This is a genomic window from Myxococcus sp. AB056, from assembly GCF_006547365.1.
Lineage (GTDB): Bacteria > Myxococcota > Myxococcia > Myxococcales > Myxococcaceae > Myxococcus > Myxococcus virescens.
In genome coordinates this window covers 115,344-163,636 of record NZ_VHLB01000007.1, presented here as the reverse complement: position 1 = coordinate 163,636, position 48,293 = coordinate 115,344, and the positions used below count along the sequence as shown (strand labels likewise).

At 68.5% G+C, this 48,293-nt stretch carries 3 protein-coding genes (1 of these 3 only partly in view); all 3 read right to left on the bottom strand.

Features of this window, described 5'->3' with window-relative positions; translation table 11 throughout:
• On the bottom strand, nt 1-27,095 hold a 27,095-nt coding region (locus FMP39_RS05245; RefSeq protein WP_141588882.1), incomplete at its 3' end, for a non-ribosomal peptide synthase/polyketide synthase.
• Between the two features lie 3 nt (nt 27,096-27,098).
• Nucleotides 27,099-40,244 (bottom strand): non-ribosomal peptide synthetase/type I polyketide synthase, encoded by a 13,146-nt coding sequence (locus tag FMP39_RS05240; RefSeq protein ID WP_141588881.1) that lies wholly within the window; start codon nt 40,242-40,244, stop codon nt 27,099-27,101.
• On the bottom strand, nt 40,237-48,293 hold the end of the coding sequence (locus tag FMP39_RS05235) for a non-ribosomal peptide synthase/polyketide synthase (RefSeq protein WP_228557685.1). It continues 9,097 nt past the right edge of the window; only the last 8,057 of its 17,154 coding nucleotides appear in the window; its start codon lies beyond the right edge, outside the window; it ends in the stop codon at nt 40,237-40,239. Before FMP39_RS05235 ends, FMP39_RS05240 begins: the two co-directional genes overlap by 8 nt.

Sequence of the window (48,293 nt, the reverse complement as noted above, 5' to 3'; positions counted from 1 at the left end):
ACGCACAACCCCACCCGCACCTCTGGCCCCACCCCCATGCTTCTCAAGTGGTGTGCCAGCTGGTTGGCGCGTCGGTTCAGCTCCGCGTACGTCAGCCGCCGGTCCTCATACTCGACCGCCACCGCGTCCGGCGTCCGCTGCGCCTGTGCGTCGAACAACTGCGCCAACGACGCTTCTCGTGGGTAATGCGCAGTCGCCCCACTCCACGCCGTCAACCGCTGCTGCTCTTCACTGCCCATCAGCGGCAGTTCGGCCAGCCGCGTCTCAGGCCGAGCGACGGCTGCGTCCAACAACACCCGCAGATGTTCCAGCAGCCGCTCCATCGTCTCGGCTTCAAACAGGTCGCTGTTGAACTCGAGGCCTCCAGAAAGGCCCTCATCCGTCTCACTCAACCCGAGCGTCAAATCGAACTTCGATGTCTTCGCTGACGACTCGGCTGCCTCCAGCTTCAGCCCCGGCAGGCTCACCGCTCCTCCCGGCGCGTTCTGCAGCACCAACATCACCTGGAACAGCGGGCTGCGGCTCAAGTCCCGCTCCGGCTGCAGTTCCTCCACCAACCGCTCGAAGGGCACTTCCTGGTGCGCGTACGCACCCAACGTCACTTCACGCACCTGCGCCAGCAGCTCACGGAAACTTGATGCCGCAGACACCTTCGTCCGCAGCACCAGCGTGTTGACGAAGAAGCCAATCAGCCCCTCCGTCTCAGCCCTCGTCCGGTTCGCTATCGCCGTCCCGACGCACACGTCTTCCTGCCTCGCGTACCTCGACAGCACCACCTGGAAGGCCGCCAGCAGCACCATGAAGGGCGTCGCGTTCTCCCGCTGCGCCAGCCCCTTCACGCCCTCCCACAGCCCCTTCGGCCACTCCAGTCCTCTCGTGTCTCCTCGGTACGTCTGGACCGCCGGCCTCACCTTGTCCGTCGGCAACTCCAGCGCCGCTGGCGCACCCGCTAGCTGCTTCCTCCAGTACCCGAGCTGCTCTTCCAGCACCTCACCCTTCAGCCACTCTCGCTGCCACACCGCGTAGTCCGCGTACTGCACCGCCAGCTCCGCCAGCGGTGACTCGCGCCCCTGCGAGTACGCCTCGTACAGGGCCACCAACTCCCGCACCAGCACGCCCATCGACCAGCCATCCGACACGATGTGGTGCATCACCAGCACCAGCACGTGTGCGTCTTCCCCCTCCTTCACCAGCGTCGCCCTCAGCAGCGGGCCCGTCTCCAGGTCGAATGGGCGAAGCGCCTCTTGCTCCGCGAGGCGTTTTGTCTCCAGCCCTCCTTCACCGTCGTCCGGAGTTCCGCATGCCAAGACGTCCAACCGGGTCGATGCAGTGTCGGAGACGATCTGGACGGGCATCCCGTCCTGAGCACGGAACGTGGTTCGCAACGATTCGTGTCGGCGAACCAACTCATCGAAGCTACGGCGCAACGCTGCAACGTCCAGGACGCCTGTGAGCCTCACTGCGACCGGCACGTTGTAGAAGGCGCTGCCAGGCTCCAATTGATCGAGGAACCACAGTCGCTGCTGAGCGAACGACAGCGGCAATGCACCCTGGCGCAGAGCCCGCTTCAGTGGTGGCGCCTGGGGCATCAAGCCCCCCAACTGTGCGTGGCCCAGCCGGAGGGCCAGCTTCTCCACCGTCGGAGATTCGAAGACGTCCCTCAGGGGGAGTTCCACCTGGAAGGACTCGCGGACGCGTGACACCAACTGCGTGGCCAGCAGCGAGTGGCCACCCAGCTCGAAGAAGTCTTCATCGACGCTGACGCGCTCGACGTTCAGCACCTCGGTGAAAATGAACGCCAGCTTCTCCTCAGTCGCCGTGCGGGGTGCTTCAAAGTGCGCCGTCTTCGGGCCTTGTGCCTCTGGAGCGGGCAGCGACCTGCGGTCCACCTTGCCGTTCGGTGTCAGCGGCAGCGACTCCAGAACCACATACGCCGACGGCACCATGTACTCCGGTAGCCGCTGCTTCACGTGGCTTCGCAGTGCACCCGCATCCAGTGCGGCCCCTCCCTGCGCCGTCACGTAGGCCACCAACCGCTTGCCTTCGTTCCCGTCTTCCCGCGCCACCACCACGGCTTCGTTGACGCCACTGTGCTGGGCCAGCACCGCTTCCACTTCTCCCAGCTCAATGCGGTAACCACGCACCTTCACCTGCGTGTCCGCTCGGCCCAGGAACTCCAGCGTCCCGTTCCCCAGCCACCGCACCACGTCCCCCGTGCGGTACAGCCGCTCTCCCTCACCGAATGGGCTTGGTACGAAGCGCTCCGCCGTCAGCTCCGGGCGGCCCACGTACCCCACTGCCAGCCCGTCTCCGCCCACGTACAGCTCACCCGGAACGCCCACAGGCACTGGACGCATTGCCCCGTCCAGCACGTAGGCCACCGTGTTCTTCACCGGCCGGCCGATGGACACCGAGGCACCTACTTCCTCCGGCCTCTCCATCCGGTACGTGCTGGAGAACGTCGTATTCTCCGTCGGGCCATACCCATTGACGAGCACACCGCCTGCGGCCAGCCGCTCCTTCACGCGGGACACCGGGAGCGCGTCGCCCCCTGCAAGCAGCTGACGGACACTGGCCAACGCCTTCGGCTGCCTCGCCTGCATCTGCTCGAAGAGCGCAGCCGTCAGCCACAGCGACGTCACACCTGAAGACTCCAGCTTCCGGCCCAACTCCTCCAGCGTCGGAGTCCCTGCCGGGTACACCACCAACCGCGAGCCGTGCAGGAGCGCGCCCCACACTTCCAGCGTCGATGCGTCGAAAGAGATGGGCGCCAGTTGCAGCCACACTTCCTCCGGCCCGAAGTGCGCGAAGTCCGTCCCCAGCACCAAGCGAGACACTGCTCGGTGCGGCACGCCTACGCCCTTCGGCTTCCCCGTGCTTCCTGACGTGAACATCACGTACGCAAGGTTTCCACCGCCCACGTTGGCACTCGGCGTGGTTTGCGGCTGATGGGCAATCTGCGTGTCCCACTCCGTGTCCACGCACACCACCAGCTCGCCGCCCGTGGCCACCTCGTCCGCCAGCTTCTCCTGCGCCACCAACACGGCAACGCCGGCCTCCCGCTTCATCCACGCCAGGCGCTCCAGCGGGTAGCTGGCATCCAGCGGCACGTACACGCCCCCTGCCTTCAGGATGCCCAGCACGCTCACCACCAGCTCCAGCGAGCGCTCCACGCACAACCCCACCCGCACCTCGGGCCCAACGCCCATCCCCCTCAGGTGGTGCGCCAACTGGTTCGCACGCCGGTTCAACTCCGCGTACATCAGTCGCTGGCCTTCGTACTCCACTGCCACCGCGTCCGGCGTCCGCTGCGCCTGCTGCTCGAAGAGAGCACTCAGGCTGGCATCGCGTGGGTACGTGGAAGCCGTCCCGCTCCATTCCTTCACCAACCGCTGCCGCTCTTCACTGCCCATCAGCGGCAGTTCGGCCAGCCGCGTATCCGGTTCGGCGACGCCGGCGTCCAACAGCACCCTCAAGTGTCCAAGCATCCGGTCCATCGTCCCGGCCTCGAACAAGTCGCTGTTGTAGTTGACCATCGCCATGACGCCGTCCGGCACCTCCTCCATCACCAGAGACAGGTCGAACTTCGACGTCCGCCCCTCCGACTCCACACCGGAGAGCCTCAAGCCATCTCCGAGCTTCACCTCCGTCTCGGGCGTGTTCTGCAGCGTCAGCGTCACCTGGAACAATGGACTGCGGCTCAGGTCACGCTCGGGCTGAAGCTCCTCCACCAGTTTCTCGAACGGCACGTCCTGGTGCGCATACGCACCCAACGTCACCTCTCGCACCTGAGCGAGTAGCTCACGGAAGGTTGATGCCGGGAACACCTTCGTCCGCAGCACCAGCATGTTCGTGAAGAAGCCGATCAGCCCTTCCGTCTCGCCCTGCGTGCGCCCTGCGATGGGCGACCCCACGCACACGCCGTCCTGTCTCGCGTAGCGGGCCAGCACCACCTGGAAGGCCGCCAGCAGCACCATGAACGGCGTTGCTCCTTCACGCTGTGCCAGGGCCTTCACCCGCTCCCACAAGGCCAGGGGCCAGGACTGGTCGAGGTGTCCTCCTCGGAAGCTCTGCGCCGCGGGCCGCGGTTTATCCGTCGGCAGCTCCAGCGATTGGGGTGCCCCCTTCAACTGCCGCTTCCAGTATGCGAGTTGCGACTCCAGCACCTCGCCCTTCAGCCACTCCCGCTGCCACAGCGCGTAGTCCGGGTACTGCACTGGCAGTTCCGGTAGCAGTGAGGGACGCCCCTGCAAGAACGCCTCGTAGAGTGCGGTTACATCCCGCACGAGGACGCCCATGGACCACCCATCAGACACGATGTGGTGTGTCACCAGGATCAGCACGTGATCTTGATCGGACAGCTTCAGGAGCGTCACGCGCAGCAAAGGGCCACGTTCGAGGTCGAACCGCTGGTGTGCCTCATGTTCGACTAGACGAGTGACTTCCGCCGTGCGCGCGGCCTCCGCCGATGACTCCAGCCCCACGCTTCGGAAGGCCAGCACCGGCTCGGCTGCGATGACTTGAACGGGTTTTCCATCCCGAGTGCTGAACGTCGTCCGCAGCGACTCGTGGCGCCGCACGAGCTCCACGAAGCTCCGCTCGAGCACCTCGGCCTGGAGCGGCCCCTCTACCCGAAGGACGGCCGGCACATTGTAGGAGGCGCTCCCTCGCTCCATCTGGTCCAGGAGCCATAGCCGCTGCTGCGCGAACGACGGAGGCAACACCCAGCTCCCATCCGCTCGTGGCTTCAGGGGCGGAGCGGCGATCGACGCTCCCGTGCGAATGGCTTGGTCTACCCGCTCGGCCAGGAGCGACAGCGTGGGAGCCTCGAACAATTCACGGAGCGGGAGCTCGATTCGGAAGGTGCTCCGAATCCGCGACACCATCTGTGTTGCCAACAGTGAGTGGCCACCCAGTTTGAAGAAATTGTCCTTCGAACCCACCCGCTCCACGCCCAGCACCTGCGAGAAAATCCCAGCGAGCAGTTCCTCTGTGGGAGTGCGCGGCGCCACATAATCGGAACCTGGCGTGCCCAGCATCGTCACCGGAGCAGGCAGCGCCTTGCGGTCCACCTTTCCGTTCGGCGTCAGCGGCAGCGCCTCCAGCACCACGTACACCGACGGCACCATGTACTCCGGTAGCCGGTGCTTCACGTGGCTTCTCAGTACACCCGTGTCCAGCGAGGCACCTTCCTGCGCCGTCACGTAGGCCACCAACCGCTTGCCTTCGTTCCCCTCTTCCCGCGCCACCACCACGGCTTCGTTGACGCCACTGTGCTGGGCCAGCGCCGCTTCCACTTCACCCAACTCGATGCGGTAGCCCCGCACCTTCACCTGCGTGTCCGCTCGGCCCAGGAACTCCAACGTCCCATTCCCCAGCCACCGCACCACGTCCTCCGTGCGGTACAGCCGCGCTCCCTCACCGAATGGGCTTGGTACGAAGCGCTCCGCCGTCAGCTCCGGGCGGCCCACGTACCCCACTGCCAGCCCGTCTCCGCCCACGTACAGCTCACCCGGCACGCCCACAGGCACTGGGCGCATTGCCCCGTCCAGCACGTAAGCCACCGTATTCTTCACCGGCCGGCCGATGGACACCGACACCCCGACTTCCTCGGGCTTTTCCATCCGGTACGTGCTGGTGAACGTCGTGTTCTCCGTCGGGCCGTACCCGTTGATGAGCAGGCCACCTGCCGCCAGTCGTTCCTTCACGCGGGACACTGGCAGCGCGTCACCACCAGCCAGCAGCTGACGGACACTGGCCAGCGCCTTCGGCTGCCTCGCCTGCATCTGCTCGAAGAGCGCAGCCGTCAGCCACAGCGACGTCACACCTGAAGACTCCAGCTTCCGACCCAACTCCTCCAGCGACGGCGTCCCAGCCGGGTACACCACCAACCGCGCGCCGTGCAGCAGCGCGCCCCATACCTCCAGCGTCGATGCGTCGAAGGAAATCGGTGCCAGTTGCAGCCACACTTCTTCTGGCCCGAAGTGCGCGAAGTCCGTCCCCAGCACCAAGCGAGACACTGCTCGGTGCGGCACGCCTACGCCCTTCGGCTTCCCCGTGCTTCCTGACGTGAACATCACGTACGCCAGATGCCCACCGGCCACACTGGAACGCAGGTTGCTTTCTGGCTGATGCGCAATCTGAGCGTCCCACTCCGTGTCCACGCACACCCTGGACTCGGTGTCACCGAGCCCCATGGACTCGAGCAGCTTCTGCTGCCCCAGCAGCAGCGTGACGCTCGCCTCCTGCTTCATCCACGCCAGGCGCTCCAGCGGGTAGCTGGACTCCAGCGGGACGTACACGCCTCCCGCCTTCAAGATGCCCAGCACGCTCACCACCAGCTCCAGCGAGCGCTCCACGCACAACCCCACCCGCACCTCAGGCCCCACACCCATGCTCCTCAGGTGGTGTGCCAACTGGTTCGAGCGCCGGTTCAGCTCCGCGTATGTCAGCCGATGGTCCTCATACTCCACCGCCACCGCGTCCGGTGTCCGCTGTGCTTGCTCCTCGAAGAGGACACTCAGGCTGGCATCGCGTGGGTACGTGGAAGCCGTCCCGCTCCACTCCTTCACCAGTCGCTGCTGCTCTTCACTGCCCATCAGTGGCAGCTCAGCCAGCGGCAGCGCTGGGGCGCTCACAGCAGTCTCCAGGAGCACCCGCAAGTGCCCCAAAAGCCGCTCCATCGTCTCGGCTTCAAACAGGTCGCTGTTGAACTCGATCGCGCCCGACAGCCCTCCCGCGCTCGACTCTCCCAAGCCGAGCGTCACGTCGAACTTCGACGCCTTCGCAGACGACTCCGCCGCCTCCAGCTTCAGCCCCGGCAGGCTCACCGCCCCTCCCGGCGCGTTCTGCAGCACCAACATCACCTGAAATAGCGGGCTGCGGCTCAAGTCCCGCTCCGGCTGCAGTTCCTCCACCAACCGCTCGAAGGGCACTTCCTGGTGCGCGTACGCACCCAACGTCACTTCACGCACCTGCGCCAGCAGCTCACGGAAACTTGATGCCGCAGACACCTTCGTCCGCAGCACCAGCGTGTTGACGAAGAAGCCAATCAGCCCCTCCGTCTCAGCCCTCGTCCGGTTCGCTATCGCCGTCCCGACGCACACGTCTTCCTGCCTCGCGTACCTCGACAGCACCACCTGGAAGGCCGCCAGCAGCACCATGAAGGGCGTCGCGTTCTCCCGCTGCGCCAGCCCCTTCACGCCCTCCCACAGCCCCTTCGGCCACTCCAGTCCTCTCGTGTCTCCTCGGTACGTCTGGACCGCCGGCCTCACCTTGTCCGTCGGCAACTCCAGCGCCGCTGGCGCACCCGCTAGCTGCTTCCTCCAGTACCCGAGCTGCTCTTCCAGCACCTCACCCTTCAGCCACTCTCGCTGCCACACCGCGTAGTCCGCGTACTGCACCGCCAGCTCCGCCAGCGGCGACTCGCGCCCCTGCGAATACGCCTCGTACAGGGCCACCAACTCCCTCACCAGCACGCCCATCGACCAGCCGTCCGACACGATGTGGTGCATCACCAGCACCAACACGTGCGCTTCTTCCCCCTCCTTCAGCAGCGTCGCCCTCAGCAGCGGGCCCGTCTCCAGGTTGAACGAGCGCTGAATCTCCTCTTCGATCCAGTGTCGCACCCTGGATTCGCGCTCCGTTTCCAGCTCGCTGAAGTCGAGCTGCTGGAAAGGCTGAAGCGGATCCGTTGCGATGACCTGCACGGGTTCACCACCACTGACGCGGAACGTCGTGCGCAATGACTCGTGCCGCCGCACGAGTTCACTGAAGCTGGCCTCCAACGCGGTCGTTTGCAGACGCCCACTCAACTTCACCACTGAGGGAACGTTGTAGAACGGACTGCCTGGCTCCAACTGGTCGAGGAACCACAGCCGCTGCTGAGCGAATGACAGCGGTAGCGCATCGCGCCGAGAAGCGCGTGTCAGGGGTGGTGCTCGAACCTCGGCCGCTGCCGTCCCGCGAGATGCTTCAATTCGTTCGGCCAGCTTCCCCACTGTGGAGGATTCGAAGATGTCTCGCAGCGGGAGCTCTACCTGGAGTTCTTCCCTCACTCGCGACACCAACTGCGTTGCAAGCAGCGAGTGTCCGCCCAACTCGAAGAAGTCCCCCTCCAGTCCGACGCGCTCGACGTTCAGCACCTCAGCGAAGATGGACGCCAGTTTCTCCTCAGTCGCCGTGCGAGGCGCCTCGAAGTGCGCCGTCTGCGGCCCCTTGGCGTCCGGAGCGGGCAGCGCCTTGCGGTCCACCTTACCGTTGGGCGTCAGCGGCAGCGCCTCCAGCACCACATACGCCGACGGCACCATGTACTCCGGTAGCCGCTGCTTCACGTGGCTTCGCAGTGCGCCCGTGTCCAGCGAGGCAACTTCCTGCGCCGTCACGTAGGCCACCAACCGCTTGCCTTCGCCTCCATCCTCCCGCGCAACCACCACGGCTTCGTTGATGCCACTGTGCTGGGCCAGCGCCGCTTCCACTTCGCCCAGCTCAATCCGGTAACCGCGCACCTTCACCTGCGTGTCCGCTCGGCCCAGGAACTCCAACGTCCCGTTCCCCAGCCACCGCACCATGTCCCCCGTGCGGTACAGCCGCTCTCCCTCACCGAATGGGCTTGGTACGAAGCGCTCCGCCGTCAGCTCCGGGCGCCCCACGTACCCCACTGCCAGCCCGTCTCCGCCCACGTACAGCTCGCCCGGCACCCCTATCGGCACCGGGCGCATACCCACGTCCAGCACGTAGGCCACCGTGTTCTTCACCGGCTGGCCAATGGACACCGACACCCCGACTTCCTCGGGCCTCTCCATTCGGTACGTGCTGGTGAACGTCGTGTTCTCCGTCGGGCCATACCCGTTGATGAGCAGACCACCTGCTGCAAGCCGCTCCTTCACACGGGACACCGGCAAGGCATCGCCACCTGCCAACAGCTGGCGGACTCTGGCCAGGGCCTTCGGCTGCCGCGCCTGCATCTGCTCGAAGAGCGCCGCCGTCAGCCATAGCGACGTTACGCCCGAAGCCTCCAGCTTCCGGCCCAACTCCTCCAGCGACGGCGTCCCCACCGGGAACACCACCAGCTTCGCGCCGTGCAGCAGCGCGCCCCACACTTCCAGCGTCGATGCGTCGAAGGAGATAGGCGCCAGTTGCAGCCACACCTCTTCGGGCCCGAAGTGCGCGAAGTCCGTCCCCAGCACCAGGCGTGACACTGCTCGGTGAGGCACGCCTACGCCCTTCGGCTTCCCCGTGCTTCCTGACGTGAACATCACGTACGCCAGATTGCCTCCACCCACATGCGTGCTCGGTGCGACCTCCGGTTGCAGGGCAATCTGCGTGTCCCACTCCGTGTCCACGCACACCACCAGCTCGCCGCCCGTGGCCACCTCGTCCGCCAGCTTCTCCTGCGCCACCAGCACCGCGACGCCGGCCTCCGCCTTCATCCACGCCAGTCGCTCTAGCGGGTAACTGGCATCCAGCGGCACGTACACGCCCCCTGCCTTCAGGATGCCCAGCACGCTCACCACCAACTCCAGTGAGCGCTCCACGCACAAGCCCACTCGCACCTCGGGCCCAACGCCCATGCCCTTCAGGTGGTGCGCCAGCTGGTTCGCACGGCGATTCAACTCCGCGTACGTCAACCGCCGGTCCTCGTACTCCACCGCCACCGCGTCCGGCGTCCGCTGAACCTGCGCCTCGAAGAGGGCACTCAGGCTGGCATCGCGTGGGTACTCCGACGCCGTCCCGCTCCATTCCTTCACCAGCCGCTGCCGCTCCTCACTGCCCATCAACGGCAGCTCGGCCAGCCGCTTCGCCGGCCCTGCGAGGGCCGCCTCCAGCAGGGTCCGCAGATGGTGGAGCAACCGGCGCACCGTCTCTGCTTCGAACAGATCGGTGTTGTAGTTCGCCGCCACCACCACGCCGCCCTGCACTTCCTCCACCACCAGAGACAGGTCGAACTTCGACGTCCGCCCCTCCGACTCCACGCCAGACAGCGTGAGGCCGTCCCCGAGCTTCACCTCCGTCACGGGCGTGTTCTGCAGCGTCAGCGTCACCTGGAACAGCGGACTGCGGCTCAGGTCACGCTCGGGCTGAAGCTCCTCCACCAGCTTCTCGAACGGCACGTCCTGGTGCGCATACGCACCCAATGTCACCTCCCGCACCTGAGCGAGCAGCTCACGGAAGGTTGATGCCGGGGACACCTTCGTCCGCAGCACCAGCATGTTCGCAAAGAAGCCGATCAGCCCCTCCGTCTCGCCTTGCGTGCGCCCTGCGATGGGCGCCCCCACGCACACGTCCTCCTGCCCCGCGTACTTGGACAGCACCCATTGGTACGCAGCCAGCAACACCATGAACGGCGTCGCACCGTCACGACGGCCGAGCGCCTCCATGTCGCGCCAGAGCGCCTTCGGCCACACCTCGTGCAGCAAGGCGCCGCCATACGTCTGAACGGCGGGCCTCGCCTTGTCGGTCGGAAGCTCCAGTGCCGCGGGCGCCCCTTCCAGACGTTGCTTCCAGTACCCGAGCTGCGCCTCCAGTACATCGCCCTTCAGCCACTCTCGCTGCCACACCGCGTAGTCCGGGTACTGCACCGCCAGTTCCGGCAAGGGTGATGGACGGCCCTGGGAGAACGCCTCGTACAGCGTCGCGACCTCTCGCACGAGGACACCCATGGACCAGCCGTCGGACACGATGTGGTGCATCAGCAGCACCAACACGTGCTCCCGCGCTCCGAGCCGAAGCAGCATGGTCCGCAGCAAGGGTCCCTTGGCCAGATCGAACGGCCGAAGCGCCTCCACGTCCGCTCGGCGCTGTGCCTCCTGCTCCGCATCAGGGAGCCCGCTCAGGTCCTCGACCGTGAACACCACCTGTCCCACAGGCGCGATGACCTGCACGGGTGTCCCACCGTCGGCGCGGAAAGTCGTCCGCAAGGACTCATGGCGACGAACCAGCGCGTCGAAGCTGCGTTCCAGTGCGGCAACGTCGAGCGGACCCGACACTTTCACCACCGCCGGCACGTTGTAGAAGACACTGCCCGGCGCGAGCTGCTCCAGGAACCACAAGCGCTGCTGCGCGAACGACAGCGGCAGGACGCTCGTCAGTCCCGCCCGAGGCTTCAACGGAGGCGCAGCGAAGCCCGCTCCGGCGCGCACCCAACGGTCCACCCGCTCGGCGAGCGCTGCCACTGTGGGTGCCTCGAAGAGGTCTCTCAGGGGCAGCTCGACACCGAAGGCGCCACGGATGCGGGAGATGGCCTGCGTCGCCAGCAACGAGTGCCCTCCCAGCTCGAAGAAGCCACTGTGGATCCCCACACGGTCGAGCCCCAGCACCTCGGAGAACAACCCCGCCACCAGTTCTTCCGTGGCCGTGCGTGGCGCGACAAAAGCCTCGGCATCCGCGAACTGGAAGTCCGGCGCCGGCAGCGCCTTGCGGTCCACCTTGCCGTTGGGCGTCAGCGGCAGCGCCTCCAGCACCACCAGGGCCTGCGGAACCATGTAGTCAGGCAGCGTCTGGCCCAGGAAGTCACGAAGCGCGTCGACCTCCAGTGTGTGGCCAGCCTTCGGCACGGCGTAGCCCACCAGGCGCTTGCCATCGGTCCCGCTCTCGTGGGCCACCACGACCGACTCACGCACCGAGGCGTGCCGCTCCAGCGCCGCTTCTACCTCGCCCAGCTCCACGCGGTAGCCGCGAACCTTGAGCTGGTCATCCGTGCGGCCCAGGAACTCCACCCGGCCATCCTCGAGCAGCCGTGCCCGGTCTCCCGTCCGGTACATCCGCGCACCTGGCTCGTCCGCGTACGCGTCCGGCACGAAGCGCTCGGCCGTCAGGTCCACCCGGCCCAGGTAGCCACGGCCCACGGTCCTTCCACCAATGCACAGCTCTCCCGGAATGCCCACGGGCACCGGGCGCAGGTACGCATCCAGCACGTAGACGCGCGCGTTGGGAATAGGCCGCCCCAGTGGCACCGACGCCGACACACGCCCGTGAGGCCCTCGCTCCACCTGGAGCGTGAGCACACCCACGGTCGTCTCGGACGGCCCGTAGTGGTTGAACACCACCAGGTCCGGCGACAGTTCGTGCACCCGGTCCATCAGCGCCCAATCCGAGACATCACCGCCCAGCACCAGACGCTGACGCGGCAACACCCGCTCGGGCTTCCCGGTAGCCAGGAGCGCCTGCAAGTGAGCGGGGACGATCTTCAGGCAGTCCACGGCCTCGCGCTCGAAGAGCTGGGCCAGGGCGGACGGGTCCGACGCGCATTCCCGAGACACGAGATGCAGCGCGCCGCCTTGGCAGAGCGAGGGGAAGACAGCGGTGTGGCCCAGGTCCGCCGCCAGCGTGGACACGGAAGCAAACGAAGCGCCTCCCGGCAGGTCCAGCCGACGCGAGATGCCTTCTACGTAATGAACCAGCTGCCGGTGCTCGATGGCCACGCCCTTCGGCCGCCCCGTGGAGCCAGAAGTGAAGATGACGTAGGCAAGGGTCTCCGGCGCCGCCGAGGGCTCCGGGTTGCGCTCGCTCCGTTCCAATAGAGAAGACGCGTCCGCATCCAGACGGACCACCTCTCCCACGTCCCAGTGCAGGACCTCCGCCAGGGCCGCCTGCGTGACCAGCACCTGGGCACCCGCGTCCGCGAGCACACTTCGGATGCGCTCGACGGGGAACATGACGTCCAGCGGCACATAGGCACCACCCGCCTTGAGAATGCCCCACAGGCCCACCACCGCACTCGCGGAGCGGTCCAGGTACAAGCCCACCGGAACATCCGGACCGACGCCCAGCGAACGCAGGTGGTGCGCCAGTTGATTGGCCCGCCGGTTCAGCGCCTCGTAGGTCAGCCGCGAGTCTTGGGCGACGACCGCGAGCGCTTCAGGCGTCTTCGCGGCCTGAGCCTCGAAGAGGGCCTGGATGGTGTTGGGAACGAAGTCGCTGCGGGTGTCGTTCCACTCCACGAGCAACCGGCGCTGCTCTACTGCGCTCAGCAACGGCAGCTCGCCCAACCGAGCATCCGGCGTCTGAACCGCGGCCTCCAGCAACACGCGCAGGTGGCCCGTCAGCCGGTCCATCGTCACGGGCTCGAAGAGGTCGCTGTTGTATACGGCGCTGACCGACAACCCCTGCGGCGTCTCGGTCAAATCCAGCGTGAGGTCGAACTTCGAGGTGCGCGAGTCACCGTCCATTCCCGCCAGCGTCAGGCCCGGCAGGTGCAGCTCCACGGTGGGCGTGTTCTGCAGGATGAACATCACCTGGAAGAGCGGGCTGCGGCTCAAGTCGCGGTCCGGCTTGAGCTCCTCCACCAGTCGCTCGAAGGGGATGTCCTGATGCGCATACGCGCCAAGCGTCCGTTCGCGAACCTGAGCCAACAGCTCCCGGAACGTGGGGTTCCCAGCGAGTCGAGCACGAAGAACGAGCGTGTTGACGAAGAAGCCAATCAACCCCTCCGTCTCGGCCCGGGTGCGGTTGGCGATGGGCGAGCCCACGCAGAGATCATCCTGCCCTGAGTAGCGCGACAGCACCGTCTGGAACGCCGCGAGCAGCACCATGAACGGCGTGGCGCCTTCACGATACGCGAGCACCTTGACCGACTCCCACAAGTCACGCGGCCACTGCACATCCCGGCTGGCGCCACGGAAGGTCTGCACCGCGGGACGCGGCTTGTCCGTGGGCAGTTCCAGTACCTGCGAGGCCCCCTGGAGCTGCTCCTTCCACCAGGCGAGCTGTGACTCCAGGACCTCTCCCTGAAGCCACTCGCGCTGCCACACCGCGTAGTCCGCGTATTGGAGCGGAAGCTCCGGCAACGGTGACGACAGGCCCTGCGAGCACGCCTCATACAACGCGGCGACCTCGCGGACGAGCACTCCCATGGACCAGCCGTCCGACACGATGTGGTGCATCACCAGCACCAGCACGTGCTCCTGCTCGGACAGCTTCAGCAATACCGTTCTCAGCAGCGGGCCGCGCGCCAGGTTGAACGGATGCGCTGCCTCTTGGGCGATCAGGCGTTGGACTTCCGGGGCCCGCTCAGCCTCGGACAGGTCGCGCAGGTCCACCACTCGCAGCTGGACCTCCGACTCCTCGGCGATGACCTGGGCCGGCTCACCACCGCTGCTCTGGAAGGTCGTGCGCAGCGACTCATGCCGAAGCACCAGCGCCTTGAAGGCTTGCTCCAGCGCGTCCACCTGCACCGTCCCCGTCAGCTTCACTGCGATAGGGATGTTGTAGGACGAACTACCCGGCTCCAGTTGGTCGAGGAACCACAGCCGCTGTTGCGCGAACGACAGGGGCAGCGACCCGGTTCGTTCAACTCGCGTCGGCGGCGGCACATGAAGCACCTGCGTGCCGTTCGGTTCCGTCTCGAGCCGCTGGGCGAGCTTCTCTACCGTGGGCGCCTCAAAGACGTCCCGTAGAGGCAACTCGACGTGGAAGGCTTCGCGAACGCGCGAGACCAGCTGCGTGGCAAGCAGCGAGTGGCCACCCAGCTCGAAGAAGTCTTCGTCGACGCCGACGCGCTCGACGTTCAGCACCTCGGTGAAGATGGACGCCAGCTTCTCCTCAGTCGCCGTGCGAGGCGCCTCGAAGTGCGCCGTTTTCGACCCCTGGGCATCCGGGGCGGGCAGCGCCTTGCGGTCCACCTTGCCGTTTGGCGTCAGCGGCAACGCCTCCAGCACCACGTACGCCGACGGCACCATGTACTCCGGCAGCCGCTGCTTCACGTGGCTTCTCAGTGCACCCGCGTCCAGCGAGGCACCTTCCTGCGCCGTCACGTAGGCCACCAACCGCTTGCCTTCGCTTCCATCCTCCCGCGCCACCACCACGGCTTCGTTGACGCCACTGTGCTGGGCCAGCGCCGCTTCCACTTCACCCAGCTCAATCCGGTAACCGCGCACCTTCACCTGCGTGTCCGCTCGGCCCAGGAACTCCAGCGTCCCGTTCCCCAGCCACCGCACCATGTCCCCCGTGCGGTACAGCCGCTCTCCTTCGCCGTACGGATTCGGCACGAAGCGCTCCGCCGTCAGCTCCGGACGCCCCACGTACCCCACTGCCAACCCGTCTCCGCCCACGTACAGCTCGCCCGGCACACCCACAGGCACTGGGCGCATTGCCCCATCCAGCACGTAAGCCACCGTGTTCTTCACCGGCCGGCCGATGGACACCGAGGCACCTACGTCTTCCGACCTCTCCATCCGGTACGTGCTGGAGAATGTCGTGTTCTCCGTCGGGCCATACCCGTTGATGAGCAGGCCACCTGCCACCAGTCGTTCCTTCACACGGGACACTGGCAGCGCGTCCCCCCCCGCCAACAACTGACGGACACTGGCCAGCGCCTTCGGCTGCCGCGCCTGCATCTGCTCGAAGAGCGCCGCTGTCAGCCACAGCGACGTCACGCCTGACGACTCCAGCTTCCGGCCCAGCTCCTCCAGCGACGGCGTCCCAGCCGGGTACACCACCAACTTCGCGCCGTGCAGCAGCGCACCCCACACTTCCAACGTCGATGCGTCGAAGGAAATCGGTGCCAGTTGCAGCCACACTTCCTCGGGCCCGAAGTGCGCGAAGTCCGTCCCCAGCACCAGGCGTGACACCGCCCGATGCGGTACGCCCACGCCCTTCGGCTCCCCCGTGCTCCCTGACGTGAACATCACGTACGCCAGGTTGCCTCCACCCACATGCGTGCTCGGTGTGACCTCCGGTTGCAGGGCAATCTGCGTGTCCCACTCCGTGTCCACGCACACCACCAGCTCGCCGCCCGTGGCCACCTCGTCCGCCAGCTTCTCCTGAGCTACCAGCACGGCGACGCCGGCCTCCGCCTTCATCCACGCCAGTCGCTCTAGCGGATAACTGGCATCCAGCGGCACGTACACGCCTCCCGCCTTCAGGATGCCCAGCACGCTCACCACCAGCTCCAGTGAGCGCTCCACGCACAGCCCCACTCGCACCTCGGGCCCCACACCCATGCCCTTCAGGTGGTGCGCCAGCTGGTTGGCACGGCGATTCAACTCCGCGTACGTCAGCCGCTGGCCTTCGTACTCCACCGCCACCGCGTCCGGCGTCCACTGAACTTGCGCCTCGAAGAGGGAACTCAGGCTGGCTTCGCGCGGGTACTCCGACGCCGTCCCGCTCCACTCCTTCACCAGCTGCTGCTGCTCCTCACTGCCCATCAACGGCAGCTCGGCCAGCCGCGTCTCTGGAGCGCTCACAGCGGCTTCCAGGAACACCCGCAGGTGCCCCAGCAGCCGTTCCATCGTCGCGGCTTCGAACAGGTCGCTGTTGTAGTTCACCGCCACGGCAAACCCGTGCGGCACCTCTTCCGCGAGCAGCGACAAATCGAACTTCGAGGTCTTCTCCTCGGCGTCGACGCCCTTCAGCGTCAGCTCCCGCAGTTGGACCTCGGAGAAAGGCGTGTTCTGCAGCGTCAGCGTCACCTGGAACAACGGGCTGCGGCTCAGGTCACGCTCGGGCTGAAGCTCCTCCACCAACTTCTCGAACGGCACGTCCTGGTGCGCATACGCCCCCAGCGTCACCTCCCGCACCTGAGCGAGCAGCTCGCGGAAGCTCGACACAGGGGAGACCTTCGTCCGCAGCACCAACGTGTTGACGAAGAAGCCAATCAGCCCCTCCGTCTCTTCACGCGTGCGGCCCGCGATGGGCGAGCCCACGCTCACGTCGTCCTGGCCCGAGTAGCGCGACAGCACCGTCTGGAAGGCCGCGAGCAGCACCATGAACGGTGTCGCGCCCTCTCTCTGCCCGAGCACCTTCGCCGCGGCCCAGAGCTCGGAGGGCCAGAGCGCCTCCTGCATGCTCCCGCGGAACGTCTGCATCACCGGGCGAGGCTTGTCCGTGGGCAACGCCAACGCACTCGGCGCCCCAGCGAGCTGCTGTCGCCAGTATCCGAGCTGCGTCTCCAACACGTCGTCTGCCAGCCATTCGTGCTGCCAGACAGCGTAATCGCCGTACTGGAGCGGAAGGTCAGGCAACGAGGAGCGCTGTCCCTGGGACAACGGCTCGTAGAGGGCGGCCACCTCGCGCACGAGGATGCCCATGGACCATTCGTCCGACACGATGTGGTGCATCACCAGCACCAGCACGTGCTCCCGCTCCCGCAGATGTAGCAACGTGGCTCGCAGCAACGGCCCCTTCTTCAGGTCGAAGGGCCGCTGGGCCTCCTCTTCAGCCCAGCGCTTCGCAGCGGCATCGCGCTCGGAGTCATCCAGTGCTTCCAGGGACACCACAGCGAAGGCGAGCGTCGGCTCGGCCGAGATGACCTGCACCGGGGTCCCACCCTTGGCCCGGAAGGTCGTCCGCAGGGCCTCATGGCGACGCACCAGCTCCTCGAAGCTCCACTCCAGCGCAGTCGGGTCCAGCGGGCCGGTCAACTTCACCACCGCGGACACGTTGTAGAACGCACTTCCTGGCTGGAGTTGATCCAGGAACCAAAGCCGCTGCTGCGCGAACGACAAGGGCAGCTCACGTGCGCGAGGCTCCGCCGGGCTCCGAAGCATCGGCATCTCGGCCCCAGACCGCTTCGCCTGTTCGATGCGACGCGCCAGCTCCGCTACCGTGGGCGCCTCGAACAACTCCCGCAGAGCGAGCTCCACCCGGAAGGCCGAACGCACCCGCGAGACGAGCTGTGTCGCAAGGAGCGAGTGGCCCCCCAGCTCGAAGAATCCGTCGTGGATGCCCACCCGCTCCACGCCCAGCACCCTGCTGAAGAAGCCGCACAGCAGCTCTTCCGTCGGGGTGCGGGGTGCCACGTACTGTCGCTCGCTGACGTCCACGTCAGGGGCGGGCAGCGCCTTGCGGTCCACCTTCCCGCTGGGGAGCAGCGGCAGCGACTCCAGGACCACGAACCACGAGGGCACCATGGCCGAAGGCAGGCGCTCCGCCAGGAAGGCCCGCAGCGCCGTGGCATCCACCGCGCCTGACGCATCGACTGGCACCACGTAGGCCACGAGCCGCGTCTCATTCGAAACGTCCGTGCGCGACACCACCACGGCGACGTGGACGGCCGAGTGCTCCGCAAGCACCGCCTCCACCTCGCCGGGTTCGACGCGGTGCCCCCGCACCTTCACCTGCGCGTCCACCCGGCCCAGGAACTCCAGCGAGCCCCCCGAGCGCCAACGCACCTGGTCACCCGTGCGATAGAGCCGGGCCCCCGGCGTACGTCCCAAGGCGTCCGGCACGAAACGCTCCGCCGTCAGGTCTGGCCGGCCCACGTACCCGCGAGCCAGGCCATCTCCGCCGACGAAGAGCTCACCTGGGACGCCCACGGGGACCGGCTGGCCCTGTGCATCCAGGACGTAGGCCCGAGTGTTCGCGATGGGTCGGCCAATGGGCGCGAAGGGGCCTTCGCCCAGGCCGCCTCCCAGCCAGGCCGTGGCATCGACCGTGGTCTCGGTCGGTCCGTACGCATTGATGATGAGCGTGGACGGCAACCGCTCCCGAGCCTGATGAACAAGCTCCACCGGCAGCGCCTCGCCCCCGGATACCAGAACCCTCAGGCCCGCGGCTCGCGCCACACCTTCATGCGCCAACAGGACGCGGAGCTGCGACGGAACCAACTGGAGCACCGTGACCTGCTGGCGTTCCAACGCGGCCAACAGCACCTCGGTGTCGCTCTCGGCAGCAGGCGGTGCGATGACCAGCCGAGCACCAGAGACCAGCGTGGCCAGCAGCTCGGGCACCGCGGCGTCGAAGCCAGCAGAGGCCTTCTGCAACACCCGGTCGCCCGTGCCCAGCTTCAACGCGGCGACGAACCACGCCGTGTGTCGCGCCAATGCGCGGTGGGAGACGAGCACGCCCTTCGGACGTCCCGTGGACCCCGAGGTGAAGAGGACGTAAGCGGCGTTGTCCGCCACCGCGCTCGCCTCCCAAGTCCCAGCGGCGACTGACCCAAGGTCATCCTCGAGCAACACCACGGGCATCGAGGTCGCGGGCACCAGGTCTCGCAACGCCCGCTGGGTGAGGAGTACCGCGGGCTCCGTGTCTTCCAGGATGCGCGCCAGCCGCTCACGGGGAGCGTCCGGCTCCAGCGGCACCCAGGCACCACCGGCATCCAGGATGGCGAGCAGTCCCACCACCAACTCCGGCGATCGGCGCGCCAAGAGGCCCACTCGGACCTCGGGGCCCACTCCCAAGCGCCGCAAATGCGCCGCCAACAAGCGGCTCCGCGCCATCAGCTCCGCGAAAGTGAGCTGCCCCCCCTCCCAAGCGAGCGCCACCGTTTCCGGAGTGCGCGTCGCCAGGTCCGCCAACTGCACGTGCACAGGCGTATCGCGTGGATACTCCGTTGTGGTGTCGTTCCACTCCACCAGGAGCTGGTGCCGCTCTTGGGGAGAGAGCAGCGACAGCTCGGACAAACGGCGGTCCGGGGAGGCTACGGCAGCCTCCAACAGCGTGAGCCAGTGTGCGGCCATGCGCTGGACGGTGGACGGCTCGAAGAGGTCCGCGTTGTACTCGAAGACGCCGGAGAAGCCGTCCGGCAGGTCCTCCAACGCCAGCGTCAGGAAGAACTTCGCGGCGCCGATCTCCGTGTCCATCGCGCTCATCGAGAGCCCGGGCACGAGCGCCTCCGGCACTGGCGTGTTCTGCAGGGAGAACATCACCTGGAACAGCGGCGAGTGGCTGAGCGTGCGTTCCGGCTGAAGCTCTTCCACGAGCTGCTCGAATGGAATGTCCTGATGCGCGTAGGCACCCAGCGCCGCATCCTTCACCTCGCGAAGCAGCGTGAGGAACGGCTTCTCAGCGGACGCGCGTGCCCGCAGCGCCAGGGTGTTGACGAAGAAGCCGATGAGCCCTTCTGTCTCCGCGCGGTTACGTCCGGCGACGGGCGTTCCCACCACCAGGTCGTCCTGCCCCGAGTACCGGGCCAGCAACACCTGGAAGCCCGCCAGCAGCACCATGAACGGCGTTGAACCATGCCGCTGCGCCAGTGCCTTCACGCCTGAGGACAACGCCGGTGGGATGCTGACCGGGAGATTCGCGCCTCGGAAGGTCTGAACCGCGGGCAGCGGCCTGTCCGTGGGAATCGAGAGGACCTGAGGGGCTCCTTCGAGCTGCTGGCGCCACCAATCCAGTTGCCGCTGAAGCGCGCCACTCTCCAGCCAGGCGCGCTGCCACGCGGAGAAGTCACCGTATTGCACGTCCAGTTCAGGCAGTGGCGACGGCTGTCCTTCGCGAAAGGCCCCGTAGAGCGCCGCGAGTTCCCGGACGATGACGCCCATGGACCACCCGTCCGAGACGATGTGATGCATGTTCGCCAGGAGCACATGCTCCGCCTCGGAGCGCTTCAGCAATCGCGTGCGCAGCAACGGTCCGCTGGCGAGGTCGAACCCGCGGAGGGATTCCTCACGCAGCAGTCGATCGACCTCCGCCTCGGACGCCTCGGACGAGAGCGACGACAGGTCCACCACCGGCAGTACATTCTCCGCCTGGTGGGAGACGATCTGTACGGGCGTCCCGCCCTCGGAGCGGAACGTCGTTCGCAAGACTTCGTGGCGCCGCACCAACTCACGAAGCGCGCGCTCCAGTGCATCGACTCGCAGAGCACCCGAAAGCCGGATGGCCAAGGGGATGTTGTAGACGGGGCTCCCTGGCTCCAGCTGTTCGAGGAACCACAGCCGCTGCTGAGCGAACGATAGCGGCAGTGCCCCCAACCGAGGGCCTCGCTTCAGGGGCGGTGCATGAAGGGATGAAGCCCCCGCGTGCATTTCCTCCAGCCGGAGAGCGAGCTTCTCCACCGTCGGAGATTCGAAGACGTCCCTCAGGGGGAGTTCCACCTGGAAGGACTCCCGGACGCGTGACACCAACTGCGTTGCCAGCAGCGAGTGTCCGCCCAACTCGAAGAAATCTCCGTCGAGCCCGACGCGCTCGACGTTCAGCACCTCGGTGAAGATGGACGCCAGCTTCTGCTCAGTCGCCGTGCGAGGCGCCTCGAAGTGTGCCGTCTTCGGGCCTTGCGCCTCTAGAGCGGGCAGCGCCTTGCGATCCACCTTGCCGTTGGGCGTCAGCGGCAGCGACTCCAGCACCACATACGCCGACGGCACCATGTACTCCGGTAGCCGCTGCTTCACGTGGCTTCGCAGTGCACCCGCATCCAGTGCGGCCCCTCCCTGCGCCGTCACGTAGGCCACCAACCGCTTGCCTTCGTTCCCGTCTTCCCGCGCCACCACCACGGCTTCATTGACGCCACTGTGCTGGGCTAGCACCGCTTCCACTTCTCCCAGCTCAATCCGGTAACCACGCACCTTCACCTGCGTGTCCGCTCGGCCCAGGAACTCAAGCGTCCCGTTCCCCAGCCACCGCACCACGTCCCCCGTGCGGTACAGCCGCTCTCCCTCACCGAATGGGCTTGGTACGAAGCGCTCCGCCGTCAGCTCCGGGCGTCCCACGTACCCCACTGCCAGCCCGTCTCCGCCCACGTACAGCTCACCCGGCACGCCCACAGGCACTGGGCGCATCACCATGTCCAGCACGTAGGCCACCGTGTTCTTCACCGGCCGGCCAATGGACACCGAGGCACCTACTTCCTCGGGCCTCTCCATCCGGTACGTGCTGGAGAACGTCGTGTTCTCCGTCGGGCCGTACCCGTTGATGAGCAGGCCACCTGCCGCCAGTCGTTCCTTCACGCGGGACACTGGCAGCGCGTCACCACCTGCAAGCAGCTGACGGACACTGGCCAGCGCCTTCGGCTGCCTCGCCTGCATCTGCTCGAAGAGCGCCGCCGTCAGCCACAGCGACGTCACGCCTGACGACTCCAGCTTCCGGCCCAGCTCCTCCAACGTCGGCGTTCCCGCCGGGTACACCACCAGCTTCGCGCCGTGCAGCAGCGCGCCCCACACTTCCAGCGTCGATGCATCGAAGGAGATGGGCGCCAGTTGCAGCCACACCTCCTCAGGCCCGAAGTGCGCGAAGTCCGTCCCCAGCACCAGGCGTGACACCGCTCGGTGAGGCACGCCTACGCCCTTCGGCTTCCCCGTGCTCCCCGACGTGAACATCACGTACGCCAGGTTGCCTCCACCCACTTGGGTGCTCGGTGTGACCTCCGGTTGCAGAGCAATCTGCGTGTCCCACTCCGTATCCACGCACACCACCAACTCGCCACCCGCGGCTACCTCGTCCGCCAGCTTCTCCTGCGCCACCAGTAATGCGACGCCGGCCTCCGCCTTCATCCACGCCAGTCGCTCTAGCGGGTAGCTGGCATCCAGCGGCACGTACACGCCCCCTGCCTTCAGGATGCCCAGCACGCTCACCACCAGCTCCAGCGAGCGCTCCACGCACAGTCCCACCCGGACTTCCGGCCCTACACCCATGGCCCTCAGGTGGTGCGCCAGCTGGTTCGCACGGCGATTCAACTCCGCGTACGTCAATCGCCGGTCCTCGTACTCCACCGCCACCGCGTCTGGCGTCCGCTGAACCTGCGCCTCGAAGAGGGAACTCAGGCCGGCATCGCGCGGATACGTCGAAGCCGTCCCACTCCACTCCTTCACCAGCCGCTGCAGCTCCTCACTCCCCATCAGCGGCAGCTCGGCCAGCCGCGTCTCCGGCTCAGCGACGGCGGCCTCCAACAGCACCTTGAGATGTCCGAGCATCCGGTCCATCGTCCCGGCTTCGAACAGGTCGCTGTTGTAGTTGACCATCGCCACGACGCCGTCCGGCACCTCCTCCACAACCAGTGACAGGTCGAACTTCGACGTCTTCTCCTCCGCCGCCAGTCCCTTGAGGGTGATGCCCCTCAGCTGGACTTCGGCGGCGGGGGTGTTCTGAAGTGTCAGCGTCACCTGGAACAACGGGCTGCGGCTCAGGTCACGCTCGGGCTGGAGTTCCTCCACCAGCTTCTCGAATGACACGTCCTGGTGCGCATAGGCGCCCAGGGTCACCTCACGGACCTGCCTCAGCAGTGCGCGGAAGATCAGCGCGGGCGACAGCTTCGACCGCAGAACCAGCGTGTTGACGAAGAACCCAATGAGCCCCTCCGTCTCCGAGTGCGAACGCCCTGCGATGGGAGCCCCCACGCTCACGTCGTCCTGACCCGAGTAGCGCGACAGCACCGTCTGGAACGCGGCCAGCAGCACCATGAAGGGCGTCGCGCCTTCGCGTCGGCCGAGCGACTCCACCTCACGCCATAGCGCCTTTGGCCACAGGACGTGAAGGTTCGCGCCCCGGAACGTCTGCGTCACAGGTCGCGGTTTGTCCGTGGGAAGCTCCAACGCTCGCGGCGTCCCAGCAAGCTGCGTCCGCCAGTACGCGAGCTGCGACTCCAGCACCTGCCCCTTGAGCCAATCGCGCTGCCACATCGCGAAGTCCGCGTACTGCACGGACAGCTCGGGCAGCTGTGCCGGCCACCCCTGGGACAATGCCTCGTAGAGCGCGGCCACCTCCCGCACGAGGATGCCCATGGACCAGTAGTCCGACACGATGTGGTGCATCACCAGCACCAACACGTGCTCCTGCTCGGACAACTTGAGCAGCACCGTACGCAGCAAGGGCCCCTGCTCCAGTTGGAACGGCCGGCCCACTTCCACTTCGGTCCGTGCCTTCGCCGAGCCCTCGCGTTCGCCCACTGGCAACACGGACAGGTCCACCACCTCCAGCGGCACCTGCGTCTCCGCGGAGATGACCTGCACCGGTGAGCCACCTTCGGCTCGGAACGTGGTGCGCAGCGCCTCATGCCGGCGAACCAACGCCTCGAAGCTCCGTGCCAGCGCACCGACGTCCAGCGCCCCCGTTACACGCACGGGTGCCCAGAGGTTGTAGGACGTATTCGCCGGGTCGAGCTGCGCCAGGAACCATAGGCGCTGTTGCGCGAATGACAACGGAGCCGTGCCGCCGCGCTCCATCCGCTTCAGTGGAGGCGCCGGAATGCCCGCGGTTGCCACCGCCCTGGAAATCCGTTCCGCGAGCGCCGCCACCGTGGCCGACTCGAAGACGTCGCGCAGCGGCAGGTCCACTCGGAAGGCTTCACGGACCCGCCCGACCAGTTGCATGGCCAGCAGCGAGTGTCCGCCCACCTCGAAGAAGTTGTCGTGCAGCCCCACCGTCTCCAGGCGCAGCACCTCCGCCCAGAAGCCCGCGAGCATCTGCTCCACCGGCGTGCGAGGCGCGACGTGCGCCTCCTTTCGAGACTCCCGTACCGCCTCCGGCGCGGGCAGCGCCTTGCGGTCCACCTTCCCGTTTGGAAGCAGCGGAAGCCGCTCCAGCACCACCACCGCCTGCGGCACCATGAATCGCGGCAGGCGCGACTCCAGGCCCGCACGCACCTCGCCGCTCTCCAGCAGGCGTCCATCGCGCGGCACCACGTAGGCGACCAGTCGCTTGTCGCCCGGTGCGTCCTCGCGCACCACGACCAGCGCCTCGCGCACGCCCGGTTGCCCGAGCAGCGCCGACTCCACCTCACCGGGCTCGATGCGATGACCGCGCACCTTCACCTGCGAGTCACCCCGGCCCAGGTACTCCAGTACGCCGTCCCGCCGCCATCGCGCCTTGTCGCCGGTGCGGTACAGCCGTGCCCCGTCCCCCTGCGGCGCGGGGACGAACCGCTCCGCGGTCAGCTCCGGCCGGCCGAGATACCCGCGCGCCACACCTTCACCACCGACGTACAGCTCGCCCACCACACCCGCGGGCACTGGCTCCAACTCCCCGTCGAGGACGTAGATGCGGACATTCGCCAGCGGCCGGCCAATGGCCACCTCGCGCCCGGAGTCCTCGGTGTCAGTGGTCAGGTCCACGGCCGTGGCCACCGCTGTCACTTCGGTGAGGCCGTACGTGTTCAGCAGAGGCACCGCGCGGCCCACGCGTTGCCGCCACTGCGACACCCGCGCGGGGACGGCGCGCTCACCACCGATAACCACCCACTTCAAACCCGAGGGCAGACGCGCCTTGCCTTCATCCAGGCTCGCCGTGACTTCATGCCAGAAGGCCGTGGGCAGGTTGAGCTGGGTGATGCCGGCCGCTTCACACCGGGCCAGGAAGACCTCCGGGACGTCCAGCATCTCAGGCGAGCGCAGCACCAGCGTGCCGCCGCGAGTGAGGCACGGATAGATCTCCTCCGCGCTGGTATCCCAGCTGATGGACGCGAACTGGAGCACCCGGTCGCCCGGCTCCACCGGGCAAACCTGCCACTCCGCGCGAATGAAGCTCACCAGTGAGCGGTGCTGCACCACCACGCCCTTCGGCCGCCCCGTGGAGCCTGACGTGTAGAGCACGTACGCCGCGGCTTCCGGTGGAACGACGACGGTCGGCCCGGACGTCATCTCCTCTGCGCCCGGCGTGAGCGACGCCACGTCCAACCAGACCCGCCCTGGTGCCTCGCCCAACTTCTCGCGGTACTGCCGCCGTGCCACGACCACGCGAGCAGCGCTGTCCTCCAGCATGTAGCCCAGCCGCTCCGCTGGGTACTCCGGGTCCAGCGGCACGTAGGCGCCACCCGCCTTGAGCACACCCAGCAACGCCGCCAGCAACTCGACCGAGCGCTCCACGCACACTGCCACCCGGGACTCCAGGCCCACGCCGAGCGCTCGCAGGCGTGCCGCCACGTGGTTCGCCCGCACGTTCAGCTCGCGATACGTCACGGACTCGCCGCCGGACACCACGGCGGTGGCGTCCGGCGTCCGCGCGACCTGCGCTTCGAACAATGCATGGGCGCAGGCGTCCGGAGGCAGGGGCTCCTTCGCGCCGTTCCACGTCTCCAGCAAGCGGTGCCGCTCCTCGACCGGGAGCATCACCAGCGTCTCCACAGGCCGGTCGGGTGACGTCACCGCTGCGCCGAGCAGCGTCTCCAGATAGCCCAGCAGTCCCTCGATGGTGGCCGCGTCGTACAACTCCGCGTTGTACATGGCCGTGAGCGCAAGGCCCTCAGGGCCTCGGGACATCATCAGGGTCAGGTCCACGTCGGTGCTCGACACATCCGCGTCGAGCACACGCACGTCGAGCCCTTGCACCTGGCGAAGCGGTGGCGGTGCGTCGATTTCCCCCAAGAGCACCTGAAACATCGGTGCGCGCGTCGGGTCCTGCTCCACGCCCAATGCACTCAGCAGCGGTTCGAAAGGAACATGCGCGTTCGCGAAGGCCTCCTCCGTGTCCGCCTTCGCGCGGCGCAGGAGCTCACGGTAGCCCGGCCGGGCGGAGAGGTCCGCTCGCAGGACCAGCGGCTCGGCGAAGAGGCCCACCAGCCCCTTCGTCTCCTGCCTGCCCCGGTTCGTGTGCGAGGCGCCAATGAGCAGGTCCTTCTGTCCGGTGTAACGAGACAGCAGGACCTGGAGCCCCGCCAGCACGGCCATGAACAACGTGGCGCCTTCGGCCTGCGCCAGCGACTCGAGGCGTTCCACCCATGACACGGGCAACAAGGCCCTGCGCTGAGCAGCCCGTCCGGTCGCGGAGCGCCGCGGGCGATCCGTGGGCAGCTCTAGCTCATGCGGCGCGCCCTCCAGCCGCTTGCGCCAGAACTCCAGGTGCGCGTCGAGCGCGTCACCTCGAAGCTTGCCCCGCTGCCAGGCCGCGTAGTCCCCATATTGGAGCGGCAACACAGGCAGCGGCGACGGCAGGCCCTGGGCGAAGGCGTCATAGAGCGCCACCATCTCGTGGGTGAGCACGCCCATGGACACATGGTCGGCGATGAGGTGGTGCACCACCACCAGGAGCACATGGCGCTCCGGAGCCACGCGCAGCAACACGCCGCGAGCCAGTGGGCCGCGGGACAGGTCGAACGGTGTTTCCAGCTCGAGCTGGATGCGCTGCCGCACGGCGACTTCGCGCGCCGCCTCGGGGACGTCCTCCAGTCCCTCCACCGTGAACGGCAGGCGTGCTTGGGGATCGACGAACTGCACCGGTGTGCCGGAGACCTCGCCGAAGTGCGTGCGCAGCGACTCGTGGCGCCGAGCCACTTCCTGGAAGCTCCGCTCCAGCACGGCCTCATCCAGGCGGCCGGACAGCTCCAGGACCAACGGCAGGTGATAGGCAGGCAGCCCGGGTGCGCGCTGCACCAGGAACCACACCCGCTGCTGGGAGAACGTCAGCGGCAACGCGGGCCGGGGCTTCTTCTCCAACCGCTTCGCGAGCAGCGCGAGCTTCTCCTCGCGCGTGAGCGTGGGCTTCTTGTCCGTCTCGTTCCCCATGGCTCAGCTCTCCACCTCGGTCGCGTCCAGCAGCGCGTCCAGTTCCTCGTCCGACAGTTGGTCCAACGCGGCCGGGTCCAGCGACCTCGACGCCGGTGCAATGGCGTCATCCGCGAGCTGCTTCATCGAGCCCGCCATCCGGGACACCACTTCCGCCATGCCAGCAAGCGTGGGCGACTCGAACACCGCCGGCAGCGGCAGCTCCACGCCCAACGCTTCACGCACGCGCGCCACAATCCGCGCGGCCATCCCGACGTGTCCGCCCAAGGCGAAGAAGTCGTCCCGAGCGCCAACGCGCGGCCGGCCGAGCAGCTCCGTCCAGATCCCCGCCAGCGCCAGCTCCTCTGGCGTCGAGGGGGCGACGTACTCCGCGGCGTGCCCCATGGAGCCCACCTGCGCCTTGGCCATGGCATGAAGCCGCTCGGCGTCTCCCGGCAACGTCACGTCGGCGAGCCGCTCCACGCCAGAGGCCAGTGCCTCCAGCAGGATGCGCCAGTGCTCCAGCAACTCGGCCACCACGTCCGAGCCATGCAGCTCGGGAGCGTAGGCCAGGCTCAAGCGCAGCCTGTCACCGGGAACCACATAGGCAATGAGCGGGTGGTTGCCCTGCTCACGGCTCTCCACATCCACCACCTCCAGCCCCGGCACGCCCTGTCCCAGCGAGGTGTCGAGCGGATAGTTCTCGAAGATGAGCAAGCTCTCGAAAAGCGGCAGACCCCGAGGCATGTCGCTCCAGCCCTTCACCTGGACCAGCGGACTGTGCTCGTACTTACGCATCTCCAGTTGCCGTGCCTGGAGCTTCTGCAGCCAGGGCACCACCCGCGCATTGGAAGGCAGCCCCACGCGGATGGGCAACGAGTTGATGAACAGGCCCACCATGGACTCGGCGTCCGGCAGGTCCACGGGCCGCCCGGAGACAGTGGCTCCGAAGACGACGTCCTCCTGGCCCGCATGGCGCCCGAGGAGCAGCGCCCACGCGCCCTGCGTCAGCGTGTTGAGCGTCACCGCGTTGCGCCGAGCGAAGGTCTGAAGTGCGGCCGTGGCTTCTTGCGACAGCCACAGAATCTCCTCACCCGTGACAGCGGCCTCCATCCCGGGCGCGGCGGCCCGGGCGCCGGGGAGCGGCGTGGGTGTGGTGAAGCCCGCGAGCTCCTCGCGCCAGAACGCCTCGGCACGAGACAAGTCCTGCCGCTGCAACCAGGCCATGTAGTCGCGCCAAGACGCGGGGCGAGGCAACGCAGCGTCGCGCCCCTGCGTCAGCGCCGCGTAGCAAGCGAAGACCTCCCGCAACATCACGCCCACGCCCCACCCGTCCATCACCAGATGGTGGTGGCTCCAGAGGAAGCGGAACTCCTGCTCGGCTAGGCGAACCACCTCCATCCGGGCCAGAGGCGCGGGCGCCAGGTTGAAGCCACGGGCACGGTCCTCACGGACCAGCGCCTCCAACCGGGCGCGTTGCTCCTCGGCGGGAACACCGCGCAGGTCGTGCTCCGTCCAGGGCAGGTCCGCCTTGGCATGGACCACCTGGAGCGGCTCCGGCAGTCCCTCGTGGATGAAGGACGTTCGCAGGACGGCGTTGCGAGCGATGACCACCGCCCACGCCTGTCGCAGCGCGGCGACATCCACGTTCCCGCGTGACGTCCACGCCAACTGCTCATGGAAGACACCCGAGCCTTGGGGCGCAAGCGCGACATGGAACAGCATGCCCTGCTGAAGCGACGTGAGCGGGTACATGTCCTCCACGGCCGGGAACTGCCGTAGCAAGCGGTCCAGGGAGGAGGACGAGAGTCGCGCGAGCGGGAAGTCCCCAGGCGAACGGCGCGCCGCGTCCGGCGTACTCCGGCTCTCCATCAACTCACGCAGCGATGACAGGAAGTCGTCAGCCACGGCTTCGATGGTCGCCCGCTGGTGGACGCGCGTGCTGTAGGCCCAGGCCACCTTCAGCCGGCCTTCGGACACCACGGCATTCACCTCGAGACGGTGCGGCCGGCGGCCTCCCGCGCCATGCCACGCGCCGCTCGGCTCCTCCGTGAGGGCGAAGCGCTCCGCCCCCCGAGCCGCCGCGTCGAGTTGCCCCAGGTAGTTGAACCCAACCTCCGCGCGCGGCGCGGCGCGCAGCGTCTGGGCCGTGTCTTCGCGCAGGTAGCGCAGCAAGCCGTAGCCCATGCCATTCACCGGCAACCGCCGCCGCGCATCCCGCAGCGTCCGGAGCGCGTCTCCTGGGCTGCCCGTCTCCGGCAACTCCACCTCCAGCGGGAAGGTGCTGGTGAACCAGCCCACGGTGCGAGACAGGTCCACGTCACCGAAGAGGGCCTCGCGCCCGTGTCCCTCCAGCTCCAGCCGCACGTCGCGGCTTCCCGTCCAGCGAGACACCGCGCGTGCCACCGCCGTGAGCAGCACCTCATCCACGCGCGCCCGGTACGCCAGGGGCACTTCGCCCACCAGCGCCTTCGTTTCGTCCACGCCCAGCGTCACCGTCACCAGCGCTTCCGAGCCCGCGGTGTCGTCTCCGCCTGGCAGGTCCACAGGAAGCGAGGGGACATCACTTGAGGCCTTCCAGAGCGGCAGCTCTCGCGCCACCTCGTCTGTCCGAGCATGCGACAACAGCCGCTCCGCCCACGCCTTGAAGGACGTCGTCTTCGGCGGCAGCGACACCGGAGCGCCTCGCTCCAAATTCGAGTACGCGGTCTCCAGGTCCTCCAGCAACGGACGGAGCGATACACCATCCACCGCCAGGTGGTGCACCACCAGCAGCAGCCGGGACGTCCGGCCCGCGCCCCGCTCGAACAAGGCCGCGCGCAGCAGCAGTCCCTCGCCCAGGTCCAGGCTCTGATGGACCTCCGCGCCCACGGACTCCAATGCGGCGCCCTGCTCCGCCTCCAGCACGGAAGACAGGTCCACGCGCCTCACGGGCACTCGCTCGGGCACGCCCGCGATGGACTGACGCCAGCCTTCCGGCGCCCGCGTGAAGCGCAGCCGGAGCGCATCATGGTGCGACACCAGCGCCCGCAACGCCTCCTCCAACAGCGCGGCATCCACCGGGCGGCGCACCTCCAGCACCGCGGCCAGGTTGTAATGGTGCGGCTGAGGCAACGCCCACTCGTCGAAGAAGATGCGCTGCATGGGCGTCAGCGGCACGGGCCCCTCCACCAGCCCCTGCTCCGCCGTGCCTGCCTTCGCCGTCCCGGCGGCGGCAGCCAGCTCCACGAGCGTCTGTCGCTCGAAGAGCATGGCCGGCTCCAGCTCCAGCCCCAGGGCCTTGGCCCGGGAGACAATCTGGATGCCCAGGATGGAGTCACCGCCCAGCTCGAAGAAGTTGTCGTGCAGGCCCACGCGCTCCACGCCCAGAACCTGCGCCCAGAGCGCGGCCAACGCCTTCTCCGCTTCCGTGCGCGGCTCGGTGAACTCCTTCGCGTTGCCTCCGCGCGCGGCGTCCGGAGCCGGCAGCGCCGCCCGGTCCACCTTCCCGCTGGGTGACAGCGGAAGCGCGTCCAGCGCGACGAAGGCAGCGGGCACCAGATGGTCGGGCAACCGTTCCTTCATGAACGAGCGCAGCGCCGATGCGTCCAGCTCGGCGGCTTGCACGACGTACCCCACCAGCCTCCGCGCTCCCGGCGTGTCCTCGCGCACGAGGGCCACCGCGTCACGCACGTCGGGGTACTGGCGCAGCACCGCCTCCACTTCCCCCAGCTCGATGCGGAAGCCGCGCAGCTTCACCTGGAAGTCGGTGCGGCCCAGGTACTCCAGGCGCCCGTCCGCGAGGAAGCGGACCCGGTCGCCCGTGCGGTACAGCCGCGCCCCCGCCTCTCCCGAGAATGCATCCGGGACGAAGCGCTCCGCCGTCAGCTCCGGCCGTCCCAGGTAGCCACGCGCCACGCCCGGTCCGCCCAGGTACAGCTCGCCCGGCACGCCCGGAGGCACGGGCTGCCCCTGCCCGTCCAGCACGTACGCGCGCATGTTCGCGACGGGACGGCCGATGTCCGGGCGCTCCACGTCCAGCTCGGTGGAGAGCGTCGCGCAGACGGACGCCTCGGTGGGTCCGTAGCCGTTGAGCAGTCGCCTCCCCGGCTTCCATCGCCGCGCCAGCTCCGGCGAGCAGGCTTCTCCCGCGGAGATGACCGTCTCCAGCAAGGGAAGGCCCTCCGGCTCCAACTGCGACAGGGACGAAGGCGTGAGCGTCACCGTGGTGATGCCCCGTGACTCCAACAGCTCGCGCAGGGGCTCTCCCGGTAGCAGCGACTCGCGCGGCGCCAGATGCAGCTCCGCTCCGGCCACCAGCGTGGACAGCACCTCCAGGACGGACGCGTCGAACCCGAGCGCTGCCGCCTGGAGCACACGCCGCCCTGGCCGCACGTCATGCGCCCGGATGATGGTGCCCAGGGTGTTGCAGAGGCCCTGATGCGGCACCAGCACGCCCTTCGGAGTGCCCGTGGAGCCGGACGTGTAGATGACGTATGCCAGATGCTCCGGCAACGAACCCACGCGAGGTGGCTCCGACGGGTTGCGCGCGAGCTGGCGTCCGTCTCCGTCCAGCGCGACGAGCAGCTCGCCACCCGCGGGGAGCACGTCCGCGATGTCATCCATCGTCACCACGACGGACAGACCGGCGTCCCGCATCATGTGCGTCAACCGAGCCGTGGGGTACGTCGGGTCCAAGGGGACGAACGCGCCGCCGGCCTTCAGCACGCCCAGGAGTCCCACCACCAGCTCCACGGAGCGCTCCACGCACAGCCCCACGCGGACCTCGGGACCCACGCCCAGCGTGCGAAGGTGGTGCGCGAGCTGGTTGGCTTGTTCCTCCAGCTCCGCGTACGTGAGTTGCTGGCCCTCGGCCACCACCGCCACCGCATCCGGCGTCCGGGCGGCCTGGGCCTCGAACAAGCCATGCAGCGTCGCGTCCGCCGCGAAGGGCTCGCGGGTGTCGTTCCACTCCACCAGCATCCGCTGGCGCTCCGCGTCGGACAGCAGCGGCAACTCCGACACGCGCTGCGACGGATTCGCGGCGATGCCGTGGAGCAGCCGGACGAAGCGCTCCCACATCAACTCCACCGTGGACAGGTCGAACAGATCCGCCGGGTACTCCAAGGCACCCGTGAGTCCCTCCAGCGTCTCACGCAGCTCCAGTGACAGGTCCACCTTGGTGGCACCGATGTCCAACTCCACCATCTTCACGCCCAGCCCTGGCGTTCGGACCTCGACGGGCGGCGTGTTGTGGAACGTGAGCATCGCCTGGACCAGCGGCATGCGGCTCGGATCTCTCGGTACGCGCAGCTCGTCCACCAGCCGCTCGAACGGAATCTCCTGGTGGGCATACGCGCCAATCGACGCCACCTTCACCCGGCGCAGCAGTTCCACGAAGGTGGGGGCTCCCGACAGGTCGCCTCGGATGGCGAGCGTATTCAGGAAGCAGCCGATGAGCCCTTCCAGCTCCGGACGGTTGCGGCCCGCAGCGGACGTGCCGACGATGATGTCGTCCTGCCCGGAGTACCGGTGCAGCAGCGTCTGGAACGCCGCCGTCAGCACCATGAAGGGCGTGGCTCCCTCGCGACGGCCCACGGCCCACACCGCGTCCATCACGGGCTTGTCCACGGAGACCTGGAGACGGCCACCCCGGCCCGTCCAGCGCGCGGGACGCGGACGATCCGTGGGCAGCTCCAACACCTGCGCGCCCGCGAGCTGCTTCTTCCAGTACGCGAGCTGGGCCCCCATGCCCGGCCCCTCCAGCCAGCCGCGCTGCCACACAGCGTAGTCCGCGTACTGAATCGGGAGTTCCGGCAGCGGCGACGGCCGTCCCGCCGCGAGCGCTTCGTAGCCCGCCACCAGCTCGCGGAAGAGCACGCCCCCAGACCATCCGTCCGAGGCGATGTGGTGCAGCGTGAGGTGCAGCACGGACACGGCCTCGCTGATGCGAATCAGCACGGCTCGCATCACCGGCCCATGCATCAAGTCAAAGGGCTTTCGCGCCTCGGCCAGGGCCTGCTTCAGCGCGTCCGCCTCCCGCGCCTCCAGCGTGCCGCCTCGAGCCACCAGCCACTCCAGCACCAGGGGCATGGCGTCGGCAATCACCTGGTACGCACCGCCGTCTTCGAGCGCGAAGGTGGTGCGCAGGACTTCATGCCGGCGGACCAGCGCGTTCAGCGCGGCATCCAAGAGGCCTTCGTCCACCGCGCCATCGAGACGCAGGGTGACGGTGTTGTTGTACGCGATGCCCGCCGGGTCCAACTGGTGGAGGTACCAGATGCGCTGCTGCGGGAAGGACAGCGGCAGCGGCTTGTCCCGCCCCACCCGCACCACAGGCGTGGCGGTCGCCGAGGAAACCTCCGCGCGCGCCGTCTGCAGCGTAGAGGGCTTGGGGCCCACGGTGCCACGGGCCGGCTGCGTGGTAGGACGCCGCGCCTTGGTCGCACGCGCGGGGGCCACGCACTCCACTTCGCCGGCATCGCGGAAACGGGCACGCTGGCCCGTCACAAAGAAGCGCTCGTCCGAACCGGGGACGGAGATGAAGCGCGCCCGCGTGGCCTCCGGGTCATTCCAGAAGCCCAGCGGAACCGCCGCGCCGCCCAGGGCCAGCTCTCCCACCACGCCAACCGGAACCGGCTCGCCGGACGCATCCCGCACGTACACGGGCGCCGAAGCGGGAGACGGCCACGCCGCGCCCACCAAGGAGGACGCCACCGCCACGTGCCGCGCCGAGCTGGTGACGTCCTCCGGCTCGCCCCCGATCACCCAGAGACGAACACTCCCCAGCGCCGCCTCGGCGCCAGGAAGCTCCGCCAGGGCACGCGCCTGCGACGGCGCGCAGCGCAGCGTGGTGACGCCCTCGTCTTGCACCAGCGACAGAAGTGCGCCGAATCCAGCATCGCCTTCGGCCAGCACCGCATCTGCGGGCAGAGCCTGCACCTGGCTGCGCTGCCGCACCACGTCCAGCAGGCGGAGGCTGGACATCATCGGCTCCAGCGCCACGCCGAAGTCGACGAGGCAGGCAATCTCGTCCACGTCGAGGGAGCGCACGCGCTCCACCACGCGCACGCAGTCCTCCACCGAGCCGAAGAGGCCACCTTCCTTGATGTAGTGCTCCACCCCCTGGCCGAGCATCACCTCCACGTCCTCTGGCGTGAGGCCACGCACGTCCACCTGAAGACCTTGGCTGGCCACCAGGTTGGCGAACACGTCCACCGAGCTGCGGAAGTACCGCAGCAGCGGCTCGCGCACGGCCTCGCGCACCTCGTCCAGGTCCTGGCCGAGGAAGGTGTGGAGCATCAACGTGACGTGCCCCTGGCCTGAGCCGTGTCCCGCCTTGCGGTACGTCTCGCGGTACAGCGCCACCTTCGTCGCCAGTTCGTCCAGATTGGAGCCCAGGCCCAGCACGTTGGTGAGGATGCCCGCCCCCACCTCACCGGCCTTCCGGAACGTCTCCGGGTTGCCCGTGGACGTCAGCCAGACCGGCAGCTCCGCCTGTTTCGGCTTGGGGCGCAGAGCCAGCTCCACTTCATTGCCCGCGCCGTTGCGCCGCAGCACCGTGCCGCCGCGCCACAGTCGCCGCACTTCCTCCAGGCGCTCGATGAGCACCTCGCGCCGCCGGTCGAAGGTCCCCGGTGAGAGCGAGAAGTCGTTCGCGTGCCACCCCGTGGCGAATGAAAGCCCCACGCGTCCACGGGACAGGTTGTCCACCACGGACCACTGCTCGGCGACTTCGATGGGGTCATGGAGCGGCAACACCACGCTGCCCGCGCGAATCTGCACGTGCCGTGTGAGCATCGCCAGCGCGCCGCCGACCACCGAAGGCTGTGGATACAAACCGCCGAAGGAGTGGAAGCGCCGCTCCGGCGTCCAGACCGCGGAGAAACCGTGTGCGTCCGCGAACTTCGCGCCTTCGAGGAGCAGCTCGTACTTCTCCTCGCCCAGCGAGTCCTCATCGTTGGCGAAGTACGAAAGACTGAAGTCGAGAGGCCGCCGGATGTCCGGCTTGCGGCCCAGGACGGCGAAGCGCGCGGCGAGCTGCTCGGGCGGAAGGACGACGCGCATCCCACGCGCCAGTGCCCACAGCAGGTCCAGTCCCGACGGGTCAGCCGAAGGACCACCCACCGCCAACCACACGTCCCCCCCGCTCGCGCCCGTCCGGGCATCCAGGGAGGCCAACACGTGCGCCACGTTGCGGTGGCTCAGCATGACCCGGCCGTGGCCTCCCAGCGCTTCAGGCGCTGGAACGATGAAGGCCAGCCTCTCCCCGGGCACGGGCGCCGTCGCATCCGCGCTCGAATCGACGGAGTCCACCGCGATGGCGCGGATTCCCTTCGGCAACGCCGGCACGTCCTCCGTGCGAGGCACCAGCAACAACCGAGATCCTTGCGCAGGAAGCAGGGACGCCAGCTCCGCGACCTCACCAGCCGACACGGGGAGGCACGCGCCTCCGGCCTCCAGCACGCCCCAAAGCGCGATGACCGACTCCACGGATGGCGTGATGCGCACCGCCACCGGCACGTCCCGGCCTACGCCATCCTGCTTCAACCGGGCCGCGAGACCTCGGGCCCTTTCCGACAGCTCCCGCCACGACAGGCGGCGCTCACCCATGCTGATGGCCACCGCGTCCGGCGTCCGCTTCACCCACGACGCGAATCGAGCCAGCACAGTCACATCCGCGAGGTCCCGATGCCCGATGCTCGACGACCCACCGGCGGGCGGCATGCTGGGAATCGCGAGGCCCTCGACCTGGAGGCTCTGCACCGAGGACGCAGGCCCCCGCGCGACAGCGCTCCGTTCCTCCGGTGCCGCCAGCGGCATCCGTGACACGCGAAGGTCGGGGTTCGCGAGGGCCGCCCCGAGCAACGTCTGGAGGTGGGCCGACAGGCGCGCGATGCGCGGCTCGTCGTAGAGGTCGGTGGCGTACTCGATGAAACCGTGGAAGCCGCCGCTCTCGCTCTCGTTCAGCAGCAGCGTCAGCTCACCGAGCGTGGCACCGAACTGCGCGGGCGTTCCCGGCACCTCCACCAACTGCATGTCCAGGCCCGCCACGGAGGGCGGCGCCGTGGTGACGTGCGCGTGCAGCACCAGCGCCGCGTCACACAGCCGCGAGCGTGCCGGGTCCCTGCCGGAGGCCACCAACGGCAGCAGGTGCTCGAAGGGGACGTCCTGGTGACTGGACGCGCCAACCGTCGTCTCACGAGCACGCGCCACCAGCTCGCGGAACGACGGGTCACCTGACAGATCGGTGCGCAGCGCCATCGCATGGGCCACGAAGCCGATGAGGGGCTCCAGCTCGCCACGGGCACGGTTGCCCACCGGCGTCCCCACCACGATGTCCTCGCGCCCCGAGTACCGAGCGAGCACCGACGCCAGGGCCGCCAGTAGCGTCATGAAGGGCGTCACCCCCTCGCGCTGGCTGAAGCCCATCAACGCCGCGCTGAGCTCACGCGAGAAGGCCACCGGGAAGCGGGCGCCGCGCAGCCGCAGGTCGGCCCCTCGCGGCCGATCCGCCGCCAGCTCCAACGACGGAGGCAGGTCCGCCAGCACCTCGCGCCAGTACGCCTCCTGAGCCGCCAGTGTTCCACCCGCGAGCGAGCGGCGCTCCCAGGCCGCCGCGTCCACGTACTGCACCGCCAGCTCCGGCAGCGGAGCGGGCTGCCCCGCGAGGAACGCCTGATAGTTCGCCGCGGCCTCACGGAAGAAAGCCACCATGGACAGCGTGTCCGAGGCGATGTGATGCACCGTGAGCAGCATCAGGTGCTCGGTCTCGGCCAGGCGCAGCAGACTGGCGCGGACGATGGGCCCGTGCTCCAGGGAGAACGGCCGCACCGCCTCGTCCAATGCCAGCCGCAGCGCCTCCGCCTCCCGGTCCCCCCCATGGGAACGCAGGTCCACCACGGGCACCTGGATGCGGACCTCGGCGGAGAACCGCTGGCGCACGCGCCCGTCCTCCACGCGGTACGTCGCGCGGAGCATCTCATGCCGGCGGATGACTTCGTTGACGCTCCGCTCCAGGACCGGGGCATCCAGCGCGCCTGAGATGCGCACCGCCAGGGGCATGTTGAGGGACGGGTTCCCCGGGTCGAGCTGCTCCATCCGCCAGACGCGTTCCTGCACCACGGACAGCGGCAGCTCACCCGCGCGGTCGATGCGGAACATCACCTCGGATGCCGCCCTGCCCTCCAGGGGACCCGCCGCCTGGAGCATCGCCTCGATGCGCGCCGAGATGCCCGCCACGGTGGGGGCCTCGAACAGCGCGCTCAGCGGGAGCTGTACGGAGAACGTCTCACGCAGACGGGTCAGCATCTGCGCCGCCATCAGTGAGTTGCCACCCAGCTCCAGGAAGTCGTCATCCGGGCCGACCTCCACTGCGCCCAGACGCTCGCGCCAGATATCCATGACGCGCTGCTGGATCTCCCCAACCGTGACGGGAGCCGATGCGCCAGGGGTGGCGAGGGGAAGCACGGAGCTGTTGCCGGCCAGCGCGGCCCCTGCCACCGGCCCGGAGGCCGTGGGCAACGCGAGCGGCGCGCCTGACGACTCCAAACGGCAGGACTTCTCCTCGAACGGATACGTGGGCAGCGACACGCGGCGGCGAGGCTCCGCGCCATGGAACTTCTCCCAGGCGACGTCCACACCGGCCGCCCAGAGGTCTCCCAGGGACTGCAACAGCCCACGGGCATCGCTCTCCGTGGGCCGGCGGCGCAGCGAAGGCGCCACGACGAGCTGCCGCTCCTTGCGCGCCCGTCCCCGCGCCAGCGACGTCAGGTCCGTCCCTGGTCCCACCTCCAGCAGGACACTGCACCCATCCGCGAAAAGCGTCTCCAGGCCCGCGGCGAAGCGCACCGGCTGCCGCATCTGCCGAGCCCAGTACGTGGGGTCAGTGGCCTCTTCCGGACGAATCCACGTGCCCGTGAGGCTGGACACATACGGTAGCGCCGGCGCCTGGAGGCGCAGCGAGGACACCGCCCGCGCCAGGTCCACCATCAGCGGCTCCACGGCGCTGGAGTGGAAGGCATGGGCCGAAGGCAACCGCACCATGCCCACGCCGCGGCTCGACAGCGTGGCCTGCAACGCCTCAATGGCTTGCACCGGGCCCGAGACGACACATCGGCCCTCGCCGTTGACAGCCGCCAGCGAAAGTCCCTCGCCGAGCAACGGAAGGACCTCCGCCTCCTCCAACCCCACCGCGAGCATCGCGCCAGCGGGCATCCGCGCCATGAGCGCGCCACGCATCACCGCGAGCCGCAGGCCGTCCTCCGGAGACAACACACCCGCCACGCAGGCCGCGGCGTACTCACCAAAGCTGTGGCCCAGCACCGCATGCGGCCGGACGCCCCAGGACATCCAGAGTCGGGCCAGTGCGTGCTCGACGATGAAGAGCGCGGGCAGCGCGACGCGAGGGTCCGCCAGCTTCTGGGCCGCGACGGCCTCATGCCCCTGCGCGGGTAACAGGAGCGCGCGCACCTCGGCGGCAAGCGAGGGCTCCAGCCGTGCCAGCGCCGCGTCCACGTCCTTCCGGAAGCCCGGCTCCACCGCGTGCAGCTCGCGGCCCATGCCCACCGCCTGCGCCCCCTGCCCCGGGAACAGGAAGGCCACGCGGCGATTCCGCCCCGCCTCCACCGCCGCGGGCTTGCGCAACCGCTCCGCCAGTTCAGCCCCATCCGCCGCCACCACCGCGCGGCGATGCTCGAAGGAACGACGGCCCACGTTCCGGGTAAAGGCCACGTCTTCCAGCGCCAGTCCCGGCGCGGACTCCACGTGCGTCGCCAGCTCGCGCGCCATCACCTCCAGGGCGGACGGCGTCCGAGCGGACAACGTCACCACGTGCAATGGACGGTGACCGCGCGCCTTCTCCGCCTCCGGGGGCGCCTCTTCCAGCACGACGTGGGCGTTGGTCCCACCGATGCCGAAGGAGCTCACACCCGCACGGCGCGGCCCATTCTCCCGCGGCCACGACTTGAGCGCGGTGTTGACGAAGAACGGGCTGCGCTCGAAGTCAATCTCCGGGTTGGCGCGCTCGAAGTGGAGGCTCGGCGGCAACTCGCCGTGCTGAAGCGACAGGACTACCTTGATGAACCCCGCCACGCCGGCCGCCGCATCCAGGTGCCCCAGGTTCGTCTTGAGCGAGCCGATGGCGCAGTAGCCCGAGCGCTCCGTCGTCTTCCGGAACGCCCGCGTCAGCGCGGCGATTTCAATGGGGTCGCCCAGCGACGTGCCCGTGCCGTGAGCCTCCACGTAGCTGATGTCGTCACCACCCAGGCCCGCATAAGCCAGCGCGTCCGCGACGACCTCCGTCTGGCCCTCGATGCTCGGCGCCGTGTAGCCGACCTTCTGTTGACCGTCGTTGTTGACGGCCGAGCCCTTGATGACCGCGTGGACGTGGTCACCGTCCCGCAGCGCGTCCGACAGCAGCTTGAGCACCACCACGCCCGCGCCGTTGCCCGCCACGGTGCCACCCGCGCGGTGGTCGAAGGCGCGGCAGTGCCCGTCCGGCGAGAAGATGAGCCCATCCTGGTGCAGGTAACCCGTGCGCTGCGGACTGGCGATTCGCACCGCGCCCGCGAGCGCGATGTCCGACTGCCGCGTCAGCAGGCTCTGACAGGCCATGTGGATGGCGACCAGGCCAGTGGAGCACGCGGTGTAGACGGCGACGCTCTCGCCCCGGAGCTGGAGCTTGAAGGACGCCTTCATCGCCAGGCTCTCCGGGCCCGCGGTGGCCAACTCCAGGCCCGCGCCCGCGTCCTTCCGCGCTTCGCTCAGCAGGTTCAGCAGGTGGCCGGACGAACCGGCGCCCGCGTAGAGCGAGATGCGACCCTTGTAACGAGAGGGGTCATACGCCGCGTCCTCGATCGCCGCCCAGGCGCACTGGAGGAACACGCGCTGCTGCGGGTCCATCCACTGCGCCTCGCGCAGCGGGATGTCGAAGAAGCCGTGATCGAAGCCGTCCGCGCCTTCGAGGATGCCCCCCGCGCGGATGAAGCGCGGGTGCCGCCAAAGGTCCTCGGGGATGAGCGGCGAGCGCTCCAGTTCGTCCTCGGAGAAGAACGAGATGGACTCCACGCCGCCTCGGACGTTGTTCCAGAAGTCACCCAGGTTGCGAGCGCCCGGGAAGCGCCCCGCCATGCCGATGACCGCGATGTCGCTGCTGGAGTCCTCACCCTGCATGTCATCAAGCTCAGCCATTGCCGTGATTCCCTCGCCGACCCTGCCGGCGGATCGCCTGACGCCGCTGCTGGGCGCGATCCACGTGGGCCTCATTGTCCTGGGTGTCTGCCGCCGTCTCGCCGTCCCGCTCCAGGGACATGACGAACGCGCGGACCGTGGGATGTTCAAAGAAGCGCGTCGCCGGAACGTCGCGCTTCAGCTCGTCGCGCAGCAATGCGCACGCCTTGACCACGGACATGGAGCTGCCGCCCAGGTCCGCGAAGAAGTGGTCCTCCACACCGACCCGCTCCACGCCGAGCACCTTCGCCCAGAGCGCCGCCACCTGACGCTCCAGCGCGGTGGTGGGCTCCACGAAGGCACTCCCTGCTGGACGCGAGACCTCCGGCTCCGGCAGCGCGCGCCGGTCCAGCTTGCCCACGGGCGTGAGCGGCAGCGCCGTCAACGGGACCAGCGCGGAAGGCACCATGAACTCGGGCAGCGACTCCGCCAGGAAGCCACGAAGGCCGTGGGGGTCCAACGTCTCCCCTGTCCGAGGCACTGCGTAGGCCACCAGCCGCTTGCCTCCCGCGCGGTCGGGCCGCGCCACCACCACCGCCTCGGCCACCGACGGGTGCAGGCGCAACGCCTCCTCCACCTCGCCTGGCTCCACCCGGTAGCCACGCACCTTCACCTGACCGTCCAACCGCTCGAGGAACTCCAGCGTGCCGTCCTCGCGGTAGCGCACGCTGTCGCCCGTCCGGTACAGCCGCCCGCCCGCCTCCGAGCCGAAGGAGTCCGGAACGAAGCGCTCCGCCGTCAGCTCCGGCCGTCCCTGATAACCCCAGGCCAGGCCGTCTCCACCGATGAGCAGCTCACCCGGTACGCCCACCGGCACGGGGCGCAACGCCGCGTCCACCACGTACACCCGCGTGTTGGCGATGGGCCGGCCAATGGGAATGGCCCCCGGCGCGACGGCGCCCTCCATCACATGGCAGCAGGTGAAGGTGGTGCCTTCGGTGGGCCCATACCCGTTGACCAGGATGCCGCCGCGCCCAAGCCGCTCCCGCACCGCTGCCGGTGGGAGCACGTCACCGCCCGCCAGGAGCTGCCGCACGCCATCCAGGGCGTCCGGCCTCGCGGCGGAGAGCGCCTCGAAGAGCGCGGCCGTGAGCCACAACGTGGTGACACCGTGACGTGCCAGCACGTCCTTGAGTGTGTCCACCGTGGGAGGCTGCGCTGGAAAGAGGACCAGCTTCGCGCCGTGCAGCAGCGCGCCCCACAGCTCGAAGGTGGCGGCGTCGAAGCAGATGGGCGCCAACTGGAGGAAGACCTCGCCCGCGCCCCAACGCGCGAATCGGGAGCCCAGCACTAGCCGAGCCACCGCGCGCTGCGGCACGCAGACGCCCTTGGGCCGCCCCGTGGAGCCCGACGTGTACATGACATACGCCAGCGACTCCGCCGGCACCGTCACGCGAGGAGAAACCGTGGACTCACACGCGATTTCATCCCAGGCCGAATCCAGGAGCACCACGTCCGCACTGCCCGAAGGCAGCAAAGCCACAACCGCTTGCTGCGCCAGCACCACGGGCAGGCGCGTGTCCTCCACCATGAAGGCCAGGCGCTCGCGGGGGTACGTGGGGTCCAACGGCACGTAGGCGCCACCGGCTTTGAGGATGCCGAGCATCCCCACCACCAGGTCGAGCGAACGTTGCACGCACAGCCCCACCGGTGTTCCCGGTCCCACGCCACGCTTGCGCAGGTACCACGCAAGCTGGTTCGCCCGCCGGTCCAGCTCCGCGTAGGTGAGCCGAGCCTCCTCGCACACCACTGCGACTGCCTCCGGCGAGCGCGCCGCCTGCGCCGCGAAGAGCTCCGCGAGGCACGCCTCTCGGGGGTACTCCACCGCGGTGTCGTTCCACGACACGAGCAGGCGCTGACGATCCGCTGTGTCCATCATCGGCAGCTCGCCCAGGCGTTGGCCCGCATCCGCCACCGCGCTCTCCAGCAACACCCGGAGCCCCTTCATCAGCCGCGCGGCCGTCTCCTGCGTGAAGAGGTCCGCGTCGAACTCCAAGGTTCCGGTGAACCCTTCTGCCGCGTCCGTCAGGGACAACGTGAGGTCGAACTTCGCTGTCCCCGAGGCCAGCTCCACTGGGCGCAGGGCCAGCCTTTCCGGCGCGACGTCCTGGTGCGAGGCTTCGTGGAGCGCGAGCACCACCTGCACCAGGGGCGCGTGGCTCAAGCTCCGAGGTGGTTGCAGCGCCTCCACCAGCTTCTCGAACGGAACGTCCTGGTGGGCGTACGCGTCCAACGTCGTCTCCCGCACCTGCCGCAGGAGTTCACGGAAGGAGCTCGAGCGCGGCAGACGCGCGCGGAGCACCAGCGTGTTGACGAAGAAGCCAATCAGGTTCTCCAGCCCAGGCTGCTGCCGGCCCGCGATGGGCGTTCCCACACACACGTCCTCCTGGTCCGACACCCGCGACAGCAAGAGCTGGAAGGCCGCCAGCAGGCCCATGAAGGGCGTGACGCCTTCGCGAATGCAGAGCGCACGGAACGCCTCCGACAGCTCGGCGGGGAAACGCACCGCCAGCGTGTCACCCCGGAAGCGCTGCAAGCTCGGCCGGGGGAAGTCCTTGGGGAGCTCCAGGACGGGCGGCGCTCCGGCGAGCTGCCTTCTCCAGTATCCGACCTGCGCCGCGAGTGCCTCTCCCTGCAACCACTGGCGCTGCCACACCGCATGGTCCGCTGGCTGGATGGTGGGCACTGGCAGCGAGGAAGGCCGGCCCTGCAGCTCCGCGGCGTAGAGCGCCGAAAGTTCCCGCACGGCGACGCCCAGCGACCACCCGTCCGAGACAATGTGGTGCAGCGTGAGGACCAGCAGGTGCGAATCATCAGCCTTGCGAATCAGCAATGCCCGGCACAGTGGTCCATTCACCAGATCGAACGGGCGGCGAGCCTCCTCCAACGCGGCGAGCACGGCCTGTGCTTCACGCGTCTCCTCCGGAAGCCCCCCAAGGTCGACCACGAGAAGCGCTACGTTGCCGCTCGGATGGATGACTTGGACAGGCTCTCCCGCGTTGCTAGAGAAGGTGGTCCTCAGGGCTTCGTGACGGAGGAACAGCCCCGCCAGCGCCCGCTCCAAGGCCGGCACGTCCAGCGGCCCGGAGAGCCATGCGGCCCAGGGGACGTTGTAGAGGGCCGTGCCCGGCTGGAGCTGCTCCAGCAACCACAAGCGCTCCTGCATCGCGGACAGTGGCAAGGGGTTGTCCCTGGACACTGGGACGATGGGCGGCGGGCGCGCCGCGCCAGATGGCTGCCGGGCCTCGCGGATGCGCCCGGCCAGCCTCGCCACGGTCGGGTTGTCGAAGAGCTCCCGCAGCGACAAGGCGACGCCAAAGGTGGCGTGAATCCGCGTGACGACCCGAGTGGCCAGCAGGGAGTGACCACCCAAATCAAAGAAGCTGTCGGACGCTCCAACCCGGGAGACGCCGAGCAGCTCACCAAAGAGTCGCGCGAGCAATTCCTCCTCGGGGCCTCTCGGTGCGATGACCTCCAATTCGACGGTGGGCGCGGGCAGTGCACGCCGGTCCACCTTGCCGTTGGGCGTCAGGGGCAGACGCTCCAGCACCATGAAGGCGGCAGGCATCATGTACGCCGGCAAGTGCGCGGCGAGGAAGGTCCGCAGGAGCGAAGGCTCGGGAGTCGCGGCGGCCTCCGCGGTCGGTACGACGTAGGCCACCAGGCGCCGCGAGCCCCCTGCTTCATCCTCTCGCGCCAACACCACGGCTTGCCGGACGTCCGGGTGACGCAGCAGCGCGGCCTCGACCTCGCCCGGCTCCACGCGGAAGCCTCGCACCTTCACCTGCGCGTCCACGCGGCCCTCGAAGGTCACCGCCCCATCCGCCAACAGACGGACCCGATCACCTGTCCGGTAGAGCCGCGTCCCCGGGCGCTCGCTGAACGGGTTCGGAACGAAGCGCTCCGCCGTCAGCGCGGGTTGTCCCAGATAGCCCCAGGCGAGTCCGTCGCCACCAAGCCACAGCTCCCCCACGCCTCCTGGCGGCACCGGCGCCATGTCCTCGTCGAGCACGTACTGAACCGTGTTCGCCAGCGGCTTCCCGATGGGAATCGATACGGCTCCCTCGGGCACGTCCGTCACGAGGTGCCACGTGGAGAAGGTGGTGTTCTCCGTGGGGCCATAGACGTGCAGCAGCCGCTCGGGAGCACCTTCACGAAGGACACGGCGGACCGGCCTCGGGTCCACGGCCTCTCCTCCGAAGTGGAGCTGTCTCAACCCGCTGAAGGCGTCCGGCACTTCCGCGGCCACCTGGTTGAACCAAGCCGTCGTGAGGAAGAGGACGCGAATGCCCTCCTCCCGCAGCCAGGACGCGAAGGCACTCGGGGAGAGCGCTGTCTCCCGCTCCACGCCAACCACTCGGGCACCGTTGAGGAGCGCACCCCAGATTTCGAACGTGGCCGCGTCGAACGAAGCATTGGATGCCTGCGCCACGCGATCCTCGGGCACCACGCGGATGAAGTCCGTCTCAACCACCAGCCGGACCACGGCCTGATGGGAAACGCAGACGCCCTTGGGAGTCCCCGTGGAGCCGGAGGTGTAGATGACGTAGGCGGCATCCACTGCGCCGACTTCGGCTCCAAGCGCCGCCGTTTCAGCGACGTCCACTTGTGCCGAGACCTCCTCCACCGTGAGGACACTCACGCTCTCCGAAGGCACCGCACCCCGCAGCCGCTCCTGCGTCAGCAGTACGGGTGCCCCCGCATCCGCGATCATCCATGCGAGCCGCTCGCGCGGGTACGCCGGGTCCAGAGGCACGTAGGCCGCCCCCGCCTTGAGGATGCCCAGCATCCCAACGACCAGCTCGGCGGAGCGCTCCACGCAGAGGCCCACGTGAGTCCCACGTCGGACTCCCAAGGCGCCCAGCCGGCGCGCCACCTGGTTCGCCCGCGCGTTCAGCTCGGCGTACGTCAGCGACGTGCCGCCATACCGCACCGCCACGGTCTCTGGCGTCCGCGCGGCCTGGGACTCGAACAGCGAATGCACCGTGGCTTCGCGGGGGTACGGGGTCGCGGTGGCGTTCCAATCCACCAGCATGCGGCGCCGCTCGGCCTCCGACAGCAGGGACACGTCGCCCAGCCGCTGCTCAGGACGACTCCACATCGCCTGAAGCAGCCCGCGCCAGTGCGTCAGCAACTGCTCGGCGGCGACCTTTGAGATTCGCTCCTGTCGGTACAGCAGCTTCAGCCGCATGGAGCGGCCCGGAACCACCACGGCAGTCAGCGGATAGTGCGTGCGTTCGAAGGCCGCGAAGTCCCGCAGCTCCAACCCGGCCGCACCGCGCGCGAGCGCCGCATCCACCGGGTAGTTCTCGAACACGAGGAGACTCTCGAAGAGCGGCGTGCCTCGGGGAATGTCACTCCACCCCTGAAGCTGGGTGAGCGGGACGTGCTCCCGTTGTCCCAGCTCCACCAGCAGGGACTGAAGCTCGCTCAGCCAGGGCAGCAACTCGGCGCCATGCTGGATACGCGCGCGAACCGGGAGCGAGTGGATGAACAACCCGACGGCTTCCTCGATGCCCGATAGCTCCGGCGGACGGCCCGCGAGCGTCGTCCCGAACATGACGTCCTGCCCGCCCCCATAGCGAGACAACAGCAACGCCCACGCACCGTGGACCAGGGTGCTCGGCGTGAGCCCATGGCGGCGTGCGAACTCCTGGAGCGCAGCGGTATCGGCCTCGTCCAAATCCAGCGCGTGCTCACCCGTGTCATGCGCAGCGGTGGAGCCTCCTTCCGCAGGCAATGGCGTCGGCGCTTCGATGCCCTCAAGTTGCTCCCGCCAGAAGGCTTCGTCCTGCTCAGGTCGGCGGCGCCCCAGCCATTCGACGTAGGCGCGGAAATCCATCGCGGCGGGCGGGCGCCAATCTGTCCCCGCGGCAATCGCCGCGTAAGCATCGAGCACCTCGCCAAGGACGCGCGCCAGACTCCACCCATCCAGCAGCAGGTGATGGAAGCTCCAGACGAACCGCCAGGCATGGTCCTCCAGTCGAATCAGCGCCAGCCGCATCAGCGGCGCCTGCGACAGGACAAAGCCCTGCGCCCGGTCCTCACGCAGGAACGCGGCCAGTGACTGGGATTGTTCCTCCGAGGAGCGCCCGCGCCAGTCGAGCTCAGTCCACACGGGGGTCGCGCGTGCATGGACCACCTGGACAGGGGCCTCCAACCCCTCCCAGAGGAACGAGGTGCGCAGTGAGGAATGTCGTTCGGACACCGCCTCCCATGCCCGCCGGAGTGCTCCGGCGTTCAGCGGACCGGCGAGCGTCCAGCTTCGCTGCTCAAAGTACGCGCCGGTGCCGGGCTCCAGCAGCACCTGGAACAACAACCCATGCTGGAGGGGTGAGAGCGCATGACGCTCCTCCGTCGCGCTCGCGAGTTCCACCAACGTTTCGACACAGTGACGCGCCAGGGCTTCGATGCGCGCGCGCGAATGCAGCGCCTCGCTGTAATGCCAGGCCAACTCCAGGCGTCCGCCCACGACGCGAGCCACCACCTCCAACACATGGCTCCGGAGCCCACGCGTCCCCTGCGAGGCCCCCGTGGATTCGGGCGCCAGCGTGAACAGCGCCGAGTCCCGGGCACCCGAGTCGAGCTGCCCCAAATAGTTGAAGAGGACCTCAGACGAAGCGCCGGCCTCATGACGGAGGTAGCGCAGCAGGCCATATCCAACGCCTCTGCCCTTCCGATGCTCGCGTGCCGCGCGAACCGACGCGAGCACGGAAGCGGCCGCCAACCCCTCCGGCAACTCCAGACGCACGGGGAACAACGCGGTGAACCACCCTACCGTGCGGGAGAGGTCCACGTCGTCGAACAGCTCGTCGCGCCCGTGGCCCTCCAGGTCGATGCGCAGTCGGCGCTCGCCACTCCATCGGGCCAGCGCGCTCGCAACACCCGTGAGGAGCACGTCTTCAAGGCCCGGCTGTGACATCGCCGCCGATGCACGAAGCAGCGAGTGCGTCACGTCGGCATCCAGCGCCACTGTGACGACGCGCTCCGAGCCCTGCGAGTTCACCCCACCCGGTGCATCCCGAGGAAGCGCGGCCACATCCACGCTCAGCACGTCCCGCCAGTAGGCCCCCTCCTCCGCGAGCACTCCCGAGGCGGCATGCGCCTCCAGCCGTCGTGCCCAGGCCTGGAACGACGTCGTCTTCGCGGGAAGCGCCACGAGCTCGCCACGGGCAAGCTGCCCAAGCGCCGTCTCCAGGTCCTCCAACAACACGCGCCAGGAGACACCGTCCGCCGCGAGGTGGTGGATGACCAGCAGCAACCGCCCTGTCCGATTTGGCCCCGGGTCGAACAACACCGCGCGCAGGAGGCACCCCGCGTTCAGGTCCAAACCCGCCTGCTCCTCCGTGGCGGTGCGCTCCATCGCCACGGCTCGCGCGGTTGCATCCAACCCGGACAGGTCCACGAGACGCAGTGGCACGTCGCCCCCTGGCTCCGCGCACGACTGCGCCCACCCCGCCTCATTCCGCGACAGCCGCAGTCGCAGCGCATCGTGATGGTCCACGAGCGCCCGCAATGCACGCGCCAGCACGTCCGACTCCAGGCGCTCACGGGGCTCCAGCATCAACGCTTGGTTGAAGTGATGCGCTTCGGGAAGCTCGCGCTCGACGAACCACCGCTGGATGGGCGTTAGCGGCACGGGCCCTACAACCGGGCCCTGGTCTCCCACGCGACGACGGCTCGTCGCCACCTGGGCCAGCCCTGCCACCGTCGGATACTGGAAAAGCTGGCGCGCGGTGAGGTGGATGCCCACCTGCCGCGCCCGCGCAATTACCTGAAGCGCGAGGATGGAGTCACCGCCCAGCTCGAAGAAGCGGTCCTCGGCGCCTACCCGCTCGACGCCCAGAACGCCCGCCCAGATGTGCGCGAGCTCGAGTTCCAGCGCGTTACGCGGCTCGACGTGGGACGCACCACACCCGTGCACTCCCCGCACCGGTGCGGGGAGGCCACGACGGTCGAGCTTCCCACTGGGCGACAGCGGGAGCGCGTCCAGCGTGACGAAGGCCGACG

Coding starts and splice junctions, on each gene's coding strand:
- FMP39_RS05240 (WP_141588881.1), bottom strand. CDS start 40,244: ATGGCTGAGCTTGATGACATGCAGGGTGAGGACTCCAGCAGCGACATC.